This window comes from Bacillus sp. DHT2, assembly GCF_026241455.1.
Classification (GTDB): domain Bacteria; phylum Bacillota; class Bacilli; order Bacillales; family Bacillaceae_G; genus Bacillus_A; species Bacillus_A pseudomycoides.
Map to the genome: position 1 here is coordinate 173,015 of NZ_JAPHWH010000003.1, position 57,671 is coordinate 230,685.

44 protein-coding genes, 10 pseudogenes and 1 other annotated feature (2 of these 55 running past the window's edge) are annotated in these 57,671 nt (G+C 33.2%); of the genes and pseudogenes, 16 read left to right on the plus strand and 38 right to left on the minus strand.

Features of this window, described 5'->3' with window-relative positions; genetic code table 11:
• The 6 genes and pseudogenes from ORL93_RS09760 to ORL93_RS31505 all read right to left on the minus strand — a co-directional run.
• On the minus strand, window positions 1-6 hold the 5' portion of the coding sequence (locus ORL93_RS09760) for a response regulator transcription factor (RefSeq protein WP_265958981.1). Its footprint begins 717 nt before the window's first position; the window shows 6 of its 723 coding nt (coding positions 1-6); it begins with the start codon at window positions 4-6; its stop codon lies beyond the left edge, outside the window.
• Window positions 7-288: 282 nt separating this feature from the next.
• Window positions 289-423, minus strand: a pseudogene (locus tag ORL93_RS09765) (class D sortase); the annotation flags it as partial.
• 825 nt (window positions 424-1,248) lie between these two features.
• On the minus strand, window positions 1,249-2,328 hold the full coding sequence (locus ORL93_RS09770) for a sensor histidine kinase (RefSeq protein WP_033799372.1): 1,080 nt from the start codon (window positions 2,326-2,328) through the stop codon (window positions 1,249-1,251).
• Window positions 2,325-3,037, minus strand: a pseudogene (locus ORL93_RS09775) (response regulator transcription factor). The gene ORL93_RS09770 and the pseudogene ORL93_RS09775 overlap by 4 nt, the downstream one beginning before the upstream one ends.
• Window positions 3,038-4,007: 970 nt before the next feature.
• Window positions 4,008-6,152: a binary toxin-like calcium binding domain-containing protein gene (locus ORL93_RS09780; RefSeq protein WP_265958982.1), complete on the minus strand. Its 2,145-nt coding sequence runs from the start codon at window positions 6,150-6,152 to the stop codon at window positions 4,008-4,010.
• Between the two features lie 195 nt (window positions 6,153-6,347).
• A pseudogene (locus ORL93_RS31505) lies at window positions 6,348-6,449 on the minus strand (DUF3967 domain-containing protein); the annotation flags it as partial.
• A gap of 430 nt (window positions 6,450-6,879) precedes the next feature.
• On the opposite strand from ORL93_RS31505, the gene ORL93_RS09785 reads away from it, so the two are divergent.
• A complete protein-coding gene (locus tag ORL93_RS09785; protein WP_003202758.1) occupies window positions 6,880-7,017 on the plus strand; it encodes a hypothetical protein in 138 nt (45 codons plus the stop codon).
• A 309-nt stretch (window positions 7,018-7,326) separates the two neighbouring features.
• Here ORL93_RS09785 and ORL93_RS09790 read toward each other — a convergent pair whose 3' ends face one another.
• From ORL93_RS09790 to ORL93_RS09825, 8 genes and pseudogenes are all read right to left on the minus strand, one after another.
• Complete coding sequence (locus ORL93_RS09790) at window positions 7,327-8,289, minus strand: DUF3994 domain-containing protein (protein ID WP_265958983.1); 963 nt, start codon at window positions 8,287-8,289, stop codon at window positions 7,327-7,329.
• 231 nt (window positions 8,290-8,520) lie between these two features.
• A complete protein-coding gene (locus ORL93_RS09795; RefSeq protein WP_265958984.1) occupies window positions 8,521-9,576 on the minus strand; it encodes a DUF5105 domain-containing protein in 1,056 nt (351 codons plus the stop codon).
• A gap of 463 nt (window positions 9,577-10,039) precedes the next feature.
• Window positions 10,040-10,984 (minus strand): group II intron maturase-specific domain-containing protein, encoded by a 945-nt coding sequence (locus ORL93_RS09800; RefSeq protein WP_260988445.1) that lies wholly within the window; start codon window positions 10,982-10,984, stop codon window positions 10,040-10,042.
• 266 nt (window positions 10,985-11,250) lie between these two features.
• Window positions 11,251-11,442 carry a hypothetical protein gene (locus ORL93_RS09805; RefSeq protein ID WP_265958985.1) on the minus strand — a complete coding sequence of 64 codons (192 nt, stop codon included), beginning with the start codon at window positions 11,440-11,442 and terminating at the stop codon, window positions 11,251-11,253.
• Between the two features lie 513 nt (window positions 11,443-11,955).
• Window positions 11,956-13,215: an MFS transporter gene (locus ORL93_RS09810; RefSeq protein ID WP_098019566.1), complete on the minus strand. Its 1,260-nt coding sequence runs from the start codon at window positions 13,213-13,215 to the stop codon at window positions 11,956-11,958.
• Window positions 13,216-13,296: 81 nt separating this feature from the next.
• Window positions 13,297-13,549: a binding site (T-box leader), on the minus strand.
• A 162-nt stretch (window positions 13,550-13,711) separates the two neighbouring features.
• Window positions 13,712-14,266, minus strand: a complete 555-nt coding sequence (locus ORL93_RS09815) for a GNAT family N-acetyltransferase (protein WP_006097282.1) — start codon at window positions 14,264-14,266, stop codon at window positions 13,712-13,714.
• Between the two features lie 186 nt (window positions 14,267-14,452).
• Window positions 14,453-15,194 (minus strand): annotated as a pseudogene (locus tag ORL93_RS09820) (IS4 family transposase); the annotation flags it as partial.
• A 129-nt stretch (window positions 15,195-15,323) separates the two neighbouring features.
• Window positions 15,324-15,746: an Lrp/AsnC family transcriptional regulator gene (locus tag ORL93_RS09825; protein ID WP_033799788.1), complete on the minus strand. Its 423-nt coding sequence runs from the start codon at window positions 15,744-15,746 to the stop codon at window positions 15,324-15,326.
• 157 nt (window positions 15,747-15,903) lie between these two features.
• On the opposite strand from ORL93_RS09825, the gene ORL93_RS09830 reads away from it, so the two are divergent.
• Both ORL93_RS09830 and ORL93_RS09835 read left to right on the plus strand, forming a co-directional pair.
• Entirely contained in the window at window positions 15,904-16,104 is a 201-nt protein-coding gene (locus tag ORL93_RS09830) for a DUF1272 domain-containing protein (protein ID WP_018766997.1), read from the plus strand.
• A gap of 127 nt (window positions 16,105-16,231) precedes the next feature.
• On the plus strand, window positions 16,232-16,789 hold the full coding sequence (locus ORL93_RS09835) for an isochorismatase family protein (protein ID WP_006097279.1): 558 nt from the start codon (window positions 16,232-16,234) through the stop codon (window positions 16,787-16,789).
• Between the two features lie 469 nt (window positions 16,790-17,258).
• On the opposite strand, the gene ORL93_RS09840 is transcribed toward ORL93_RS09835, so the two are convergent.
• Window positions 17,259-18,431 carry a phytase gene (locus tag ORL93_RS09840; RefSeq protein ID WP_098160441.1) on the minus strand — a complete coding sequence of 391 codons (1,173 nt, stop codon included), beginning with the start codon at window positions 18,429-18,431 and terminating at the stop codon, window positions 17,259-17,261.
• 258 nt (window positions 18,432-18,689) lie between these two features.
• Here ORL93_RS09840 and ORL93_RS09845 point away from each other — a divergent pair.
• Window positions 18,690-18,773 (plus strand): annotated as a pseudogene (locus ORL93_RS09845) (IS6 family transposase); the annotation flags it as partial.
• 113 nt (window positions 18,774-18,886) lie between these two features.
• Here the strand turns inward: ORL93_RS09845 and ORL93_RS09850 are convergent.
• Entirely contained in the window at window positions 18,887-20,425 is a 1,539-nt protein-coding gene (locus ORL93_RS09850) for a thiol-activated cytolysin family protein (protein ID WP_040119247.1), read from the minus strand.
• A 318-nt stretch (window positions 20,426-20,743) separates the two neighbouring features.
• Here ORL93_RS09850 and ORL93_RS09855 point away from each other — a divergent pair.
• Window positions 20,744-20,860, plus strand: a pseudogene (locus ORL93_RS09855) (IS6 family transposase); the annotation flags it as partial.
• A gap of 113 nt (window positions 20,861-20,973) precedes the next feature.
• On the opposite strand, the gene ORL93_RS09860 reads toward ORL93_RS09855, so the two are convergent.
• The 3 genes from ORL93_RS09860 to sdaAB all read right to left on the minus strand — a co-directional run bounded on the left by ORL93_RS09860 (window position 20,974) and on the right by sdaAB (window position 24,221).
• Window positions 20,974-22,293, minus strand: a complete 1,320-nt coding sequence (locus ORL93_RS09860) for an amino acid permease (RefSeq protein WP_265958986.1) — start codon at window positions 22,291-22,293, stop codon at window positions 20,974-20,976.
• 316 nt (window positions 22,294-22,609) lie between these two features.
• On the minus strand, window positions 22,610-23,500 hold the full coding sequence (gene sdaAA, locus ORL93_RS09865) for an L-serine ammonia-lyase, iron-sulfur-dependent, subunit alpha (protein ID WP_265958987.1): 891 nt from the start codon (window positions 23,498-23,500) through the stop codon (window positions 22,610-22,612).
• Window positions 23,501-23,522: 22 nt separating this feature from the next.
• Window positions 23,523-24,221 carry an L-serine ammonia-lyase, iron-sulfur-dependent subunit beta gene (gene sdaAB / locus ORL93_RS09870; protein ID WP_006097457.1) on the minus strand — a complete coding sequence of 233 codons (699 nt, stop codon included), beginning with the start codon at window positions 24,219-24,221 and terminating at the stop codon, window positions 23,523-23,525.
• 811 nt (window positions 24,222-25,032) lie between these two features.
• Here sdaAB and ORL93_RS09875 point away from each other — a divergent pair.
• Window positions 25,033-25,338 (plus strand): annotated as a pseudogene (locus ORL93_RS09875) (DDE-type integrase/transposase/recombinase); the annotation flags it as partial.
• 276 nt (window positions 25,339-25,614) lie between these two features.
• Here ORL93_RS09875 and ORL93_RS09880 read toward each other — a convergent pair.
• Window positions 25,615-26,964, minus strand: coding sequence for an APC family permease (locus ORL93_RS09880; protein ID WP_265959059.1), 1,350 nt, complete (start codon window positions 26,962-26,964; stop codon window positions 25,615-25,617).
• A 578-nt stretch (window positions 26,965-27,542) separates the two neighbouring features.
• Here ORL93_RS09880 and ald point away from each other — a divergent pair.
• The 3 genes from ald (at window position 27,543) to ORL93_RS09895 (ending at window position 31,138) form a co-directional block, all read left to right on the plus strand.
• Window positions 27,543-28,655: an alanine dehydrogenase gene (gene ald / locus ORL93_RS09885; protein WP_018767859.1), complete on the plus strand. Its 1,113-nt coding sequence runs from the start codon at window positions 27,543-27,545 to the stop codon at window positions 28,653-28,655.
• Complete coding sequence (gene tdcB, locus ORL93_RS09890; RefSeq protein WP_018767858.1) at window positions 28,652-29,653, plus strand: bifunctional threonine ammonia-lyase/L-serine ammonia-lyase TdcB; 1,002 nt, start codon at window positions 28,652-28,654, stop codon at window positions 29,651-29,653. The genes ald and tdcB overlap by 4 nt, the downstream gene beginning before the upstream one ends.
• A 93-nt stretch (window positions 29,654-29,746) precedes the next feature.
• Window positions 29,747-31,138, plus strand: a complete 1,392-nt coding sequence (locus tag ORL93_RS09895; protein WP_040119246.1) for an amino acid permease — start codon at window positions 29,747-29,749, stop codon at window positions 31,136-31,138.
• A gap of 379 nt (window positions 31,139-31,517) precedes the next feature.
• Here the strand turns inward: ORL93_RS09895 and ORL93_RS09900 are convergent, their stop codons facing one another.
• The 5 genes from ORL93_RS09900 to ORL93_RS09920 all read right to left on the minus strand — a co-directional run bounded on the left by ORL93_RS09900 (window position 31,518) and on the right by ORL93_RS09920 (window position 36,851).
• The gene (locus tag ORL93_RS09900; RefSeq protein ID WP_265958988.1) at window positions 31,518-32,018 is read right to left on the minus strand and encodes a GNAT family N-acetyltransferase; all 501 of its coding nucleotides are present in this window, start codon (window positions 32,016-32,018) and stop codon (window positions 31,518-31,520) included.
• A 1,100-nt stretch (window positions 32,019-33,118) separates the two neighbouring features.
• Window positions 33,119-33,568 (minus strand): DUF6376 family protein, encoded by a 450-nt coding sequence (locus tag ORL93_RS09905; RefSeq protein WP_033799414.1) that lies wholly within the window; start codon window positions 33,566-33,568, stop codon window positions 33,119-33,121.
• A gap of 94 nt (window positions 33,569-33,662) precedes the next feature.
• Window positions 33,663-33,983, minus strand: a complete 321-nt coding sequence (locus ORL93_RS09910) for a magnetosome magnetite crystal formation protein family (RefSeq protein ID WP_006097190.1) — start codon at window positions 33,981-33,983, stop codon at window positions 33,663-33,665.
• Between the two features lie 243 nt (window positions 33,984-34,226).
• Entirely contained in the window at window positions 34,227-35,168 is a 942-nt protein-coding gene (locus ORL93_RS09915; protein WP_006097189.1) for a hypothetical protein, read from the minus strand.
• Between the two features lie 768 nt (window positions 35,169-35,936).
• Entirely contained in the window at window positions 35,937-36,851 is a 915-nt protein-coding gene (locus tag ORL93_RS09920) for an alpha/beta hydrolase (protein WP_097794617.1), read from the minus strand.
• A gap of 573 nt (window positions 36,852-37,424) precedes the next feature.
• Here ORL93_RS09920 and ORL93_RS09925 point away from each other — a divergent pair.
• Window positions 37,425-37,832 (plus strand): nitrous oxide-stimulated promoter family protein, encoded by a 408-nt coding sequence (locus ORL93_RS09925; RefSeq protein ID WP_006097186.1) that lies wholly within the window; start codon window positions 37,425-37,427, stop codon window positions 37,830-37,832.
• Window positions 37,833-38,103: 271 nt separating this feature from the next.
• On the opposite strand, the gene ORL93_RS09930 is transcribed toward ORL93_RS09925, so the two are convergent.
• The 5 genes from ORL93_RS09930 to ORL93_RS09950 all read right to left on the minus strand — a co-directional run bounded on the left by ORL93_RS09930 (window position 38,104) and on the right by ORL93_RS09950 (window position 41,927).
• On the minus strand, window positions 38,104-39,234 hold the full coding sequence (locus ORL93_RS09930) for an MFS transporter (RefSeq protein WP_040119243.1): 1,131 nt from the start codon (window positions 39,232-39,234) through the stop codon (window positions 38,104-38,106).
• A 164-nt stretch (window positions 39,235-39,398) separates the two neighbouring features.
• Entirely contained in the window at window positions 39,399-40,025 is a 627-nt protein-coding gene (locus ORL93_RS09935; RefSeq protein ID WP_097794616.1) for an FMN-dependent NADH-azoreductase, read from the minus strand.
• 192 nt (window positions 40,026-40,217) lie between these two features.
• Window positions 40,218-40,862: a DsbA family oxidoreductase gene (locus tag ORL93_RS09940; protein ID WP_265958989.1), complete on the minus strand. Its 645-nt coding sequence runs from the start codon at window positions 40,860-40,862 to the stop codon at window positions 40,218-40,220.
• Window positions 40,863-40,913: 51 nt separating this feature from the next.
• Window positions 40,914-41,138: a hypothetical protein gene (locus tag ORL93_RS09945; protein ID WP_255299239.1), complete on the minus strand. Its 225-nt coding sequence runs from the start codon at window positions 41,136-41,138 to the stop codon at window positions 40,914-40,916.
• Between the two features lie 204 nt (window positions 41,139-41,342).
• Window positions 41,343-41,927: a DUF3238 domain-containing protein gene (locus tag ORL93_RS09950; protein ID WP_097794614.1), complete on the minus strand. Its 585-nt coding sequence runs from the start codon at window positions 41,925-41,927 to the stop codon at window positions 41,343-41,345.
• A gap of 151 nt (window positions 41,928-42,078) precedes the next feature.
• Between ORL93_RS09950 and ORL93_RS09955 the strand changes: the two genes are divergently transcribed.
• The 3 genes and pseudogenes from ORL93_RS09955 (at window position 42,079) to ORL93_RS09965 (ending at window position 43,856) form a co-directional block, all read left to right on the plus strand.
• The gene (locus tag ORL93_RS09955; RefSeq protein ID WP_006093759.1) at window positions 42,079-42,552 is read left to right on the plus strand and encodes a MarR family winged helix-turn-helix transcriptional regulator; all 474 of its coding nucleotides are present in this window, start codon (window positions 42,079-42,081) and stop codon (window positions 42,550-42,552) included.
• A 73-nt stretch (window positions 42,553-42,625) separates the two neighbouring features.
• A pseudogene (locus ORL93_RS09960) lies at window positions 42,626-42,820 on the plus strand (IS6 family transposase); the annotation flags it as partial.
• A 559-nt stretch (window positions 42,821-43,379) separates the two neighbouring features.
• Window positions 43,380-43,856, plus strand: a complete 477-nt coding sequence (locus ORL93_RS09965; RefSeq protein WP_040119239.1) for a hypothetical protein — start codon at window positions 43,380-43,382, stop codon at window positions 43,854-43,856.
• 1,054 nt (window positions 43,857-44,910) lie between these two features.
• On the opposite strand, the gene nheC is transcribed toward ORL93_RS09965, so the two are convergent.
• The 5 genes from nheC to ORL93_RS09990 form a co-directional block, all read right to left on the minus strand.
• Window positions 44,911-46,068: a non-hemolytic enterotoxin subunit C gene (gene nheC / locus ORL93_RS09970; protein WP_097794613.1), complete on the minus strand. Its 1,158-nt coding sequence runs from the start codon at window positions 46,066-46,068 to the stop codon at window positions 44,911-44,913.
• Between the two features lie 274 nt (window positions 46,069-46,342).
• Window positions 46,343-47,509 carry a non-hemolytic enterotoxin subunit B gene (gene nheB, locus ORL93_RS09975; RefSeq protein ID WP_199665988.1) on the minus strand — a complete coding sequence of 389 codons (1,167 nt, stop codon included), beginning with the start codon at window positions 47,507-47,509 and terminating at the stop codon, window positions 46,343-46,345.
• A gap of 47 nt (window positions 47,510-47,556) precedes the next feature.
• Complete coding sequence (gene nheA / locus ORL93_RS09980) at window positions 47,557-48,726, minus strand: non-hemolytic enterotoxin subunit A (protein ID WP_003204425.1); 1,170 nt, start codon at window positions 48,724-48,726, stop codon at window positions 47,557-47,559.
• 932 nt (window positions 48,727-49,658) lie between these two features.
• A complete protein-coding gene (locus ORL93_RS09985; RefSeq protein ID WP_265958990.1) occupies window positions 49,659-49,805 on the minus strand; it encodes a hypothetical protein in 147 nt (48 codons plus the stop codon).
• Between the two features lie 55 nt (window positions 49,806-49,860).
• Window positions 49,861-50,043 carry a hypothetical protein gene (locus ORL93_RS09990; RefSeq protein WP_265958991.1) on the minus strand — a complete coding sequence of 61 codons (183 nt, stop codon included), beginning with the start codon at window positions 50,041-50,043 and terminating at the stop codon, window positions 49,861-49,863.
• 1,017 nt (window positions 50,044-51,060) lie between these two features.
• On the opposite strand from ORL93_RS09990, the gene ORL93_RS09995 reads away from it, so the two are divergent.
• Both ORL93_RS09995 and ORL93_RS10000 read left to right on the plus strand, forming a co-directional pair.
• Entirely contained in the window at window positions 51,061-52,407 is a 1,347-nt protein-coding gene (locus ORL93_RS09995) for a SpaA isopeptide-forming pilin-related protein (protein WP_265959060.1), read from the plus strand.
• 95 nt (window positions 52,408-52,502) lie between these two features.
• Window positions 52,503-52,802, plus strand: a complete 300-nt coding sequence (locus ORL93_RS10000) for a Tn3 family transposase (RefSeq protein ID WP_373926165.1) — start codon at window positions 52,503-52,505, stop codon at window positions 52,800-52,802.
• 267 nt (window positions 52,803-53,069) lie between these two features.
• On the opposite strand, the pseudogene ORL93_RS10005 reads toward ORL93_RS10000, so the two are convergent.
• The 3 genes and pseudogenes from ORL93_RS10005 to ORL93_RS10015 all read right to left on the minus strand — a co-directional run bounded on the left by ORL93_RS10005 (window position 53,070) and on the right by ORL93_RS10015 (window position 55,504).
• Window positions 53,070-54,258: pseudogene (locus tag ORL93_RS10005) on the minus strand (glucan-binding protein).
• A gap of 391 nt (window positions 54,259-54,649) precedes the next feature.
• A pseudogene (locus ORL93_RS10010) lies at window positions 54,650-55,176 on the minus strand (response regulator transcription factor).
• Window positions 55,177-55,219: 43 nt separating this feature from the next.
• Window positions 55,220-55,504: a sensor histidine kinase gene (locus ORL93_RS10015; RefSeq protein ID WP_040119229.1), complete on the minus strand. Its 285-nt coding sequence runs from the start codon at window positions 55,502-55,504 to the stop codon at window positions 55,220-55,222.
• A gap of 455 nt (window positions 55,505-55,959) precedes the next feature.
• Between ORL93_RS10015 and ORL93_RS10020 the strand changes: the two genes are divergently transcribed.
• On the plus strand, window positions 55,960-57,671 hold the 5' portion of the coding sequence (locus ORL93_RS10020; RefSeq protein WP_265958993.1) for an ABC transporter ATP-binding protein. 529 nt of this gene lie beyond the right edge of the window; the window shows 1,712 of its 2,241 coding nt (coding positions 1-1,712); it begins with the start codon at window positions 55,960-55,962; its stop codon lies beyond the right edge, outside the window.

Consider the following 57,671-nt stretch of genomic DNA (forward strand, 5'->3'; position numbering starts at 1 on the left):
TTTCATATATAATCCTCTCTTCTTTTTCATCAATCACAAAAGAAATGTTTCTTTTATCTGCTTTCATCTAATAAATCTATGAAACTTAGATATACAGCTGTTATCACTGATAGTATTGTTAGGTTAGAAGCCAGCACTTTGGTCTTCTATTCACTAAAAATTATTAAAAGCGATTCTATAATCCAGATGGTAGTTTTAACAATTGATTCCTCGTATGTTTAGATACGTTCTGTTTATATACCATTTCTAAAAGAATAAATACTGGAGAATGTTCAGTTTGGGGCGTACTTTCTCTATCACCTCTCCTAGCTCTGTAAAAACTGTATCACGCTGTCCACTTCGTACAGTATGACCACTTTCAGAAGGAGCTGTAGTACTATCACTTACAAACATACCAACTCCTTTTTTCAATGTGGTGTCATTGTTCCAGGAAACGCACTTGTTACCGAATATTCTACTGTTAATAGCGCCATCGCATGGATTGATGAAATTTTCTTTTTTATTTTTCTCCTCGTATACTTTTTCACATCCCATTGGATATATTAATAATATATATCCGTTATATAAAGATGAAATGCAGATTACATGCATTTCATTTAAAGATATAATTGCGAAAAGGGAAAATGATAATTGTATCCAAAACACCTATAAATGTGTATATATAAAATTCTTACCTAATTAACTATATTTACATTCAGTTTATAGAAGTTATAAAAATATGTGATGATAGGTAAAGATAACTATAATTTTTTAACACAAACAAAGTACAGCTATTTCTATAATGTATTTTGAGAAAAGTTAAATTTGTATATTTTTTACAAAAATAAGATGTAATTATTATTGAAGAGCAATCTGTAAGTCCCATTGAAATATGTGGTAAATTTACATGGGATATGAAATACATATTCGAAAAGAGATAATGCACTTAATAAAAGTGTTCTTATCTCTTTTTTACTTATATGATGTAGCATCAATTGTGAGGACATTAAACGAACATTTGTTTAAAACATTTCGACTCTGAAAGTATAGTACCTAGAATAAGTGTGAAATTTTTTAAAGCATCTAATTTGTTCAATTTCACGTTTATTGTGTAGATTTTATATAACAAAGAAGAAGTAGGGGGAAAGAAAAACAAAACTGCACAGATATTTAAAAATACATATTTTATTTTTATCAAGTAAAAGACCTCCTGTAACACACTGTTTAGTGGTACGTTACAGGAGACCTTTTATTTCTATAATATAAATATTACACAGATCTTTCAGCAGTCTTATTTTTTTCTGATGTGATGGGAAGAGTAAACCAAAATTCACTTCCCTGTTTTCCATCTGAGCGATTTCTCACACCAATTTCTCCGTTGTGCATTTCAATTAATGATTTTGTAATGGCGAGTCCGAGACCGGATCCTCCAGATTGTGAACTTCTGGATTGATCTGTTCTAAAAAAGCGTTCAAATACACGTAATTGGTCATTTGGAGTAATTCCTTCTCCTTCATCACGCAAAATGAATTGGACTTGTTGCTTCTGCTTATTTTCCTCTACAATCAACTCAATTGTTCCGGAGACAGGAGAATACCGAATCGCATTATCTAACAAATTACTGATAACTCGTGCTATTTTACATGGCATGATTAAAAGTCGAGGTAATGTATCAGGAACATGCAATTGTAAATCAATCTGTTTGTTTGCTGATAAGACAGAGTATGACTCAAGTACATCTAATAGGACTTTGTCCATATGTGTGAAACTTGGATAAAAATCTACTTGTCCAAGTTCTAACTTTGAAAGATCAAATAAGTCATTAATTAATCCACTTAATCGTTTTATTTCTTTTAAGGTCGTCGCTAAGTACTGCTTTTTCATTTCAGGATCTTCAATGAGGTCATCTTGTATTGCTTCTATCATTAATTGCATGCTAGCCATAGGCGTGCGTAAGTCGTGTGAAATATTCGTAATCAGCTCTTTACGTGCTTTTTCCCCTTCTTCTAACTTAGTAAACCCTTCTTCTAACTTTTTTGCCATCTGTTGAAAGGCTGTTGCTAATTCTTTAAACTCCTGTGGTTCTTTTCCAATTATATACATTGTTTCAAATTGTCTATCACTAAATTGTTTCGTTAATGCCATTAAATTTTTGATAGATCTCATGATAGGGCGTGTCATTAACCAGTAAATAAACGTTGAAATCATGAATGCCACAACCGCAATTATTGTTAATAATTTTGTTTGTTCCGGTTCAAGTAACATTTTCGTCTCACTATACCATATAGCCAGTACCATGATACTGGTACTTAATACATTCATCAGTAACAATTGAATACGTAATCTCATGTTTCACTTCCTCCATTTGGTTCAAAACGATATCCTATCCCCCAAACCGTGTGAATCCAACGACTCTTTATCGTATGCTTCTCCAGCTTGTCACGTAAACGACTCACTACCACGGTGACTGTGTTTGTAATCCCTTCATGTTCAGTACCCCAAATGAGTTCAAGAAGTTGTGAGCGAGAAAATACTTATTTTGGATGCTTTGCCATGACATAAAGTACTTCAAACTCTTTCACTGTTAAATCCACTTCATGTTCACAAACAAGTACACATCTCGTCTTTGGATAAATTTTTAAATCTGGAAATTCTATCACTTCTGATAGGGATTCTTTTGCTTGTATCGGTATCTGGTTGCCTCTTCTTAGTATAATTTGAGCCCTTAATACTAATTCACGAGGTGAAAACGGCTTTGATAGATAATCATCTGCATCCATTGTTAAGCCTAACATTCGATCTCTTCCCTCGCCCTTGGCAGTTAACATAATAATAGGGACATTTGATTGTTGACGAATTTCCTCGCATAATTCCCATCCTTCTTTTTCGGCATCATCAAATCTAAAATAATTAAATCTGGTTGATGAGTAAGAAATAAATCCCAACCTTCTGTTCCATTTACAGCGGTATATACTTCATATCCTTCTCTTTCTAAGTACCGTTTGCATACTTCTCGAATATTTTCTTCATCTTCTACGATTAAAATTCTTTTTTTCATCTGTAATCATCTCTTCTTTTCACCAATAATACAAAATGTTCTCTTATATGCTTTCATCTAATAAATATGTAAACATCCCCCTACTCAAGTAGGTGGCATCACGCTCGGCTAAGATCCGACTAAAGTTCGTTACAACAAACAAAACTTATAAGGCTAAAGTTGATACCGTCTAAAGACGGTGGTTTTTAACCACTCGTTTGGAAAATAAAATTTAGATATGAAGATGTAACAACTGATCGTATCACTAAATCAGAATCTCACACTTCGGTCTTTAAATAACTAAAAATTCGAAAAATACTATATAATCCAGATGATAATTTTAACATTGGTTTATTTATATGACTAGATAAATAATCTAAATCGTCGTATTTATCTAGTCATACAAACAGAAATTTTAAATCAGATTTTTTTACGAAGATTATTCATTTATCCTGTCAGAATCGACTTTATGATGTATCTGTTGTCCAAGATCTTTATAATCATAAGATTGTATCTTGAAAAGGCCTATATAAGACGCTACTCTGCATTCTGAATCAGTTTTTCAATATATATACATCTAACCTACCGTATAAAAGCTTACAATCTGATAAGAAGTCGTTCCCATAAGGAAATGATTTGGATCATGCTTATATTGAATATTTTTTTCGCATTTAAAAACAGAGACAGCCAATTTTTAGAATGTCAAGTCAAAGAACAATGGGTTCAAACAATTGAAAGCGATATATAATTCTACAATAACAAAAAATCACAGAAAAAAACAAATCAGTGTGCCCCGATTCTATATCGAAACACACTGATAGCTTCGCCTTTTTAGAGATGTCCACTTTACAGAAACAAAACCAATATTCACCTAAATTAGGGTCCAGTAAATGTTGACAAGTCCAAAATCAGCCTACATTCTTGTGTCTAACTTTTTGGGTTCCGTTCATTACCGGTGTTTTTTTAAACTTTGCAACAAAACCGTTCCCCTTTACTTAGCTTTTTCGAAAGTCACTCTATTGTTATCCTTACTACCATATGACACATAACCGTTAAAATGCGACCCTATATAGTTACCATCAGATTGTAGTGCCCAATCCCCATTGGAAGTACTGCCGAAACGGGCATCTACATGATCAAATTTAAAAGTACTTGCATTTTGTTTTTGGTCTAAACGGATATAACTATCATGAAGTTTTAAATATGAATAGCCTGAATGAACACTATTTTGAAATTTAATGTTTACCTCTTCACCTTTTTTGATTGGTTGTCCAGGTTTAGGCTGCCCTTTTCTTTCAATAATTACATTAACTGGTTTAAGGTAATTCCCAGCAACCGCAAGGTATTCCCAATTATCATTTCCTTTATAACTTTGCACAGGATATCCATTAGATTTCATAGTATAAGGAGTTCCCTCTACAATAAGTTCATCGCTGTATTGAAGTTTCAAATAATCTTCATATTCTTTATTATATGTAACAACTGTAGAAATTTTTTGTGTCGGAAGTTTCTTTTGTGCATCATTGATTTCAAATGTAACTTGTTGTGTTGGATTGAAATCATTCAAACTTACAGTTTCTTTAGACTCATATACGTTTCCTTTTTTCACTAATGTTACTTGTTGTGTTTGTTTGGACTTTTTATTTTCAAAAGAAGCAGAGATTTCATTACTTGCTCCGAATAAGCCAGGCACGACTGATGCATAAAACTTTTTCGTAAATGGATTATAAGCACTATGTGACAACTCCGGTTGCTGAATTTTTGTGAAAACACCGACTTTTGTCCTTTTCGAAACATGAGATTCTTTAACATTTTCTAGCATATCTTTCGCAATGATAGTTTGTTTTCCTTCGCTATTCTCTATAAATTCATTTATCTTTGTAGAATCTACTTTAACATGCTTAAGAACCTCGTTAAACGTTAAATTTTTATCACTACTAGTATTGTCTGGTGCATACATTCTAAACTTCGGTTTATTCCCGATATCAGTCTCTAGTAATGCAGTAGCAGAATTTACATCAGATTCATATTTCCCTGAATCTCCTAAAGTTATATATTTTCCATCTTCCTGCATATACAAGTCCATTGTACTCGTAGGTAGTACTTCAACAGAAAGAGGGGCACCTTGTTCAACAGCTTTTAATTGATCTAACGATAAATAAATCTTTACATCTGGGTTATTCTCTACACTGTCTACCAATACTTCTGTTGTATTTCTTCCACCTTTTTCTGTACTTAACTGATTTGCTTTATAACGTTCTTGTGTTCCCTTTGATGTATGGATAATATCTTCTCCTAAACGAATGTTAAAATGAGGTGAAACATTTTGAGCAGACGCCGTCCCTGTATTTTTATATTCTAACTGTATGCTCACTTGCGCTGCTTTTGCTGAATCAACAGTTTTTGCGGTAGACCAATCAAGATTAGAAGAATATCTTTCTGTATCTGTTGATGTTTTCGAGTATCCATAACTTACATTTACTGAGGCCTTTCCAGAAGGAACAGGACCAGCTGCTGAACCTTCAGCACCACCTTCTACACCTGCTCCTATACCAAACGAATGTTGTGTCGATACACTTTTTTCCCAACCTTGATTAATGGACCCACCGTTTGAATCCGTAATAGCCGCAAGAGGAGTAACCCCAATACGTTTTATGCCAATTTGTAAATTCGGTATATTTGCAACCATTGGATTAAACTCAGTATCAGAGTTACTGCCATAATACTGAACTTCATATGCATCTGAAAAAGGATCTAGATCCGAATTCGCGCTCATAGGATTTGTGATAAATTTTAATTTATCTTTGTCTCGCTCTGGATCCCATGCCTGCGCTTCATTTTTCCCAGTTTGTCGATTGAACTCAATTTTATAGCCTTTTATCTCTAAGTCGTTAGAAATACCATCTTCATCCCAATCGTTATTTTGTAATTTAATTTTTTCAGTAGACATCGTTCCCTTTTTTCCGTCAGTTCCATAAATAAGATCTTTTCCTTCTTTTGCATTTGCATCCTCTTTGAACATTTCAATTGTGCTTCCTGCATCTGGTTGCTTTATATCTGCTAAAGCAGGAGATGCTAAAGTCAGTGCCATCGTTACACTACCTAATACACTAAGTGCTGGTTTTAATTTTTTCATTTTCGCTTTCCTCCAAGTTTCCTATATAAAAATCCAATATTGTTAAGAGCTTACGCTCTAATTAACTTGATTTCATCATATCTATTAAAGCTCACAAAACTCTCACAAAAGTCTTGCAAATGTATAAAAAAATTATATAAAGAAATAAAAGTAGAGATGATAAATCAAAATCCAATTTATCATTTCCCGACAGGATTCTCGTTGGAGGACTTCAACATACTTTCTCAGTGTGCTGTCGCTCACTTCTAAGCGACTATAGACATCTTTAGCGGTATAAACAATTTCCAAATCCGACATAGCGCTACAACACCTCCTAGGAAACAATATTCCATGGTGTTTTATAAATTTCTGCAAAGAAAAAAGCCCTACATTTGTAGGACTAAATAGCTTTTGCGGCTCTGTTGCAAAGTTTTCGAAACTCAAGTACACTTTGCAACAGAACCATAAAATCACTTTCGATATATTTATCTTATTATATATATCTTTCAATTTACTTTTATAAATGTTACAAAAACCTTTCAAAGGTCTGACGTATTTGCTGATGAAACTAACAAACAAGGAAACCCGCATGTTCATTAGATTTATAGTTAATCTTTTTAATTAAATATATAAATTATATATTTATGTAATATTTCATAAAACATTGGTTGTTTATTCTATTATAATATTCAAGGGTAGTAGACGAAATGCAACATAATAATTTATCAGACGGAGAGAGAATAATCATATGTATCCAAAATTCATTGACAAAATGGCGTTTTCGAAGGCGCATAAAGAGTTATTAATTAAACTGTATAATAAAGAAATTTCAAGAAGCGAGTATAATCAATTGGTAGATGCTTTTTATCGTCCACAACAAAAGTAAATATGAAGTAAGTGTTTATGGTTTTATGTCTTTTATAGCAACGAAGTTCATTTTTATCATTTTTTGGGCAAGCTGTTCTGTTAGGTTGATGGGCATGTGGCGGTACCACACATCCATCAACTTAAGAATATTTACTACCCATTATTGTTAAAAACGTTATTCTTTCTAGATTAATAAGAAAGGATAACACACAAAAAGTAGCCCTAAAATATACACCACTCATGTAGTATATTTTAGGGCTACTTGACGTTTACTATACCTCCTTATTAAGAAAGGATTAGGTTTCAACACCTAACCCTTTTCATACGTTTATTTTTGTTTTACGAAACGGTATATTTGGAAATTCTCGCCATCAAACAGTTGCATTTTATTATCTCCAAAATTTTGGACTTTTAATGCTATAATATGTCTTTCTGAATCAATAGGTTTTCCCTCTGCATATGCTTGTTTAATAGTTAACATTAATTCAGAAGAGTCTTTACGGTATACCCAAGTCCCTGTTACATAATTCTTTTTACTAGGATACTCGGCTCTTGCATAAGTTTCAAATGTGTTACCTTTAAAGATAAATGTAGGTATAAATTTACCGTCTTTTTCAAAACCCCAACTACCTTCAAACTCTTTACCTTCTTTTGTTGTGTTTTTCTTAACAGCATCTATGTCAATACCGGCTTTTCTATCTAAATCTTTTAAATCTTGTTCAGTTACCGTACCGTCACCTTCACTTACTGTTTTCCTAGTACCGATTGATTTCTTATCGTTAATAACGTTCTCGAACTTTGACCAACACTCTTTTGCTTTTTTCAATTCTTCATCAGACTCTTTTACCATCGCTAAATGTGATGATGTAGTTTTGTCTTTAGCACCATATATTTTCTTATTGAGTTCAAATGATTTTTTAAAGTGATTCATTGATTCTGCTACGTTTTTATGTACATCTTCATACTCACTAGGAGGTTCGATATTTAAGACCTTATCAGTTACCGTTATTAAACCGTCAAGTTGACTTTGTAGTGTTTCTAAGGAACTATCTTGGGTACTTTTTCTTGCAGGGCGGTTTAGTATCCGTTCGTGCTCTGTATACTTCCTATTAAAATCTAGACAAAGTTCATAGACTTTGTTAGGGTAGTCCTCTTTTGAAAGCTTTACTTTCTTATTTTCTTGTTTTGCTTCAACTTTTGACTTATTATCAGTCGATGCTTTATCTACCCCACCACATCCCGCTAATAGCATGATAGGGATTGCTACCGATAGTACTTTGTTTCGTTTCATAGTTTACTAGTCCCCTTTTGGCATGATACATTTATTTTTTCTTTACTAACCTAATATTATCTTTTGCCTTACCGTCATTTAATTCAAGCTTACCGTTTTCTTGAAAAACATATATAGATTTTGCAATAACGGTAAATGAACAGACTTCGTTTATAACACCATCAAATCCTTTAAGTGGTATTACGTTGACTTATAAGGGGCACACATCCTAAAACGAAATGCTTACTATGATTATTTAATAAATACTTTCATAATTTGATCTGCGGAGGCTGTATCTAAACGCCATTGATTTTTTCCGTGTTTCAGCATAGTAATTTTAACTGTTTCTTCCGTATCACCAGGTCTTGCTTCTGGTATTAACTGTACTACATAATCGAATAATTTCTTCGTCAACTCCTCTTTGGTGATATTTGGATTTTGATTTGCGATTGTCATCGCTTCACTTTGAAATCTAGATTTCAACTCGTTCAACATAATTGGTTTCGCTTTTAGTTCAACTTGAGCTCTATCTCCATCTAGGGATACTACCTTCGTTTCAAATTTCACATTTTTTTGGAATGCTGTTTTTAAAGTTTTATAGTAATTTAACATCCCTTGCTCATCGATTTGATTGTTAAACATTCTTTCATTTGTTCTTTTAAAAGAAGATTCTACTTCTTTCACAAACGCAGTACCATCTTCGCCTGATAAATCATTAATTTTGTTAGAATCTTTATCATAGAAGGCTGCATTTAAATATGCGGTCAAAGCCTCAGCAGGTCTTTGTAGCTCTTTTGCTTTTTCCGCCAATTCTTTTCCTTGGATTTTAAATGAAATTTTCTCTTCTTTTTCTTTTTTCGGATCCATAATGTACTTTTTATAAACCAATTCATAAGAAGACGAATCTTTCACATTATAATAAATGGTTCCAGATACTTTTTTCCCGTTATCGACATCTCCTCCTTTTAACTCATTTGGATCTGACGTATAATAAAGGTTCGTTTTTTCATCTTTTTGGTATAGTGAAAAATCTTGTGGCAACATTTTAATTACCTTATCACCTTTATTTTTCAAACTCACCTTCACCTTTAAAACTCTGTCATTTGTTTGCTTCGCAAATTGTCCTGGTAAGACAAATTCCGCACTTTCTAATTTCAGCTCAATATTTTGTGTTTTTCCTGTATCCCCAACTCCATATACCTTATTCTCTTTTACTTCCGTTGAGCTTTTGGATGAATCGCAACCACTTACAAAACCTACTGTAAGAATAGCTGCAAAACAAACACTCATAAACTGCTTAATCTTCATACTGCATTTCCACCTTTCCCCTTAACAACTTTAAGAATTTTTTCTCAACATTCCCATTTTATAACAAAGTCGAAAGATTTGTACATATCCTAGCATTCACTTTTCGTTAAAGATTAATATCAGGATATTATGTTTGTTCTCGCTGATTATTAGCCTTCTGAACCGAACTTTTACGAACAGTTGGTTCCTCTTGTATCTCTTTGAAGACTGCTGTGAAATTCTTAATTTGAAATAAACAAAGGAGTGCTTATTTCTATAAAATAAGCACTCCTTTTATTTGTAAACGTCAAGTAACTTTAATAGATGTTTTTCCATAAAAAAACCTCCACATATAGTATGTAAGGAGATTATCTCATTGGTTATTTTCAAATGGCAGGTGGGGAATAGTCGAGTAGGCCCAGGGGATGTCCCCCTGAGCCTCTCAAAGAACCGAACGTGAAAGTCTCCCTTCATTCGGCTCTTGTTATCCAATTGTCGGACGTATCCCCATTTGCCAGTGATAAAACAGGTTTGGTTGTGATTTTGCCATACGTACTAAATATCTAAAGGCTTTAGCTTTGCTTCTTTTCACCGTTTTATACTTAAACCTGATAAATCTGACTAATGTGAGATTCACAAAGTCTAGTATCTTTCTTGCCTCACTTACACAGAATTTTATAAAGTAATTTGCCCAACCACGTAAGATTGGATTCATAATGTCTGCTAGTTCCTCTAATGAGTATAGTTTATTCCGCTTTCTTATCTCGCGGATTTTATCTTTAAGGTGTTGTCCAGCACTTTTACTAACTGCAGGAGTAAAGACATGAAAAAATGTTCCGTATTTACTCTTGGCCCATCTCCTTCGAAATGTGTAGCCTAGAAAGTCAAACGATTCATGCTCATGTCGTTTTGAGAAATTATCACTTCTACAGTAGACGACTTTCGTCTTTTCTGGATGTAACTCTAACTTACATGACATCATTCTTTCTTTGAGCTTTTCTAAGAGTCTTTCTGCTTCCTCTTTGGTTTGACAATGTATCACTGCATCAATGGCAGAGCGATTAGGTCTATATCCATAAGAATCAGCACAGAATATCGATTCAACAAGTGGCTCAAAATTCATACGAACTACCATTTGGGCAATTCTATCACTAATAGTTGGAATACCTAGCAATCTCTTTTTCCCGTTCTTCTTCGGTATTTCTACTCCTTTTACTGGATTAGGAAAATAGCTACCCGAAGACATTCTATTCCAAAGCTTGTACAAATTATTCTTCAAATCCTTATCAAACTCTGTGAAGTCAACTCCATCAATACCTCCAGCACCTCGATTCGCTTTTACACGTTTGTATGCTTCCAGTACTTGATATTGTGAAATCTCAAACGATTTTCCTTCTTTCATTAAATCCTCCCATTTCTGGTTGTTCAATTTCTGAAGTATAGATAACAGAGTCCCTTCGCTCCATTGCCATTACAGCCATTTCATCACTACTACGGATTCTTCCGCATCTGTATTCTGCATCACTACTTTCATCCTTGTCAGTTCATCGCTTGGATTTTTCACTTATCATCAGAATACAAACTTCTCCTGTTCCTTGTAAAAACCTGTGCCATACTCCTGCAACCTTTACGCCGACAGCCACCTGAACAGTAATCAGGTTTCTTTCAGACTCTTCCTAGAGGTGTCAAAAGCCCCTAGTTTTGACTGTATAAAAGTAGTAACGACGCTTCATCGGATTGTTCACTCTCGTTCAGCTTTATGGCACACACCTGACTAATCTCTGTTAGCCTTTTCCATTTGCGCTCAGTACCACAACTTTTGATTGCAGCACCCAAAGGTGGTTTGAAACCTGTACCTGAATACCGATTTCGAGGGCCTTTCCTCATCTCTTACAAAGCATGAATTTCTCGCATTTTTTCCCACTCCTTTCCGTGCAAGAAATCCTTCAGGACACACTTTGACGCTTACATTAATAAAAGATAAATAACAAAATCAAAAGCCCCAATTATCTAAATGCATATTAGATAATTGAGGCTTTTACATATCAATCTAATCCCTAAAATTTCTTTTTCTCAAACTTTTAATGTAATAACAAAGATTCCCTATAAATACAAAAAACCATATAATACACACAATCCATTTTAAAATAGAGCCTAACTTAAATCCATCCCCTAAAAAAACGACAATTATCATTGCGATACTTATTACCATCATAAATAGATAATAACTCATTTTATCGTGAGTTAATCATTTTCTTCAAAAACATCAAGAAAAGTATACATTCAAAACACTGTGAATAAAGAGGGTATAATGCTTGTAACAAAAAAAGAAAAAGTTAGATCCATACTAACTTTTTTACATAATTCTCGTTATCTAATTTTATTCATTAAAAAAAGAATTTATTGGAATGAATCTTTAAGCTCAGGTGAATTAGAATAGAATTTCGCTTTTGATGGTTGAACACTACAAATAAATAGTGTAATAGATACCAAAAACATTATAAATGCTCCTGAAACTACAACAAATCGTATAGATATAAGCTCGGAAGAAATACCAAAGATTGCAGTAACGGTAATAATTAAAAAAGCCTCAATAAACCCGTAAATACTTATAACCCTCCCCATCACATCAACAGGTATATTGTTTTGATAAAATGTGTAAAAACCAGTATTAGAAAAGGCAGTAGCAAATGACAAAACAAAAACTCCTATAGATGCTATAAAAAAGGTATTAGAGGATGTAAAAACCATATAACCTACTGCAGTTATTAAGGAACCCATACCAATAAGCCATGAGGTAGGTATTTTTTCAATAATTATTGCATTGGATAAAGAACCTGCTAATACTCCTGCTCCAGCAATACTGACTAAGACTCCATATTCACCTTCAGATAAGGAAAGTATCCTAATTGCAAAAGCAGCTTCCAACGAATCTGTAGCTGTCATCATGACTATCATCGCACTAAACAAAAGATAAATCATCATGATATATAAATACTTACGGCTAAATCTAATAACAAGCTTCCAATCATCTATTAATAACTTAAGAGATAATTTTGTTGTATCTGATGTTTTTTCTAATTGTGCAGAGGATTCAACATTAGGCATTCCTACTGTAATTAATGCAGATAAAAATAAAGCTACAGCATTGATATAAATAGCCATATTAGGTGTACCAATTGTAAACATCATTCCTGCTATTGCTGGTCCAGTCAAAAAAGATCCGGAATCAAGTAGGCTACGTAAAGAATTGAAACGTTTTCTTTGTCCTATTGGTATTAACTTCGTGATATAAGTTACCGATGTTGAGTGGTACATAGAGCTCGCTATTGTAATAAGAAAGACCATAGCATATATAAGCCCTAAAGAAGAGAAGAAAGGTAATAATGCAATTAGCACAGTCTGAAAAACATCTAGTGCTATCATGAGATATTTTTTATTTAAACGATCTACAAGACTTCCTGACCAAATATTAGTAAACAACGTTGATAAAGCCCTAATAATATATAAACCTGAGACAGCAATGGCCGACTCTGTTATGTTAAGAACGATAAGGTTTAGAGCGATAAAGTAAACCCAACTTCCAACACTTGAAACACCAATGCTAAACAATAAGATAGATGGATACCGCCAATTTTCCAATGTTTTTTTTAAACTCAATTGAATTCCTCCTAAAATATAATCAGATAGAATGCAACACTTAAAACAAAATAAAAAATCCCACCCCCAAGACTTAAGTGTCTTGGGGACGAGATTTTAGATCGCGGTACCACCCCAGTTTATTAATATGTCGCCATATTAACCTTATCAGGTACAACAAAAATGCTTATACCCTAGCTCTATAACGGGAGCGCCCGTCACACTATCCCCCTATAGTCGGTTCCAATGTGCTGCTCTGAGCCTTGCTTCAATAAAGAAATTCTAACCCCTTTTCAGCTACCAGGGTTCTCTGTATAGAATTCACTTTATTTACTCTTCTCTTCATTGCATTTAATTTCATATATACTAACATTATTGGATATATATTGTAAATGTTTTTTACATCTCATATACAAACTTAGTTAACATAATCCTGCTTATCAGCAGTCTCTATATCTAGAAACTTAAAAGAGTCCCTTCAGATCTTCGAAGGGACCTTTCTTTTATATAATCTCCGTTATCGAAAGTTATCATATTCATGTTTTAAAAGAGAATATATCTTAGAATCGCAATACATACCATTGATCATTACACTTTGTCTCAATGTTCCTTCATATGTCATTTTTAGCTTTTGCATAACTCGTTCAGACGCTGTATTCCTTATGTCACATCTTCCTTCAATACGATTTAAATCTAATTCTTGAAAGCCAAACTTTATTAGTTCTTCTAAAGCTTCGACGATAACTCCTTTTCCCCAATACAGTGGGTTAATGACAGCTCCTAAAGAAGCGCTACTGTGTGATAATTTCCAGATCCCACAGGTTCCAATAGCTTTCTGATCACTCTTAAAGATAATAGACCATATGAAGGACTTACCTTTCTTAGCTGTTTCCATCGTGTTTTCTAAAAAAAGACGAGTTTCATCTTTATTTTTGTGTACCTCTCGAGGTACATATGTAGTTGTTTGAGGATCCGAATAGACTTCAAATAAATCATCTAAATCATGAAAATCTAGTTTTTTTAATAAAAGACGCTTTGTTTCTAATTTGGGAATTTCATATGTATTTTCCAAGCTCTCACCTCAGTTAATCGTTATTTTTATATTATATATCTTATTCATGTGAAGTTTACATATCCTATCATTATTGGTAGTATCCGAAAAAGCTCACTTAGTATCTTTTTTCAGATAAGAAATGAGCTTTTTCGTTTTTTTGGGTGACTCGATTTCTTAGCTTGATAGACATGTGGTGCTATCCTATAACGGTCTCAGTTGAGCGGGTTTTGTTTTAAATACGACTGTTTCGAATTCTTTTCTATATATCTTAGTTGGTAACTTAAGACGTGATAAATAATATCCTTGCTTATCTTGAATAGACTTAAAGTTCTTGTAAACGAAAATATCCTAAGTCACGAATATATAGTTCATTCTTTTGTGCCATACCTGTTCGAGCCGCACCATACGCCTGATCACTTCGTTTTCCTGGTTCAATTTTCACATCAGAAAATTCTCCACTCAACAAGTCATACTCTAGTTGAATTTTTACACCAGCTTTATGACTACATCCTCCGGCACCAGGATAAGTAGCTGCGAATCGATCTGGAACTTGAAAGGTTGTAGCATCAAGAATGCGAATACGCTCAAAGTAAGCAGAAAGAGAATGAGAAATCCTAGATAACCCTCCAATTTTAGCTTGTAGAAGTGTAGTAAATACATTTCGAAAGAAGGCTACAGAAGCCGCGTTAAATCGTCGATTAAGTCCCTCAGGACTTAATAAAATTGCTGTTGAAGTTTCTAATTGACTACAAAGTTGAGTAAGAGAGGTAGTAGCGATTTGTTGATTTAACCATACACACAAAGATAAAAAATGGTGCCCATGGCACTTACGTTTTCGTTTCATTCCGCCTGCTTCTATAGCTAATTGATTAAGTGTAGCGGGAGACATATAGCGATATAACTCTTCGGCAAATAAAGACAACTCTTGTTTTTGATGCATATTCATAAAAAGCACGTCACCCCTTCTCATTAACATAAGAGAATAGTAACGTGCTTTTAACTTCAAGAATAGTCTAAATCCTTAAGTTGATGGATGTGTGGTAGCATCCCTTAAATAAATTCGAAGAACTCTATTCTAAAAAATACATCTATATTTTACTGGTGATGATAAGTTAATTAAAGTTGATGGATAGCCAAACTCCATTGAAGCATCTATAAATTCTTCTAAATGTTGCACCGATTCAGTGACTATTTTCACCAAATAACTATATTGTCCGGCTAATCTGTGGCACTCAAAGACCATAGGATTTTCTTTGCAAAAATTTCTGAATTGTTGACATTTTTTCGATTCAAACAAAACAAAAGCCGTTACATTCTTATTTAATTTCTCTGGGTTTATAACTGCACTATAGGCTGTAATAATATTTTTATCCTCTAATTTTTTTACTCTTTCTTTTACAGCTGGTGTTGATAAGTTCACCATTTTTCCTAGTTCAGTCATAGATATACGTCCATCTTCTTGAAGAATATGTAAAATCTTTCGGTCAATATGGTCTATTCTAAACATCCCCTTTTTATTTAAAGCAAAACGCTTATAATGAATAAATTTTTTAAGTCTTTTGGATGAAATAGCTAATAATTTGTATTTAAACAAAATTATATTATATTTATAATTTTATGTATATAATGAAAAAAATGTTATTGGAGGAATAAAAATGGGACTTGAGATGAGGAAATGTTGTGAGAAATGTAATAATAAGATTGAAGAGCAATCTTTGGCTTTTATTTGCACACATGAATGTACATTTTGTGAGGAGTGTACAAAATTAATGAATTATGTATGTCCTAATTGTCAAGGAGAACTTGTTAAAAGACCTAGACCCCTATCTAGTAGTGTCTGCTCTCTTAACATATAACAATACTACTTATTAGGTTCGTAACGAAATAGGTTCAAAAGATAAAAGGGGGCGATATTATGATTATTAGAATGAAGAAAGATATGGAGAACATATATATAAATTATAGCATAAAGGAGTTTTTATATTGAACCAAGCTTTGCTTATTATTGATGTCCAACAAGAATTAGTTGATGGTAATAACGAAACTAAAAATGTGCTTAATAAAGAAGCATTGTTAGATAATGTTAATTTGGTTATTAATAAAGCACTAGAATCACATGCTTTGATTATCTTTGTGAGGGATAAAGATGTTGCTGATGGCAAAGGTCCAGGTTTTCAAATACACCAGACAGTAAAAGTACCAACCAATGCAAAAATATTTGATAAAGTAGCTACAAATGCGTTTTATGGTACACTATTAATGGATTTTTTAAAGGAAAACGAGATCGAACATCTTGTTATCATGGGATGTAAAACAGAACACTGTATTGACACAGCGGTTAGAACTGCAACGGTGAATCATTTTGATGTTACTTTAGTTGGGGATGGTCATTCAACGACAGATTCTTCAATCCTATCTGCTGAAAAGATAATAAGTCATCATAATGAAATACTTCATGGTCATTACAATGTTGACAATTTTTCTGTTGTTCGGACCAGCCAAGAGGATTTGTTTCAACCAATTCATAACAATTACCGATAAATCACTATTTACCCTGTTAAATTGAGAACCTTAAAAAAATTATTGATCTATAGCAATCAGGCATGATTGTGGAATAACCCAAACCATATTTAAACGAATGTGTGTTATTATATTTTTAATATGGAATTATATCACACCAGAAACTAAAAAAGTTTATTTTAACCCCGTTCTAAAATTGGAACGGGGTTATGCGTATTTAAGAAATTAAAATAAAATACATTTATTTTAATTTTACATTTAATGGTGTATTTCTTAGATAGAAATTTCGTTTTGGGGAACAACCAATTTCTTAAGTTGATGGGAATGTGATGCTATCCCATCGCCATCAAGCTTAGGAAAGCAAATACCCCCCAAACGAGAAAATTGACATCTCTAGTTGAAAATGTACAATTTTTTTGTTTTGAGGCATTATAAAATTCTAAAAAAGATCATTTCAATATACTATGAAATGATCTTTTATTCACCTTAACTATTTGCTAAATATTTCTCTAAATTTTAGTTTACGAGGATCTACGTTATTTTCTATCTGTAATTTTGAGTCGAATCCTTTTGCAATCCTTTTCCAATCTATCATTTTGAAATTCTGATTTACTATTTTCCCATGATCCATATTCTCTCCATCCTGTGCTAGAAAAATGCCATTTGGATATTTTTCTCCTAATCCAAAACTCATTACATCAATACCGTCTGTATCACTCGTTCCATCAACATTTTTACCATCAACAATAGCAAAATTACCAATATACTCATTGTTTCCTTTACGGTCATACACTGCATAACTATTATTCCCCTGACTAGAAGCAATTAAATACCCTGTCCCATTTTTTCCATAATATATCGTCAAACCCTCAATATCTGCTGTTAAATGGTTTCCATCCGCACCATCTACTTTTGCAATCGGTTGGTTTCCTCCGTCTGGTTCCGCATTGAATTTCCAAATTGCCACATCTTCTTCACCGATATATATTGTTCCATACTCATCATCTGCTACAATTCCTTCTGATTGAGAACTTAGCTTTAATTCACGTACTTTCTTTCCTTCTATTTTTCCTTTTCCATTGTCAAATAACTCATATTGTTCAAAAGTTCCATCCTTCCCTACAACTAATGCGTAAAAAACACCCGTTTTTTGACTATGATAGAGACTAAACCCATATACTTCTTTCATGCTAGATTGAATGGGAGATCCCGTAATATTTTCTAATTCTCCTGTTTTAGGATTTATCGCAAAAATATCGATTGTATTTGTAGAACGATTTGAAGCTGCCGCAATATCAATTTTTTTACCTCCAATTGGAAATCCATATCGTACATCAACATTATTTAGTTTCCCAAAGTTATACGAATGTAGTTGTTTTCCTTTTAAATTGTAGACAGCTATCCCCCCCTCTTTATTCGTTCCAATAATTTTACTTTTTTCAGAATCATGAGGATGAACCCAAATTGCTGGATCATCAGCTGCATCACCCGCATTAGCAACTGCATCTGTTTCCTCTTTTGCTTCCACTTTTACAAGTTTTGAATGTTTTTGTTTCTCTTGTACACTTGGATTTGAAAATTCCCCCACCAAATTCGGTGTAGAATTTACTGTTAAAAATAATACACTCGTCATTAAAGCAACTGTTGATATTTCCTTTAACATTTGTAGTTCCCCCTTGAAAAAAATAATTTTCTTTATCCTGTTAACTAGAACAGATACACTTTTCTTGTATTATTTTATCTATTAATTTTTAATTATTTATGTATTTATTGTAAATTTTCAGATAAATGATTTACAGGATCTATCGTAAGCAGAACGTTACATGTATTGTGAAAATTATCCATCCAAAATAAAGTTGCACTATCCATAAAAAGTCTGGTTCTGGTGCAAAAACTCTAAAACTTTTGCAAGTAATCTCCTAAACTTGGACAGATTGATTTACGGGATCAGTCTGTCCAAAACCAGAAAGAATTCATCCATCGATTGTTTGGGCTTACAGCATAAAATAGAATTCCGCTAGAAATATATGAGCTATATTCTCTTTTATTTTATCTTTGCACCAGAACCCTTGCGACCAAGTAAAAAAGCGCCCTGTAAACAGGGCGCTTCACTTTTACCTAATGACTAATATTAGCACTTGGGTATAATGTTGTTCCTCCAATTGAAACTTTCATTTCATTTGTTAATGGAACATTTTGTTCATTGATAATTGTTCTCCACCATTCCCATGCAAGACCTGTACATTCTCTTGCTACGACTTTTACATTTTTTGAATTCGGCGGAAGTGGTATGACTGTATTGAAATGAGCAGTTCTGTCTCTGCCGTTTCCTTCCCAAGTTTTATGGGTTAGTACTTCTTTTCCATTTTGATCATATGAGACTTCATCCCAAGATACATCAAATTGAGCAACATATCCACCAGTATGATCAAGCGTCATTTTAGCACTAGAATATTCTGTAGTTGTAGTCTCAATATAATCTGTATTGTTATGAACAGCAGCAGTTGCGTTATCTTTTAAGAAAGTGCTTGTATATGAAATTGGGTATGCTGGATTTTTAGAACTTAATTCCGCATTATCTTTAATGATATTTCGGATTTCATTAAAATCTTTTGTAACAACCTTGTTATGCTCTTTTGCATCTCCGCCTAATACTACAGCGGTAAAGGTACTGTCTTCAAAAATATCTTTGTACTGTCCACTCGCTTCAACGCCTTGACCCTTAATTAAGGCTTTAAAAGCAGTTTGTACATCTTTGCTCTTAGATGATGTTTCTAATTTCACATAAACTGTTCTACCATAAGCTACATTTGACACCATAACAGGCGGAGCCGCATTACTTACCCCTTTACGAGTTAACTCATCAAACGTAACACTATTATCAAAAAGATCTGATGGATTGTTTGGTAGTTCTGCACTTACGGTATAAAAGATTTGCTTATATGCCGCAACCATCACTTTTTTCTCTCCATCTGCAATCGCTTTAAAATCAATGTTCAGTGCATTGTCAAGATATTTAGCGTTAACATTAAGAGCACTTGCTATTTGAGATTTACTATACACCATAGATTCTGTATACTGCATTCTTGCAGGTAACGTATGTGTTTTTGAATACTTTTCATTCCAAGTAGATACTAATTCATCTACTGCTCCAGACACATTACCATATGTAGGATTTTGGACAGTAATTGTATTGTCTTTTCTCATGCCAGGTAAGTCTATACTAATATTCAAAGGTTTTCTCTTAGCCACTAACAAACTAGGTTGATTATCCGCAAAAGCTTTATTTGCAAGTTGTACTGCTCCTGGATATGTACGATTAGCCACAGAATCAATAATCGAAATATCGACTGGTGAAGTTGTAAGTGATTTTTTCTCACGTTCAACTACTACAAATTTACCATTTGAATTTGTACTTTCTTTCGGAACAAAACTCTCTACTTTATCACCATTTACTGCTAAAACCTCTTGATTATTATACTTTAGATTTGCTATGCCAGTATCAATGTTAATAGCTTTTTTTGTTGCATCAGCTGCATTACTTGTTTTTGTTTCAGCGAAGGAAATAGAAGAATAATTAATAGTGCATAAGCCAATTGATAAACATGCTAGTAATTTTATTCCCTTAGTATTTTTCTTGATTTTCAAAAAAATCAACTCCTTCCTTTTTTTCGTATTAAGGTATGATAATTATTTATAAATAATTGCTAAATAGTGAACTTACATAAATGCTTTTAAAAGTTCTTGAACGAATGGAAGTGCTCCACCTACAAATTTTAAAATTGTCATTGCGATTGTCATATTATTTCCTCCTCTTTTGTTGTTTCTAAGATGTGATTTATCTTTATGCTTTCATTATAGTAAGCGCTTACATTTTTATCAATACATTCTTATATGCAATATTGCATACCTGAGTAAGGTCAATGAAATATCACATTTTCGCATTAAGGCTTGATGGCGATGGGGCGGCACCCCAATATGCTTGGATTAAAATCATTGCAAACAGCTAAAAAAGTGATTGCTGGAATAGAAGTTATGCATATGATCAAAAAAGGACAAACTCCCCAAGGTGAGAAGTCTGTCCAAAAATAGATATATCTTATCCATGATCTCTTTGGTTTAACAACTTAAAATTCAATTCCGCTAGGATCTTTCGTTCTTTTTTCATATCCCACTATTTTTGCACCAGAACCAACAATAGTGAATTAGAATAATGACTTAATACTTGCTAGGACAGTAAGTATACCTATAATAACGACAAATACATTGCTCATTTTCCCTCTGTATTTAGCTAGTACTGGTACTTTACGGATCGCATACATTGGTAATAGACATAAGATAGCAGCAACTAACGGACCGCTAAGGGCATCAATGATTCCAAGAATACTTGGATTTGCATAAGCGACATACCAGCATGTTAATACGACAAAAGTAAGGATCATTGTCTTAACTGTTTTTTCTCCTATATCTTTTCCGCGTGTTTTACTGGACTTGATAATCATGTCACGCATTACCTCATATGCTCCTATATAATGGCCAAGGAAGGACTTTGTTATGGCCATAAAAGCAATGATAGGAGCTGCAATAGTGATTATAGGCGAATTAAGCTCATTAGCAAGATATGATAGGATTGACAAGTTCTCTTTTTTTGCCATTATAAGATCATTTGGAGTCAAACTCAAGGTACTACTCCAAACAAAGAACATAACAACAACGAATGTCATGATATAACAAACTTTTTGTATTTGAGCACATTTGGCATCAGTAGCTTCTATTCCATAGGTAGCTCTCTGTTTCATAACAAATGACGAAATCATAGGAGAATGATTAAACGAGAATACTATGATTGGTAGTATCATCAATATCGTTCCAAAATATCCTGTTCCTGTTGAAGCAGTAGAAACACTTGAAAAACTAAGCATTGACGTATTCCACTTTGGAATCAAAGACATTGCGATAAAAAGTAGAGAAGCTATGAAAGGGTATACTAGCATGCTCATTATCTTTACAGTGATATCTTGACCAAAATTTAGTATAGCTATAAGACCGAGTACTAATACAAGTGATAAAATGGCCCTTGGAGGCTCCTGCATGTGCAATTGATGCACGATAAAACTACTTGCAGTATTTGTAAGTGCAACCGAATACATCAGCACGATAGTATAAATTGAGACGAAATATACTATGTTAAAAATTATACTTGCCTTATTTCCGAAATACTCTCTTATTGTACCTGTAATCCCCTCATCAGCAGAATTGGAAGCGTATATCATTTTAGCAAGCGCCCTATGTGAGTAATACATAACAGGATATGCAAGTATGGTAATTAACAGTAATGATAATAAACCACCTGAACCTGCATTAATAGGTAAAAAGAGTACTCCTGCTCCAATTGCTGTTCCAAAAAGACTCAATGCCCAGGTAGTATCCTGTTTATGCCACTTTTTAGGGTCTGGATATTTCTCATTTTTTACTGCAGTATTTTCAGCTTGAAATTCTATTGTTTTTGCAGTATTCCCATTCATATAATAATTCCTCCTTGTATCCTATTCTTACATCTCTTTTTAAAGCTTAGGAATATAGACCATTCTTGAAAAGCGAATTGCTTACAAGATGCTCCACATCGTGTTTCCTTCTTCTAAGTTGATCAAAATCGAAAAATTCGCTAGTCATCAACCTGATGAATTTGTTAGCGTTTACAAAGCATTTTAATTATATAGTAGTATATTTTAATTGTATAGTAGTATATTTCAATGACAATGGCTCTTAATATACAGACATCCTTAGGAGAACAATAGAGAACAGAATTGTTAACTATTTCACAATATTTCAAATAACCGTTTATTTATTTAATTGTTTCTCTCCAAAAATTTTACTTTTAATGGCAATCCCTGTAGGTGTGGCCGCAATTCCGCCTAAACCTGTCTCTCTTAATTCGCGAGGCATCTGTCTTCCAACTCTATACATCGCTTCAATAACTTCGTCAGCATTGATGATATTGTTTACGCCGGCTAATGCGATGTCCGCTGCTGCTAAAGCATTTGCCGTTCCAATGGCGTTTCTCTTTACACAAGGAATTTCTACCAAACCGGCGACCGGATCACAAACTAAACCGAGTAAATTTTGTAATGCGGTTGAGAAAGCTTCAGAAGATTGCTGTGGCGTTCCTCCAGCAGCTTCTACCGCTGCAGCCGCCGCCATTGCTGAGGCACTGCCTACTTCAGCTTGACATCCTCCGTACGCTCCGGAAATACAAGCGTTATTTGCGACTATCATTCCAAATAAAGATGAAGTGAATAGAAAATGGACCATATCTTCATGACCTAACTGAAACGTATCTTTAATACTAAATAGGACTCCCGGGATTGTCCCACTCGCACCTGCTGTTGGAGTCGCACAAATAGCCCCTAATGAAGCATTTACTTCATTAACACCGATAGCACTTTGAATCCCTAACACCATCAAATCTCCAGAAAGAGTTTTTCCGTTTTCTCGATATTTTTTTATTTTAACAGCATCGCCTCCGGTTAAACCAGTCGGAGAAAATACCCCGTCGCACTCGATACTTTTATTTATGGCATTTTCCATAGTCGCTAAATTTTTTTCCATTTTACTCCAAACTTCTTCATAAGAAGTTTTAGTTTGTTCGATTTCCTGTTCGATTGCTAATTCATAAATTGGCTTTTGCCTTTTATTAGCTGCATCCACAATTTCTTTTATGGTCATATACATATTTTTTCACCCCTTAATGTAACTAAAGAATAATGATATTAGCTAGACCGCTTAAACTTCCCAATTCCTTCTGAGCATCACCAGGCAATAGCGAATCCAAAGCGAATGCATATAAATATTTTCCGCTTTCTTCTAAACTATGAAAGTCATTAATTTCCACATCATATTGTTTAAAGATCCTGCGTAAGACAAATTCAAAGTCAGCTCTTTCGGAAATCGCAATAATAACTGGCAATGGGCCCTGAAGATCTAAGCTAAATCCGTCAATTTCAACATGTTTGACTTCAATTAATCCGCCGCCGACCGAAATACCCACCGTTCTAATACTTCGATTTTCATCTTCTAAATATACATCTGCCGTATTTGGATGACCAGCAGGACTATCACCTGCTTTTTCAATAAAGGTAATGTCCATGCCTTTAGATTCTGCTATTTTAATAGCATCTGGCACTTTGCTGTCATCGGTAGCAAATCCTAATATTCCAGCAATAATTGCAAAATCAGTTCCGTGTCCTTTATGGGTTTCAGCAAATGATTCATAATACCTTACCACGACTTTTTTTGGAAGACCTTGAAATAATTTATTAGCAACTGCTCCAATAGCTAAAGCACCTGCAGTATGTGAGCTTGAAGGACCTATCATGACCGGCCCAATCACATCAAAACAACTTTTGTATTTAACAACCTTTTTTTCTTTAATAGATGCTACATTCATGTTCATATAAGCACCTCCATAATTTATTATTTTTAATTGCAGTTGAATCTAAGTTATTAGAATGACCAATTCAAAATAAGATCTGGCTGATAACGCTTCCATTTTCATGTTGAATAAATTTCCCTTCTGATCACACACCTTTCTTAGAGTAATCGTATCAGTATGTCCAATTTTAGAAGATTACTTGCAAGGTCTTTAGAATTTTGCACCAGAATCAGGTTTGATATTTTCTCCAGAGGTAATAGATTATCTCTCGACGCCCTCATTATAACTTGTATATTTATGAGTTTAATATTTTTTTATTTTTAGAAAGATTGAATAAACAGAATTTTGAATGGGTAATAAATTACACTTGGCATGTAGCAATTGTGTCCATTGTTTGAAGCTGTATTAGTTAGTAAAAAAATAAAAATAACACAGAGTTCCTTTGATTAACACATTGATTATATTGGGAACTCATTATAAAGATACTTATATTTTCCTTTGTTGAAACATCTTATTTTAAACGTGAAAGCTGTTGTAATAAATGATTAGTGTAGATGGAAAGGAATAAATTAAGGAAATATATAACCCTTTCGGGTATTTATTATTAATTTTGCATTTATATACATTTCTCAGAAAAAAGGAACTTCTTTTCAAGGTGCCGCCACATGCCCATCAACTTAAGAAATCCAACTACCCCCAAGTGTAAAAAATGTTATTCTTTCTAAATGTAGTACTTTGAGAAAAAACGATAAATCCTTTACAAAAAATATTCCCTACTTTCTAAACCAAGAGTAGGGAATTATGGCGTTTTAATAGACTTAGGAAGATAAATACGGTTCTGACTACAGATAAGGCTCCTTCCTTAATTTGCGCATTTAAAAAATTACAGAGAATAGACTTTTACAAAAATACCTTTCATCGTACAACAAAATATCTCAATAATCTCATTGAGCAAGATCATCGACACGTGAAGCGCCGTTTCGCTCGTTCCTTAGGATTTCAAAGTCTTCGTCATGCCTCACATACGATAAAAGGGATAGAAACGCTTCATGCCATATACAAACAAAGACGAAGTCTTCAATCAGACTCCGTCTTTTCGACGTATAACGAATTACAGAATTTATTATCGATTTCATAAAATTTGACCACAATCTTCCCATGTCTCTATGTGTAAAAAAACTTTGCAACAGACCCGTATTTTCTATTATTTATATGTTATGCAAAAGTTACGGGTGGGGGGATTTATCAAGCCGCAACTATTAGGTATAATTCTAAGTAAATTGCATATAATGTTATTGAAATCTAGGGAAAGTTGCATAAAAAAGACATCTTCAACTGGGGAAAATGTCTTTTTTGCTGTTCCTTATTAGGCCTCGCCATATCATTTCGAGAATTTCGCACATTTGGACACAATTTAATCCTCTGTTTTTACATCAATATGCTTATTACGCATTATAAAGTAAATTGGAAGGCCTAAAGCCGTTAGTCCTATTCCACATAAGGCTAGTAATGTTTGTGTAAATAACGTATTAAAGACTATAAATAAGCCACCTAATAAAGCTATCGTCGGTACAATCGGGTATAAGGGTACCCTGTAAGGACGTGCAAGTTCTGGCTCTCTTTTACGTAAAATGAATAAAGATAAAAATGTCATTGTATAGAATATCCATATAACAAATACTAACATATCTGTTAACGTATTAAATCCTCCTATAAGCATCATGATTATTGAAACCAACAAGACAAATATTCCAGAATTATAAGGAACTCTGCTCTTATTAGATAATGTAGCAAACCATTTACTAAAAGGTAGTTTATTTTCTAATGCCATAGCATAAGGAATTCTCATACCTGTCATAATATATCCATTAATTGTACCAAAGACAGATATTAAAATACCTATACTAACTAGTTTTCCACCCATTGTACCAAAAAGAATTTTTGCAACCTCAGATGCAGGTGTATCAGTTCCTGCAAGTGCTGTTGCAGACATAACCATTAGGAATGCAATATTAATTAATAAATAAACAACCGTAACAATTGATAATCCTAGTATTATTGCTTTAGGTAGATCTTTTTTGGGATTTTTCATTTCGCCAGCTATATTCCCTACGTGTATCCATCCATCATAGGCAAACATCGTTGCAAGTAAGCCAGAACCTAGAGCGGATATAAAAGATTTATCTGGTCCTGCCTCAATTGGGTACAATTGAAAAGTTACATCACCTTTGTGTAGCAAACCAAAAATAATAATAAGAGCTAAAGGAAGTAATTTACCTATAGTGGAAGCGGTTTGGATCCCTCCAGCAGCTTTAGCACCTAAAAAGTTCATAAGAGTTACAAAGGTTGCGGTTATAACAGCAATTCCTATAATCATCATTTTATTTTCATTAGCATTTAATCCAAACAGGTTAACAGTTTGGGTTCCGAAAATAATAGCAAGTGCTGCAATATTTGCTGGAAAGTAAATGACGGTTTGAGCCCAACCTAGTAAAAATGCTGTTAAATTTCCGTAAGTACGTTTTAAATAAGCCATCATACCACCTGTTTCTGGAATAGCAGCCGATAATTCAGCCCCTGTTAATCCTGCACAAACAGTTAATATTCCGCCAATAACCCATGCGAGCAACCCTAAACTGGCTGTACCAGTGATACCATATAATGCAGTTGGTTTAAAAAAAACACCAGCCCCTATTACGGTACCAATAACTGTAGTTAAAGCAGCAAAGAAACCAATTTCTTTTTTTAGTTGTTGTTGTGACATAACAATCACTCCTGTTTTATAAAAATAAACAAAATCTCTAATGAATCGCAGCACTTGGTGTTCTCATATTTAGATATTATCCCTAGTTTTTCACATAATATTTTTAAGCTTAAACTTGAATATCTAATTAAATATATATTTGCCTAGAATTAGGAATAGAAAATGAGTACTAATGACCAAACATATTTGTGAAACACTTCACAAATATGTTTGGTCATGCTTCTATTAGAGAAGTCTTCCTAACACAATTAATACTCAACGCACAGATTTTTAATTTGTATTACATAATGATAAGTTGCTTTAAATTCAGAAGAGATGTTATTCGTGACAAAGTCTAGCACAGACTAAAATGCTATACAATAATAATTTTCAAGATAGAATTTTATTACCGAGCAAATAAATACATTTTGTGAATGATTTCACAAATTGATTGACTTAGGGTTTTGAATCTTGCTATCTTGTAGGGGCAAAACAGCGAGATAAATGAAAAATAGCATGTATACACATAATAAGTTTGGTGTACTTGTCATTTTTTATTTAAATTGTTAGATATATTAATTTCAAAAGGAAGTGTGAGTATGAAAATCGGAGTAGTAAAAGAAATAAAAAAAGGTGAATCTCGTGTGGGAATGACTCCCGAAAATGCTCAAAAGTTAGTTGCAGAGGGACATCAAGTTTTGGTACAAAAAGATGCTGGATTAGGATCTGGTTATACTAATGATGAATATACAAATGCAGGTGCAAGCATAGTAACTCAAAAAGAAGCTTGGGACGTCGATATGGTAGTAAAAGTGAAAGAACCACTATCTGCAGAATATCACTACTTTAAAAAAGATCTCATTGTATGGGGATTTTTACATCTAGCAGCTTCTAAAGAGTGTGTTGAAGCAATGAGACAAGCAGGAACTACTGCAATTGCTGGAGAGACAATTAGTGAAGATGGTGTTTTGACTCTGTTAAAGCCCATGAGTGCGATTGCTGGCCGCCGTGCAGTCTTTATGGGAGCTTATTATCTAGAAAAACAACATCAAGGAGAAGGGATTTTATTATCAGGAATTGAGGGTATCCCTGCTGGAAATGTTGTCATTTTAGGTGGAGGAAATGCATCTATTAATGCATGTGATATGGCAATTGGAATTGGTTGCCATGTGACTATTCTAGAATTAAACAAAACCCAAATTGCTTATTTAAAAGAAAGATATGTGAATGATTCTGTAGAGGTTATTGAATCCAATACTGAAAACTTAGAAAAGCATATAAAAGAGGCAGACTTATTTATTTCAACTATCTTAATACCAGGAGCTAAACCACCGAAAATTGTAAAAGAATATATGGTTCAATCAATGAAACCTGGCAGTGTTATTGTTGATATTGCAATTGACCAAGGTGGAACAGTTGAAACAGTTGATCACTATACAACACATGATAACCCTATATTTATTAAGCATGATGTAATCCATTATGCTGTACCAAATATGCCTGGTGCCACCCCACGTACTTCGACCATGGCTTTAGCAAATGGAAATATTGAATATTTATTATTAATTGCTAAAGAGGGATTAGAAAATGCAATAAATACTAAACCGGCTTTAGCATCTGGTATAAACATTTATAAAGGTTTTATTACCTATGAGAATTTAGGAAAGACGTTAGAGTTAGATTATAAACCATTGAAAGAAGTGTTACTATGATTAACAAAAATTTACCACTTAACATTGGTGATATAAAAAAGGCTCAACAAATTCTTTCTGGAAATGCACGTAAGACCCCCCTTGTTAAATCATTTTATTTGACGAGTAAAACGGGTGGAGAAATTCATTTGAAGTTAGAAAATATGCAATTAACTGGATCATTTAAGTTTCGTGGTGCATTTAATAAAATTTCAAATTTAACAGATGAAGAAAAAGCACATGGTGTGATTGCTTGTTCAGCTGGGAATCATGCACAAGGTGTTGCATTATCTTCTCATTTACTTGGAATCAAAAGTAAAATTGTTATGCCAATTTCTGCACCACAAGCCAAAGTTGATGCTACCAGAGGATATGGTTCTGAAGTTATTTTACATGGGGATACCTTTGATGATGCTAAGGCTAAATGTGAAGAGATTATACAGGAAACAGGAGAAACATATTTACATCCATACGATGATGTAGAGGTAATGGCTGGCCAAGGAACAATTGGTTTAGATATTCTTGATGATATGTGGGATGTTGATACTGTAATTGTGCCTATTGGTGGTGGAGGTATTATTTCAGGAATTGCAGTTGCACTTAAATCATTTAATCCATCAATTAATATTATTGGTGTTCAAGCTGATAATGTCCATGGAATGAAAGCTTCTTATGATGTTGGAAAAATTGTATCCCATTATGAAGCACCAACAATAGCTGATGGATGTGCTGTTAAAATACCAGGGGACTTAACCTTTGAAATTGTTAAAGAATTAGTGGATGATATTGTAACGGTATCAGAAGAGGAATTAGAAGTAGCCATGAAAGACTTACTACAACGTGGAAAAGCTGTTGTAGAAGGAGCTGGAGCATTAGCTACAGCTGCTCTTCTTGCAGGAAAAGTTGATCAATATACAAAAGGTAAAAAAGTAGTAGCGGTTATTTCAGGTGGAAATGTGGACTTAAAACGCATTTCCAGTGTATGTGAGCATTTCTTTGTTGCGAATGAAGTAAAATAACCCTTTGAATATCTTATAAAATAAATTAATTTTACCAAAGAAGAGCTAGGAGAAGACATCTTAGCTCTTCTTTGGTAAAAGGGGACATATATCGTGGCCAACCTGTTTAAAAAGAAATCTGTTATGCAATTGTTAGAAGAAAGTAAAAGTAAAACTTTGTCAAAAAATTTAGGGGCATTTGACTTAACAATGCTAGGAATTGGCGCAATAATTGGTACAGGCGTTCTTGTATTAACTGGATTAGTAGCAGCAAGAGATGCTGGTCCAGCAGTTATTTTTTCATTTATGATTGCCGCAATTGTTTGCGGATTTGCAGCATTATGTTATGCAGAAGTTGCTTCTACACTTCCTGTTTCAGGTAGTGTGTACACATACTCTTATGCTACAATTGGGGAGTTTGTAGCCCATTTAATGGGATGGACCTTACTATCGGTATACGTTGTAACAACAGCAGCAGTAGCTGGTGGATGGACAGGTTATTTCCATAACTTGATAAGTGGATTTGGATTAGAAATTCCAAAAGAACTGTTAACGATTCCATCACAAGGTGGTATCGTAAACTTACCAGCAGTAGTCATTACGTTAGTACTAACATGGCTATTATCACGTGGTACGAAAGAAAGTAAACGTGTGAATAACGCAATGGTATTAATCAAAATTGCTATTGTTATCTTATTCATTGCGGTTGGTGTATTCTACGTAAAACCAGAAAACTGGGTACCATTTGCACCGTATGGTTTAAGTGGAGTCTTTGCCGGAGGAGCAGCAGTATTCTTTGCTTTCTTAGGTTTCGATGCATTAGCAACTTCAGCAGAAGAAGTGAAAAATCCACAACGTGACCTTCCAATTGGTATCATTGCTTCGTTAGTTATTTGTACAATCATTTATGTTGTGGTTTGTCTTGTTATGACTGGTATGGTTTCTTATAAAGAGTTAGATGTACCAGAAGCAATGGCTTATGTACTAGAAGTTGTAGGACAAGATAAAGTAGCTGGTGTAATTGCTATTGGAGCTGTAATTGGTATTATGGCTGTAATTTTTGCTTATATTTACGCAACAACACGTGTATTCTTTGCAATGAGTCGTGACGGTTTATTGCCAGAATCTTTTGCGAAAATTAACAAGAAGACAGAAGCACCAACATTTTCAACTTGGTTAACAGGGATTGGTAGTGCTTTAATTGCTGGATTTATCGATTTAAAAGAATTGTCGAATTTAGCGAATATTGGGGCGCTATTAACGTTTGCGATGGTTGGTGTATCAGTTATCATCCTTCGTAAAACACATCCGAAATTACAGCGTGGATTTATGGTACCACTTGTACCAATTTTGCCGATCATTTCAATTGTTTGCTGTTTATTCTTAATGCTAAATTTACCGTTAACAACATGGGTGTACTTTGGTGTTTGGTTAGCAATTGGAGTAGTTGTATACTTTGTTTATTCGAAAAAACATAGTCACCTAACAAAAGAAGAAAGCTCATAGTTATTGTAATACAGATGAAATGATTCTATACTTATCATTTCATCTGTATTTAGAAAGTTTTATATGAAATAAAAATATGAACAATTGCAAAGACTTTAATTTCAAGGTTATATATTTCTTTTTCATATAAAAAACTAATATTCTTGAATTCGACATACTTCTTTATAAAAGATACATGATGTAAGTGATATACTTAATACTGTAGTAAATGAATTGTGTCCAAGTACAATAATAATTACTACATTTCACATAGGGGTAGTACCACATGGCCATCAAGCTAAGGTCTTGAGGTACCCCCTAAACGAAATTTTTACTTTTCTACATTTTGTTATCTTATCATAAGCGTTGATAACATAAGATTCGTTATCAGAAGTAAAACCTATACATTTAAAATCTTAGACATATAATAACTATCAACTAAATCTCCAGCAACAACACAAGAACCTCTTTTTATGCCCTCAATCTCATAACCTAATTTCTCATATAAAGAAATGGCTGAAGTATTATTTACTCTTACAGTCAACTCTAATCTGATTACACCAAAAGTCTTTGCCCAATTTTCAAGTTCTTTAAATAACTTAGTTCCAATTCCTTTTCCACTATTTTCATGAGTTACACCAACAACAATATAAACACTATGCCTAATTCTTTTAGGTTGACCACCAATTGCCATCAAGTATCCTACTAATTCATCTTCAATCTCAGCAACAAAAATAGCTGAATTAGAAGATTGAGACATTCTTTTGATAGCACTTTTTTGTTGTTCAATTGTAGTAGTTCTCTCCCCTTCCTTAAATAACATAAATTCCGTTTCTTCATCAATCTTTCTACATAATTCTAAAAAAGGTTCTGCATCTGTTTCCTCGATTAACCGAATCATAACTCATAAACCTCGCTTTAATTAATATGTTGCAACAACAAATAATTCGACAAATATATTAAAAAATCATCTTATTTAAACTATGAATAACCTATATATATAAAGTTTACATAGGACATCATTATCTGTAGCAAAAATGTTAATGCCGTAATTACATAAAGAAAAAGAATCCCTTATGATTTCTGGGATTCTTTTTCTTGTTTAAAGTTTGCTCACACAAATGATCTGCACATCAATTCATTCTTGATATACAGATCATTCGTATGATATTTATATATAATTGCAATTGCGGAATAATGAACTTACATTACTGCCTTTAAAAGCTCTCCTACTAATGGGATGATTCCGCCTAAAAATTTTAAAACTGCCATTGCGATTGCCATATTATTTCCTCCTCTTATTTTGTATAGTAAGATGTTGTAAATCTTTATACCTTTATTATAGTAAGCGCTTACATATATATCAATACATTTTAATATGCAATATTACATAAGCTGGTTTTATTGCTATAAAGGGTCACTATACATGCCCATCAAGCTAATATTTTAAAGTATCCTCAAAACGAAAATTTTATCTCTTTATAGTTATGGAATTCAGTTCGTTTTTCTCGTTTTGGGGAACAAAAAATTTCTTAACTTGATGGCAATGTGACGGGATCCCTTATTACAGAAATGAGGAAAAGGAGACAAGTTCTCGTATTTATCATGGCTTCGACAACCTTCAGGTGTTGTTTCTGTTAAAAATTTTCACAAGATTATGGATCGAATAGAGTTTATCCAAAAATTAAATCTGTACCGTCAATATTTTCATGTAAATAAGTGGTCCCTTGGCTTGTCTGAGGGATTTTTTTTGGGTGTAACTTGTTTTCTTAAGTTGATAGGCGTGTATGGTGCCTCCTAATAGAAGAAACTTATCCAAAGTGGAAAAATAGAGAAATAACAGGTGTCAAATTTATGGAGCTACTTCAACTGAAGAAAAATACTTTTTATAAAATAATGAAGGAATATGAAGAAGCAAAATAACAACTAATCTATAAAAAATAAGAGCCGAATTTTTCTTAGAGTAGAAAATTCGGCTCTTATTATGGGGCGGTACCCTATTTACTGACCTAAATTTTGAATCTTATCTTTTAATTTTTGAACTTGTTGAATTGTCTGCATAAGCTCCGAGTTTTTGAATTGATCTACATCCATTTTCCCTTCTTCTACCTTCTTCATAGTTGTATCAATTAATTCATTTAACTTTTCATTATATCCAACAATTTGCTGATGAATATCCTTTGCTACATCAGGAGGTGTCAATTCATTAAAAGCTGGAATATCCTTTTGAATTTCTCTCAGTCTAGTTTCTAATTCTTTGCGGGCGGCACTATCGTTGATTGCTTTTCCTGCTAATCCCGGCGCTTCATTTGCAAACGTACTCACTTCATTAACATAATCTATTGCCTTTTGAGCATAGTCAATTGAATTCTTACCTTCTTTAATCATAGAACATCCTGTTAAACCAATTACCATCATAAGCAAGAATAACCAAGCTTTTTTTATCGTCATTTCTTTATCTCCCCTCAATTCGTACAAATCCACCTTAAAAAAGAAGATTTAAGCATTCGCTCTTCTTTAGAAATATAAGTTTAGTCTTTATAGACTAAGCTTCTTTTAACACCTTAATACCTTTTACTATATTCCAAATGAAATAGTAAATACTTAAGATAAAAGCAATAGCAAAAGTTCCGATTAATAATGCAATTCCAATTGCATTTTCACTTAATGTACTAAATCCAACTACTCCAGATATAGCAAGACCAATGATGACTGTTACACAGGGAATTAGATGTGTCCATAATGCTTTTTTTGCATGATATTTCACTTCTTCTTCTGCTACAAAGTAAATAATAATTGGTACTAGAATTGGTGCAAAAAAGATACTAATGTAACTTAAAGAAGATAAGATATTATTTCCTTTCATGATTTTCACCTCTTAAAAATTATTATGATTTCTTATATTTTTATTATTACATTGAAATAGTATATGAACTATCTAATAACCTTACATCAAGATTACAGTTTTGTAAGATTTTATAAGTGAAAATATAAAAAGAGCCCTTATATATAGGACTCTTTTATGAAAATGAACCAATATGTTTTGAAAGTGAAAAAATAGGAAAATAGGTCAAATAATAAAAAGCTAGCAAAATGCTAGCTTTTTTTATTATTTCGAAGTAAGAGCAACTAAAACATCTACTGGATAATTAACTGCTTCTTTTGCTTGTAATTTATAATAAGGTTGTTTACCAAGCAATTTTAAAACTTGATTTGTAGGATCATTATTTTCCCAATTAGACATCCAACTTTGTAATCCTGCACCTGGAGCAACTGAATAGTTAGCTACTTGTTGATATAATGCAGTTCTATATTGATCATATGCATAATCAGGTTTTGGATTAAAATCAAATGTTTTCGTAACTGTCTCTTCTGAATTTAATGTAATACCATAACCGAAACTTGCAGTTAATGATTGATTTACTTTTGCAATACCTTCAAGACCTACTTCCATCCCAATTGTATAAGATAATCCCACAGTTACATTATGAGACATTCCGCTTGTAACGGATTTACTCCAATGATAACCTGAATTTTTATCTATTACATTTGAATCAATTAATTTCCAGCTCATTTTTTTCTTTAATTTAGTATCAGCTAAAGCTGGATTAGTTTTAGGAATTGCAATTGAGTACAATACTTCTCCTTTATTTGCTGTTTTACTATATGATTCTCCATCTTGAAGCCAAGTACCATCGGCTTTTAAAATTTTGTAATCCTTATATCTAATTACATTGTTAATAGTCACTGCATTTTCATTAGCCACTACATCTACATAAACATAATCAATTAAAGCACCATCTTCTGTAGATACATGCCACTCTTTAGGGAATTCTTCATAAGGACCTGTAGGAATATAAGGAAGCTGTGTACCATTTGCTGCAACTTGCTCTGCTGTCATAGGTGCTTTTGGCCCTTGTGAATCTACTACTATTGGTAGACTTCCTACTTTTGTAGAAGTATCAGTAGCTGCAGAAGAAAATCCTGGTGCTACAAATAAAGCTGAACTTAACACAAATGCTGCGGGAATTATTTTTTTCATACGTTTCATACTATCTCTCCTCTTCCTTCATTATTTCTACAAGATTACAAAAGATGAAATTATACTGTACATTGCTTATACTTTTACTGTGAAATAATATCACTTTTGCTATGTAGAAACTTAGAATGCTATTTTTATAAATATGATACCTTTGTGATTCTAGATGATTTCTACACCATGCTAAAAAACTGAGTATTTAGATAATTAACCAAACATGATGTTACAGACAATTTTTCTGCACTTTTATTAGTCTGATTTTCTCCTCTCTTAGTGGTCATACCAATTACACCTTTATTAAAACATTAAATTTTTAATGCGTAAATAATAGAATTTTGTCGATTATATTCAACTATTCAATTATTGCGTATTAGTGCGAGTAGAAATATTATACTTCTAAAATCACTGTTTAATTTCATTTAAGTAATTGCAATAGTTACAACTTAATATATCCGGTAAAAATATAACTATTTTAATTTTTTTAAAAAATTAAAATAGAATTTAAATGTTGTTAATATAATTTAATCACGTTTTGCATATCAGCTCCCTTTATTTGGATATGTAAAATTACATAAAAATATAGGTATATATTGTCTATGAAACCGTCTTAGCGTACGAAATTTTCGTTTTGTTGATGCTACCCCATCGCTATCAAGATAACAAAACAAAATTCCCCTAAAGTAAAAAAATACGCTATTCTTTTTGTAGAAATATACAAAAAGAATAGCGTATTTTTTTGCTTTAAGGCGTTATCTCATTCCTTAATTTAATAAATAGTACCTACCTGACAATAGATGCAACATCCTCAATCGCTTTCTTACCAGCTGGACTGATACCAGCCAATTGAAAGAATCCGTGGTTTACTCCGAGGTACCGACGGCATTTTACTTTCACGCCTGCTTCTAGTAAACGGCGATACAACATCTCACCTTCATCGACAAGAGGATCAAATTCTGCTGTTAAAATGTGAGTTTCCGGAAGATCGGTAAAATCTTCTCGATATAATGGACTAGCTTCTGGATGATTGGGAGGTAGATTAGATAAGTAGGCCTCAAAACCACTAAGCAGCATATCTCGGGTAATCACATAATCGTCTCCATATTTTTTATAACTGTTGCTTGAACCGTTCGCGTCCAGCATTGGATAAATAAGAATTTGTCGCTGCGGAAGCCACTTGCCTTCCACTTTAAGTCGAAGGCAAGTAACTAGAGTAAGATGTCCGCCTGCACTGTCACCTGCAAGAGTAATGTTGTCTGGATTTCCACCCCAAGCCGAAGCATACTCACGGACAATATATGTAGCTTTAACCGCATCGTCGTGTGCGGCTGGATAAACGTGTTCCGGTGCCAATCGGTAACCGACGGCAATAACGAGGGATTTGCTCAAGTTAGCTAACCGACGCATTTGACGATCATGAGTTTCGAAATCGCCGCTGACAAAACAGCCACCGTGATAATAAATCAGAATAGGAAGATTGAGTTGATTCGACGATTTGTATATACGAAGCGGTAAACCGTCAATTGTTTGATCAACAATATTCCATACAGGCACGGCTTCTCCGGCAAGATCAATTGTATTCAAATATCCTCGTCGACGTTCATGAAAGCTCTGCTGTCTTGCTGAAGGTCGACCAGCCTCTATGAATTGAGTGACCAAGGTCCGGATGCCAGGTTCCAAATCATTTAAGTTTATCATATGTGATGCCTCCTACTTTTTAGGTACATCTTCATTATTCTTGAGAGTTTAAAGTATGTCTAGTGAGTAGCCTCTGGTCTCTTACATATCTAGAATTTTTCCATACTTTTAGAGAGTCAAGTAGATTCCTTATTTAAAAAGCGAAAAATCTATGTTGCTACTGTTGTCTATGACAGTTCATTTTTTCGTTTTGGGGATACTTCAAAATACTAGCTTGATGGGCATGGGGTAGCACCAACAGAACGCGGATTCCGTACGCTAAGGCTGAATTACTTGATATAACAGTAAGCATCAAACTGTCCCCACCTACCAATAGAATCAGTTCCATGTCAAAATCTCCTTACGTACAAGACGGAAAAGAGATTTTGACATGGCTAAAATAGATCAATCAATAGCGTGGAAGAATCGAGTGGACGCTTGTCGTTCCAGTGGTTTAAGCATCCGAAGCTCGTAAGAAAAAGAAAGATGTTTATTTAAGTCTTAATGCGTTCGCTTTTACTGTTGGTTATGATTGGTAGGGACATTCTCCATTAATAATTCGTAGGAAAGAGATAAACATTAGAAAAACTGTCAATGAAAATTCATGTAAATCCTCTAAAAAAGTCTTACAATCAAAGCAGAGAGACTTTGGAACGGGAGGCACTAGCCATGAATCGAATTGAACGTGAAGAGAAAACAATTAGCATTATGATTGATATGTATTGTAAAAACGAACATGAACAAGATACTATATGTGAAGAATGTCAGAAGTTAAAAGAGTATGCTTATTTTCGTTTATCAAAATGTCCATTTCAAGAGAAGAAGCCAGCATGTCAAAATTGCAAAATTCATTGTTATAAACCAGATATGAAAGATTTCGTTAAGGATGTTATGAAGAAGAGCGGACCGAAAATGATTTTAAAACATCCATATTTCGCGGTCATGCATGTTGTTGACACAATGAAGAAGGCTCCTGACTTACCGAAAAGAAAAAAGAGCTAAAAGAAAGATGGTCAAAAACCAGTTCCGAAACTCATTACCAAAAACAAAGTCCCGTAACAAGCATTAAATATCGTTTATGGAACTTTCTTAACGTATGGTAAAACCAAGTTTTTGAACTTAGGAATTCCTTAGCGTACGAAATTCGCGAAATGTTGACGAGACCCCATCGCTATCAAGCCAATAAAACAAAATACCCCCTAAAATGAAAAAATACGCTATTCTTTCTGTAGAATCATAGGAAAGGATGACGTTTTTTTCGTAAACTAAAAAGTTATTTTAATGTCTTTTTTACAAACAAAATAAAAATTAACAGACTAATAAACCCAGATACAGCACAAACCAAAAATAACATTTGATATCCCATGAGTTGTGAAACAAACCCTAGAATAATAGACCCTAAACCAATCCCTAAATCAAAAGCAGTAAAAAATGTAGCGTTCGCTACTCCCCTTTTCTCTGGTGGAGCTAATCGTATCATTGCTACTTGAAGAGCAGGTTGTGCTGATCCGAATCCAACTCCGTACAAAATAGCTGTAATTACTAGTCCAACAAATCCTTTGGTCATTATTAGGACGAATAGTGCGACTATCAGTGTAAAAAGCGCAGGAACAATAATGACTCCTTCTCCATGTTTATCAGATATCTTCCCTGCAAGTGGTCTAATTACTGTGAGCGTAACAGCATAAACTAAGAAAAAAGTACCAGCATTAACTTGAATATTTGACGCAAACAGTGGTAAAAATGTTGTAATGCCACCAAAAGTAAGGGATAGGAAAAATGTAACAATAGCGATTGGTAAAACAGTTTTTTCAAAAAATGATATTGGTTTTTTTGATGTATGTTGAACTGCTGGAATTTTTGTACCCAGCGAAAGTATGAATGCAATAAGTGCTAATGCTGTGCATAGAAGAAATAGATAATGAAATGAAAATGATTTTGCTAACCAAAGACCTAATATTGGTCCTATAGCCATACCTAAAGTCATTGCAAGTCCATACCATCCCATTCCTTCTCCGCGACGAGATTGTGGAATCACATCAGTCACAGCTGTTCCGATCGAAGTTGTAGCAATTGCCCAGCTGATTCCATGAAGGATACGTAATACCACTAAAAATATAACTCCTGTTACCCAATCATAAAAATACATTGTAATTGCAAAAAATAGTAGTCCGCTTATTATAAATACTCGTCGACCATATCGATCCATTAATCCTCCAACAATAGGACGTAAAATGACTGCTGATATTGTAAACACTCCTATAATAAATCCAACTTGAGATTCACTTCCACCTAATTGTTTAATAAAAATAGGTAGTGTTGGCATGAGTAAATAAAAACCACTAAATAGTAATAATGCTGTAATGGTCAGCATTATATAGTTTTTTGTCCATAAACGTTCCATTGTAATGTAATCCTGCTTTCTATCGTTTAATAAGTTGAGAATGGAAAACTCGCATCAATTGGGTCCTTACTGCCCAATTGATGCGAGTTAAACGAATAAAAAAGCAGTACCACCCGCTATAAAAGTGTTGGTACTGCCATATAGAGTGACAAGTGTTTTGTTAATTAAAACGTACTTGCTACTTTAATAGCTTTTTCAAGCCCTGCAGCAATAATCTCTTCTGCTTTATCAGGGAATTGATTGTGTCCTTCAATCACTACTTTCTCTATATCTTTTGCACCGAAGAAGCCCATCATACTTGCTACATATTTAACAGCCATTTCCATTTCAGCTTTTGGGCCTTTCGAATATACACCGCCACTTGCGTTTAATAATGCAATTTTCTTATTTCCAATAAGACCTACTGGACCTTCTGGCGTATACTTAAATGTTTTGCCCGCTCGGTTTAAGTAATCAATATACGTGTGTAGTATAGCTGGGATTGTTAAATTCCATAGCGGGAAACCAAATACAACTTTATCAGCTGCAAGGAATTGATCTAAATATTTATCCGCAACAACTACTGCCTTTGCTTCTTCTGCTGTTAAATCAAATCCTCTACCAGACTTAAATGTACCGTTAATCATATCTACTCCTACATATGGCAATTCCTCATTATATAAATCAAGCTCTACCACTGTATCATTTGGATGTGATTCTTTATAACTTGCTAAAAAAGCATAATATAATTTCACACTCACTGATTGATCTGCTGGACGATTGTTTGCTTTTACAAATAAAACTGCTGTCATGCTTTTTTCCTCCTATTACTCGCTCTTACGTTTTTCTATATTTACTCATTAAAAAGGGGCATCCTATTACTTTTATAAAAAAAAATATAGTCAACTAAATTGACTTATTTACGTATTTTACAATAGCATTCCAATAAAGTCAATCAAATTGACTTTATTTTTTAAAATCTATATTTTACCACTAATCTAGCATTAACAAGCCCCATCTATACTACATTGCAGTCCATCCAACTCATTCTTTTTATTCTTTTCTATTTCTTGATCAATTGCCTTTGCTAATTTTTCTTTACTAGTAAATCCTTGAATGACCTCGTCACCAATAATAAACGTTGGAACAGCCATAATTTGTGCTTCTTGATGGGCATGTCTTAGAGCTTCTTGATGCATTTCTCGGTACTTTCGTGATACTAATGCTTCTTTAAATGCATCCTGAGAAAGTCCCACTTCTTCCGCCAATTTTGTTAACACTTCGATGTCTTCAATACTTTGTTCCTCTTGGAAATGTGCAATAAACACTCTTTGGTGAAACTCATTTCCTTTTCCATGTTCCTTTGCAAATTGGTAACCTTCAAACGCAAGGTGCGTATACGAACGCAAATGTGGTAACTTTATTTCTAATCCTAGTTTTTTAGCAGTAGGATAAATAAATGAATTCCAAGCTTCCATTACACGAGGTTGAGTCCGTGGATCAATTTTTGGAGATGGACTTGGACGCAATTCAAATGGCATCCATTCTACTTCTATATCTTTTTCCTTTACAACCTCATCTAAAGGGCCTGTTCCTAAAAAACAAAAGGCACATACAAAATCAGAATAAACTTTAATTTTCACAGTCATATATACGTTCCCTCACTTTTCTTTTTATCGCGCCATTTGTAACCATATAAATTACAAATGGCGTAAAAAAATATAAACTTTATACGAAAAATTTATTGTATTTACTAATGATGTAAAGAGTTGTTCCATTGCCATATTCTCTAATACTTGATCCATCACTTCTTGTGTGTGGGCTAAAATAATTTGTATATTTGCTCCCATAGGACAAGTGAAATTCGGTTTTTTATGGAAATGAAACAACTTTTCCTCTTCTACATCATCCTCCACTAGGTACATGTCTAATAAGGTATCTACACTGGTTTTTTAGAAAAAGAAAATAGTTTCTTTTTCTAATCCTATCTTGATAACAATGGTATACCGCCAGAGAAATAAGAAAACTCTAATTTTTCTTAATGTGAGGTCTTCCCAGTTTGCGTACACTATACCGATTATGAATACAAATTTATCTTAGTTCGATGACAATGTAGCAATACATTGTCTTTACAATATTTTTTTAAAACTATAATCCATTTCTCCAGCTAGCGCTTCAGGCGTATCACCTGTTTCTCTGAAATCATGTGTATAAATTTCTTCAAATGGTCCAAAATCTATTTGCTTATAAAACTCAAAACAAGGGAATCCATCATGTGTGCCTTGAATATCGACAGTACCATTTTTTTGGATACGTACAGTTAATAGATAGTCAACAGGAGGTGCATATACATTTAATGGTTGGCTAGTACTTGCACTCATTTGAAACTTGACGTCATCAGAACTCCATACAATATCAGTACACAAAATATCTTCCGTACTAGCTTTTCCTGTTCTTTTATTAACAGAACCATCTAGTGTTGTGACTTTTTCTGTTGTTATACCAGTATTTGCATATGAGAAAATTTCTTTTTTATAAAAATCTACAACTACTTCCTGTTCAACTCTTGAGCGCATAGTGTTTACAGTATAAGGGGTAAATTCACGTGAATCACCTTCGAATTGAATTATATTACCCGTTTGAGTATCCTTCATAGGTTCAGTCCAAGACATTGGAATAAATACACTTGCTTTAATTTTAACAATGTGAGTCATACAGAACCTCCATAGTATATTGATTATTTATTAAATCATATTTCTTTCATAACAAAAGTGATGTAGTCAATTTGATTGACTACATCACTTATAGTACAATGAGATTTAAATAAAGTCAACTTGATTGACTTTATTTAAGGAGGTTTTATACATGAATCAACGAGTATTTAGTGAATTAGATCTTACATCACTTTTGTCATTATCCTTTAGTACGGTGATTAATGAACTACATGACAGATTGAATGAATTGGGATTTGGAGATATTAGACCTGCACATGGTTTTATGTTTAAATGTATTACCCCTGATGGAGCAACAGGTATAGAACTAGCCGAATACTTAGGAATTACAAAACAAGCTGTAAGTAAAATGGTGGATTATCTTGAGAAAAGTGGTTATGTAATGCGCCAAACTCATCCCACTGATAAAAGAGGGAAGATTATCGTTTTGACCGAACGAGGATGGTTAGTATTGAAAGCAAAAGAAGAAATACTAACTGATATTGAGAGACGCTGGATTGAAAACATAGGTGCTGAGCGCATGCAAATGCTCAAAGAAGATTTAACAAAATTAGTTTATGAAACAAATGAAGGTAAATTGTCATTGAGGTTTAGACCTGTTTGGTAAATATAGAGGGTTCTGTTGCAAAGTTTTCTACATGAAGCTACACTCCAGAAAACAGGATCTAGGAGAATCAGACATGAGATATTTTAAAGGAAAACAATTCAAGAAAGATATTATTTTAGTAGCCGCCCTGTACTACTGCCGTTTTTCTTTAAGTTATCGTGATGTATCTGAAATCCTGAAAGAACGTGGTATTTCAGTTCACCCAACAACCATCATGCGATGGGTTCATGAATATGGCAATCTCATCTATCAAATTTGGAAAGTGAAAAAACTTCCCTGAAAATTTCCTAATGTAGTCTTAGCTTGAAAGCAATGTGGCGGAACCCCTTAGTATAGTGAGTTTTAAAAACATGGCTATATCCCTTAACAAAATTAAGCTTCTCTCTTAGGGAGTCGTTTAATTTTGTTTTTTATGGTTTGTATTTTTTAAAAATATAGTTTGAATTGCAATTGTTAGAAAAGTAGACTATATTAGCGAGAGTGTATGAAAGAAAAGCATTAAAAAGATGGGGTTTGTTGACCAAGATACATGTAATTTCAGTTCACAGCCTGTATTATATATATATTTCTAACATCAGGTTTTGATATAGAAAAAAGGTATTGCACTAATAATGTTACGGATTATTTTTTGATAGAGTATTTTTGTTACATCTAGTTCATCAGTTAAGGTATTTCATATTTTCAAATAAAAACGAACGTTTATATTACAAATATCTTCAGAAAATAGTTTTTGGTAAATAATGTATCCCTATGACCTAGTTTTACACGTATCTCAGCTGACTTCTAAGAGCAATTTAAAATTCATTATTTTTCAGGAGATGAGTAATATGTTTGTTTATTTCTATTATTTGATTTTGTATTTTTTTGCAGTAATATTCGGAATGGATATTATTAATTTTGCAGATTCATTTATTACTAGGTTTATAGAGCCAGATTCAGTAGAAATATTTATTTGTATGTTAATAGTATCTAGTATATTGTCAGCTATATTTTCATTCATTTTACACTTTATCTATACTTGGAGACATGATTCAAATACATTTTTAAAAAGGTTTTATCAGATACATTTTTTTGCTACATATATTTCCGGGGCGTTTTCTATAGTAAATATAGGAGGGAAAACACTGGAGGAATGGGGAATTAAAGGTACTTCGGTAGATGGGAATACAAAAGTGTTTTTTCTTATGTTGTTCTTTATTGCAATATCAAATAATGCTTTTTATAAAACTTTTGAAAAAGGGATTGTTGATAAACTTGAATTCACGGTAAATATAATGAAGTTAAAGATAAAAAGAATAAAGTGAAACTTCCATCCCCACCGATAAAAGATAGAGATATTTGTATCTCTATCTTTTTTATTTGATTTTTTATTCTTGCGTCTATGCAAACGACAAGCGTCGGCAAAATATGTACGATTGTAGTCGATGGATCATTAAAGGATTTGCAAAACACCTATGGGATTTTTTTATTAGGAGGTGTTTACTTTTCTTAAGTTGATAGATGTGTGGTACCACCACATGCCCATCAACTTAAGAATTCTATAACGCCCCCAAAACAAAAAATTGTACATTTTCATCTGGAAATGCCAATTTTCTCGTTTTGGGGTATTCGCTTTTCTTAGCTTGATTGTGATGTGGCAGTACCCCAATATGAGATTATAGATATATCTAACAATAATATTTCAACACGTCCATATTACAGATTTTTCCATGATGTATTTTATGAAAAGTTAAAATTGCATATTTTCACAAAAAATGAGGTATACTTTTTGTTGAAGAGCAAACTGTAAGTCCCATTAAAATATGTGGTAATTTTACATGGAATATACCATATATATTCGAAAAGAGATAATGTACGTAATTAAAGTGTTCTTATCTCTTTTTTTACTTATATAATGAAGAAATTTATTGGGAAAAAGTAAACAAACAATTATTTAAAAAATATGATGTACTAGTCTTTCAGACTGATATTTTATTCCTTACAGTATCAAAATAAGGTACTTTATCAAAAGCTAGCTATAAGGGGAATATTTAATTAATGTCTACTTTATTGAATTTTATTTTTATTATGTAGTTTCTATATAACAGAGAAAAAAGCAACCTATTTGGATGCTTACATGAGTGTTTAGCTTCTGTATCGTAGATTAAAAGAACTTGAATAAAGTTCTTTTTTAATTTGTAATTAAACCCCAGAGTGACCCCTCATACCCAGAATGGTTTCCGTTCGCCTACAAGAAAAGGAATTCTTTATTTACACAAAAATATTGACGGTACCTGAAGTTGTTACATCTCTATAAAAAAACGTACAACCTTGCCAACAAATACAAGGTTGTATGTTTTTAATATTATTTACATGTATTCAGGTGCAATCCGGTCCTTTTTGTACAATCCCTTCTATTGGTTGTCCTATTTGTACAATCTCTCCATTTTGTACAATCTTAGCACCTTCATATAATTTATCTGCATAATTTTTAAGGTCCTGCCAGCTATCCTTCGCTATCTTCAAATCTATTTTTAATAAAGCATGCTGGTCTGGGTTAATGTTATTAACATTTTTTAGTAAAGAATCATATTTTGATCCTATTGTATGCCACTGATTTGATATATTTTGAAGAGCAGTAATAGCTGTATCAATTGTTGCAGTCATATGCTCCGTTTTATTTTTGGCATCTGTCAAAATAACTAATTCTGCCTCTGCTCCAGAAATTCTGGACTTTAATTGTTCTATTTCTTGTTGTGCAGATGCGATATTCTTGTCAGCAGTGACAATCAATGGTATACCAACTGGAGGCATAAATACAGATAAAGCTATATAGCCACCACGCTTATCATAGTTTTCTTTAATTATATTATTATAATTACTGATTTGTTGTTGTAGAAGTGGAATACCGGCGTTCGTACTTTCTAAAATAGACTTCAATTGATTAGAATCATCTTTAAAACTTCTTGTATCTTCAGCCATTGTATTTCGAAATGTTTTCAACTTTTCTAGTAGTCCATCCACTTCTTGGCTATTTTTCAAAATACTATTATATAATTTCTCCAGTTCATTTTTAAATGCCACTGTATCTTTTTGATCTAAAGCAGCTAGTAATTGATCATAACTCGCTTGAAAGGTATCATTATAACTTACACTATTCTGATTCGTTTTCATAATATCAGGCTTTAGATTATCTAACCAATATGTTGCATTCCTTTGCGCATCCTTTTGATGCTTAATCATGTTTGCTTGTAAATTACCATTTATAGAACTTATTTTACTTAAATCTGTCTGTTCTTGATTACGAATTGTTTGAGCATATGAATCCATTGTAAGGATACTTGCCCCCATTTTCTCCATTACTTCTTTATATTTATCAGGACCAAGAGAATAGCTCTTAATATCCTCTTGCTGTTGGGACACACTATTTTGCACAGCTTGTTCTGCTGCAAAGGTATGAAGTGGGATTACATTACTCGCTGCCATTCCAGTAATGATCGTTGATAAAATAACTTTCTTATACAATTTTTTATTCACCTTTTTTCACCTATTCTCTCAAATGTATCACGTATTTTTTTAAATTCATAAGCTTCTATTCTTTACTTCTAATGAATTACGATCATTGCAAATAAAACAACATATTAAAATAGAGATTTTCATACTTTCTTATTCTATAATCTTTATCAAGTTTCATAACTAAATAGGAAATCTCCTGCTCAAACTTGAACAGGAGACTTACATTATTTGTTCTTCAAAAGGGAAAGTCAGTATAATATATTTTTCATTACTTCGGAAATTTCTTGAAGTAATATTATTTTTTCTCTTCTACGAATGAAATCTCAGCCTTTTGAATATTTTCAGCATACTTGTTAACCTGTTCCCAGCTACCTTTAGCTATCTTCAGATCTGTTTTTATAATAATAGCAAGCTTGTCTGGGTTAATTCTGTCAACATTGTCATTCAATGATTTATATTTTGCCCCCATTGTCTGCCACTGATTCTTTACATTTTCAAGGGCAGTAATAGCTGCATCAATTGTTTCTGTTAAATTATTAGTATTATTTTTCAAGATCGTTAACTTAGCTACCTGTTGTTTTGCAGTGGAAATATTTTCTGTTAGATTTTTAATCTCTTCTTGTGCTTTCTTTATCTGCTGCTGCGATGTAACAACTCCGTATATCCCGCCGCCTAATGCACCTGCACCAATAGGCGCAAAGATAACTGTAGCAGTTAAGTATGCACCGAGAGCCGTTGCAACCGAAGATCCAATATAAACCTTGTTATTCTCATCAATTAATGTTTGATTTGTTTCGATTTGTTTCTGCATCAATGGAATTCCAGCATCTTGACCAGATAAAATATCTGTGATTTTGTTAGCATCAGTTTTTAAATTTTGTGTATCCAGTTCTAATTTGCCGCGAAAGGCTTTCAAATCTTGCACTAACCTGTCCACTGCACCTTTATTCTCTGAAATACTATCATCTAAACTTGTAAGCACAGCTTTTAGCGTTTCTTTGTCATTATTATTTACAGCTTCTACCAAAACATCATAATAATTTTGAAATTGTGTATTATAATTGATAATATTTTGATTCGTCTGGATTATTTGCGGTTTCAAACCATCTAACCATTGATTTGCATTTTTTTTAGAAGCATCGTGGTTGTCCTTAATGCTTTTTTGTAAATCATTGTTAATTACAGTTAAACCATCAAAATTAACATTTGCTTGTTTAACAATAGTTAAAGCATACAGATCCATTACCAACATATTGGATCCAGTTTTCTCTAACGCATCTTTAAGCCCTTCTGGTCCAAGTGAATACTCAGGGTACTCAGGGGAGTTATTTTCTGCACCTGCATAAATAGGTGCTGATTTTGTTGTATTTTCCGCTGCCGAAACATATGATGGCGTAATGCTACCCGCTGCGATTGTTGCAATTAATGTAGATAAAGCCATTACTTTATAAGGTTTTTTCATAATATTCCTATCTCCTTATATTATTAAGAATTTTTTTCTTCATTCTACTATTTTGCCTCTGTTACTTTTATGTTTGTAACACTATTTTCATATTCCGTTGTTTGTTTATTCAATTCATCCGTAAACGTTTTGAGTTCTTTTAATTGTGCTTGTAATGCATTAGAATCTATTTTCGCATCAGTACTAAGACTTCTCTTCATTTGAATCATTGTGTCATTAAAGATGTCCCAACTACTTACTAGCTTGTCAAAACTCTCAATTTGCTTTTTAACTACTCTTGTAAAGTTATTTAACTGTAGATCAATAAGTGTCATTTGAGTTGCTTGCACTTCAATTTTCGATAATTTTTGTAGCAATAGAATTTTTTGTTGTTGCTTCTGACGAACATCATTATTCAGTTTTGTTACTTCATCATTTTGGACTTGTCCAACTTGGTTGTAAATCACTTCCAAATTAGATGTGTCTAAAGTTTGATCCTTACCTGCGTCTATCCAAATATCAATAACCGTCTTTCCAATATTTATAGAACCTTTTACATTTTCTTTTGGTAGAGCTAGAAGTTTTGTATAATCATCTTGAATGTTTTCATCAAGTTGTCTAATTTCCGTTCTGAATTTTTCAATGTCTCCGCCTGATCCCTTATAAAGTTCAATCGCTCTGCTAACTTTACTAGAAAAGCTCTTACTATCTTCAACCAAGTCATTTTTATAATTGTTTAAGTCTACTGAAGCTCCTTTCATATCATACTGAATTGCTTGCATTTGATCTTGAAGTGCATTAAAAATACTTACAAAGTCTTCTTTTGCTTGCGAATCGTCATTCACTTTTCCAGCTAGTTCAACCAATATATCATAATAATTTGTAAATCTTGTCCCAAAATCCTGCAGGTCTTGATTTACATTGAATAGTTTTGGATTATATTTATCCAGCCAGTCTTGAACATGGTTTCTTGCAGTACCTTGATCAGTTGTTATTCCAGGTATAGCAGTTACTTCAAGGTTTGGTTGCTTTAATATGATTAGCCCATATCCTTGAATTAATGGCGTCTGTGATCCTAATGTCTTAATCGAATCTGATAACCTATTCATAGCAACTTGATTTGTACTACTTGTTAGTTGTGAATAAGTTGTTTTACTTTCTGCAAAAGTATTTACAGGTAAGAAGCAACTTGTAGATACTGCTGTAACTAATAACCCTGCGACTAACGCTTTTTTCATGGTAATTCCTCCTATTAATTAGTGTTTTTTGATAAAATAGTTGGACTAAATTTTAAAGGTTTAATTTTTATTAATATGAAATCTAGCCTTACAACCATTAATCGTTATAGATTGTTATAAAGATGTATATTATGGGAACCTAAATATAGATTATAAATATTTGTACATTATTCCCCCCTAGTTTTGTCTGCATGGTCTCTACAAGATTACAAAAGATAAAATTATGCTGTACATTGCTTATACTTTCATCTCGGAATAAAATAAGATCCTAATTGCTATGTAGAGACTTAGAATGCTATTTTTTACAAATGTGATAATTTTGTGATTCTAGATCGTTTCCAAACATAATTAACTGAGTGTTCCGAAAATTAACTTGACATAATGTTACTTGCAACTTTACTGCACTTTTATTCGTATAATCTTCTCCTCTCCCCAGTGGTCATACCAATTACACCTTTATTAAAACATTAAATTTCCAATGCGTAAATAGTAGAATTTTGTCGAATATATTTATTAATTCGATTATTACGTATTAATATTAGTAAAAATATTATATCTCTAAAATTATTACTTAATTTCATTTCAGTAATTATAATAGTTATAACTTGATATATTCAGCAAAAAAATAACTATTATAATCTGCAGAAAAATTTAAATAGAATTTAAATATTATTAATATAATTTAATCACACAATGTATAGACATTCCCTTTATTTGGGTATGCATAATTACATCTTCTTTGGTGATTTGCTCCAAAAGTCTTTCATCAAATTACCGAAACTTAGGATATTTCCAATTATGTAGAAACCTAAAAAAGTCCCTTTAAATATATAAAGGGACTTTGCTCATACAAATGATCTGCAAATCAATTCATCTTTGATATACAGATCATTTGTATGATAATTTTTATAAATAATTGCGGAATAATGAACTTACATTACTGCTTTTAAAAGTTCTGATACTAAAGGAAGTACTCCACCTAAAAATGATAAAACTGCCATTGTGATTGCCATATTATTTCCTCCTCTTTTGTTGTTGCTAAGATATAATTTATCTTTGGGGTACCACGCCATCGCCATCAAGCTAAAATTTTGAAGTACCCCCAAAACAAAAATTTCATCTCACTTTTTTGTTTTATAGATTATTAATTTCTTTTATCACATGAAGATTTCGTTCGAACTCAAATAAAAAGGAAATCATGATTTTCTCTAATTCAGCCTTATTTAAAACATCATCAATGATTACAACTTGATAAGTACTGTCCTTTCCTTTTGCAGGAACAATTATTTTCATGCCCTTTACATTACTTCCAGTCATTTTACCAAAGATGAATTGTGCTCCTTCCAGTTCATAATTTTCTATCTTGTCATTGTCATTAATCCACTGATAAAATGGATCTCTTCCTCCTTCTAAAATGGCGGATTGATAAATTGTATAACCAAACTCTCCGGCTCATAGTGCTTCTATTTAAAATCCACTGGTTTTTTCATCGTCGTACACGTCCTTTATTTATGAATATTTTCAGTGTACACAATGATAGTATTTTTTGCACCAGAACCAAGTAGTTTATGTGAAATGAAACATTGGGATTTTTCAGGAATTAAAAATAAGATATTTTTTTATTTTATTAATTCACACAATTTTAAAAATTAAAATCTTTAATTGTTAAAATTTGTTATATAATGAAATTGTCAACCAGTCATCAAATAGTGTGCCTTATGTTTCTGTTGGAACAGTTTGATGGTCCCGTGTATTAACCGTCTAGTTACAATGCACATGCGTATATATGATTTTCAATCTATCCATGAATGTATATAAACAGCTAAAAGAATGATAAAGGATTAAAATTATTTTACTTTTGAGAAGTATATTCTTGTACAAGAATCAATAAACAAAATATCATAACATAAAAAAAGAATTGCAAGCTATGTATTCTCTAAAAATAATAAATGTAAAATATGGCTAAATTCCCTAAGGATGCAGCCGGTGTTTTGTGAAGGTAAATTGAATAGAAAAAACATTCATTTAATAGGTGGATTGTTAAGTGTACTTATTTTTAAATACATAGATTTAAATTCTAAAAATTGATTTTTTGAATTAGTTTTTAATAGTATAGAATAATATTTACGCCCGTACATTTAGTTAAGTAAGTAGTATCTTTAACAAATATGGTAAATCCAATTAAACGATAAAGATTATAAGAAAATATGAAATTATAACACAATCATTATTTACACCTGCGAATTTCTGAATAATCAAACTAATATTCTTTTACAGCAAATATAATCAGCATGTAAGGTTTTTCCTGAAAATTTGATGAATGGTGGGAATGAAATGAAACGTAGAATGTTAACAAAATGTTTTGGAATTATAAGTTTAATCATTATGTTGCTAGGGGTTTCTATTCCACAAGCAGCAGCCGAGATAATACATCAAGAAAAGTTTCAAATGAACTGGAATTATATTAAATTCAAAGGTACTGAAGTAAAGGTAAAGGCAGACTTACTAAGAACGTCATCAAAAGATGTTGCATATTGTTTATCACCTGATCTGAATTCACCTAATGGAGATGATCTTTCTGAAATTGGAAAAGAGAATGATTTTGTATATCGGGTCTTACTTTATGGATACCCTCAAAAAACGCCGGCTGAATTAGGAGTTTCTACAAAAGAGGAAGCCTACTATGCAACTCAACTAGCTATCTGGATTGCATCTAAAAAAATTGAAATTGCCGATTCAAAGCCAGAAAACCAACAGGTATATAACCTTGTAAAGTATTTGGTAGAAAAAGCTTCTAAAGGTACTGAAGTTCAGGAAACATATTTGAACGTAATACCTACTGGAAAACAAACTGTAGAGCAAAATGGGGAATATTTTGAAACAAATTTATATAGAGTTCAATCAAATTCAGTATCTGGAGTATACTCAGTTCAAATCGAGGGTGCACCAGCAGGAGCTAAAATTATAAATGAACAAGGTGAAAAAAAGAATGAATTCTCTATAGAGGAAAAATTTAAAGTTATGATTCCCAAAAACGCAACAAGTGGAAATTTCAAGATCAGAGTAAATGCAAAATTGCAGAGCTTACAAGCAGTTACCTTTGATGGCCAACAAAGGATTCAAGATGTAACGGCTTTATTACCAAGAATGAGTGAAAAAAGCAGTACAGATATAGTAGTAAGATGGGAATTTTGGGGGTCGTTAAAAATTATGAAGGTAGGAGAAAATAGAGAGGCTTTAAAAGGGGCAGTGTTTGAGGTTGTAAGTGAAAATGGGGATTTTAGACAAGAAATCACTACAACTGAGAATGGGATTGCTACATTAAATAAACTTCCTACTGGTACGTATGTTGTAAAAGAAATTCAGGCTCCAGAAGGTTATGTACTTGATCCTACAATAAAAAAAATGGAAGTAAAAACTGGCGAGATAGCAGAAATAGAAATAAAGAATCAAAAAATAACAAGTGGCCTGGAAATTAAAAAAGTGCATGCTACATATGGAAATGCTAAACAATCTTATGATATACAAAGTAAAGAGCGCGCAATGGAAAATGATCTTGCAAGTAAGGAAAAGCATCACCTGCCATCAACAGGAACGAAGTTTCCAACTGTCCCGTTTGTAGGACTAGGATTGATTATTTTAGGAATCTATATATTAAAAATAGGGAAAAATCATAGTTAAAAACTATAAACAATAAGGGTTTTGTTACCAATACTTAAAGTTAAATATGCTAAGAAATGTTTTGTGAAAAATGTAGATTATAACAATCCCTAAAATTGAAAACGCTTGCAATAAATGCAATTATGAAAAATCTATATGATATACCTAAACGTGCTCTCCAGGATCAAATACAACGAGAAAATTTATTAAGTATTCAGATTAATCCCATTATTATATGGAACGCCGTATATTTAAGTAAATCTGTAGAAACGTTAAAAAGTAAGTATGAGTTTAATGAAGAACTATTAAAACATATCTCATCATTAGGATGGGAGCATATCAACTTTTTAAGTGAGTATCGATTTAATATAAAAGATTATATATTGAGTTCATTTCAAACTGATGTATATTCATAAAAAGCACGTTACTATTCTCATTAACATAAGAGAATAGTAACGTGCTTTTTACTTTAAGAATAGCCTAAATGCTTAAGTTGATGGATGTGTGGTGCTACCCCATTACCATCAACTTAAAAGTACTTACTACCCATTATTGTTATAAACGTTATTCTTCCTAGATTAATAAGAAGAGATGAAAAAAACACCTTCACAGGTGTCTTTTTTCATTATAGAAATATCTTAAAATAGATATCTGATGTCATTTATTCAATAAAAAAACCTTTGTTACATCATAACGCCGTTATCTTTGAATGAATACCATTTCCCATCAATGAAATGTTTACCTGTTGCCATCGCACCGCTAGACTGCAAATAATACCATGTGCTATTTTCTTGTAGCCATCCTGTTTTCATCGTTCCATCTGTATTCATGTAATACCATGTGCCATTTTCTTGCACCCAGCCTGTTGTCATCGGGCCATCATAAAAGTAATACCCTTTCCCGTTATAACTTAGCCAACCTGCGTGGCTTGCTCCAGTTTTATCATCAAAGTAATACCATTCACCATCAATTAATTTCCAGCCTGTAAACATTGATCCATCTGGATTGAAGTACCAACAAGTACCTCCTTCACACATTTTCCCTGTCCACATGGCACCACTGTCAGCGAAAACGTAACGCTTTCCTCCCTCATCTAACCAACCTTCGTTCCACCCATTAGCTGTGCTTTTCATCGTTCCATCTGCATTCAGGTAGTACCAATTCCCATTATCTTCAATCCAACCTGTTTGCATCTTAGAAGCCACAAAGTAATACCAGCTTCCTTTATAACTTAGCCAACCATTATGAGTATTAAAATGCGTCCGGCTTTCTTCGAAGTAGTACCATTCATTATTAATCAAATTCCAACCAGTTGCCATTGCTCCATCAGATAAGAAATAATTACCATCAGGATGTGAACCTATCCAATTGTTTACTTTCATATCTCCAGAGCCTGGATTCATGTAGTATATCTTACCATTATATTCAAGATAGCCCTCGTGTAAGTTTCCTCCTTGGTGAACGTAATACCATTCTCCTTCGTACTGAACCCAGCCTTCGTTCGTATATAACGCACCGTCTGCTCCTAATAAATAACATGAACCTTGATTAAAAATATTACCCGTTTTCATTGCTCCACTTTCAGCAAAGTAGTACCACTTTCCTCCATCACTTAACCAGCTATTACTTTTCATTGCCCCATCCGCATTCAAGTAATACCATGTACCATTATCTTTTAACCACCCTGTTTTCTTCACACTATTTTGATCATAGAAATACCATGTATTTCCCTCTTTTACCCACCCTGTTTTCTGCATTGCCTGTTCTGTTTTTGGAGTAAGTTGTTTTACAGCTTCTTGGTTTTCAGCATGAGATACTGCAGGCACTACAAACATTGGCAGACATTAAAACTGGTAAAATAGCTTTCTTCATTTTCCATATCCCCCAAATAATAAATAATTTTAGTTTTTATTTCCACAAACAGAATTATATTATGATATTTAAATATAATCAATAGTTTTTGTAACAAAAATGTAATCTTTTTTAATTTAATGACATAAAATATCCATTAATGTAATTATTGTTACTTTACAGTTACAATGTAAGTATCATTACACATCTATCAACTTAAGGGATTAATTGTCCCAAAAACGAAAAAGATGAGTCGAATTCTCATAAATAACTGTAAAAAGGTAAAATTTTCGTTATGGGGGGTGACCTGTTTTCTTAGGTTGATGGATGTGTGGTGCTACCCCAATATTATCTTTACAAAAGTGTATCTTCCCCCCTTTATAATAAATCGAATTCTCTACCTCAGAACAATTTATCTTACTAATTGCATACGAATCCCTAAAACTACAGCTTGCGTGCGGTCTGCCACCTCAAGTTTCTGAATAATGTTATGTACATGGGTTTTAACAATTCCTTCTGAAATATACAGTATATTTGCTATTTCTTTATTCTTCTTTCCATATGCTATGAGTTGCAATATCTCAATTTCTCGATCTGTTAATGGTTCTATAAAAGATGAAGCCTTAGGCTGATTTGTTGAAATATTATCTCTAGAATTTATAATCTTTGCGAGCGCTTGTTTCGCTGTCATGCTATTATATAACGTGGCGCCGCGCTGTATAGAACGTACACCATCTAATAGCTCTTTCGTTTGAGTATCCTTTAATAAATGTCCGGCGGCATTTGTACATCCATCAACACGATATCAGGTATGCAGCGCAAAGCAATCTTTACGGCATCCTTACCATTATCTGCTTCACCCACAACTTCCATATCTGATTGACTATTAAATATATACGTCAGCCCTTGTCTGATGATTGGTTGATCGTCCACTAACATGATTCGAATTTTTTTATCGTTTTCATTCGTCGTCCCCCTATCTCTAGGCTTCATCACATACACGATTCATTAAAGGAATAATCGCTTCCACCTTCAATCCCCCGTCTAAATTAACCGAAAGATTACAAGTTCCCCCAACAGATTGACACCGTTCAATCATTCCTTTTACTCCAAAACCATTTTGGTATAAATTCCCACTTAAAAATTGTCCATTATCGGAAACAATGAGCGATAATTCTTGTGCATGTTCTTGTATACATACATCTACTTCATTCGCACCAGAATGACGTATTACATTTGTAATGGATTCCTGAAGAATACGGAACATTACAATGCTAATGTCCTCAGACCATTCAGAGAATTCTCCTTTTTTCTTTAGTTGAAACCGAATTTGTGAATTAATTTTTCGACATCTAAATCCCTGCTATACAGAATAAAAAGTAACCTACACTCGTTTGCGCTTTCTGTTTTTACTTCGCATGTGGCAGAAAAAGGCCCTGACCGCTTCTATGCATGGCCAGATGCTCTCTCTTACCTAAAAAGAGGGGTTTTATGTCCGTTTTTTAATTGATGTATATATAGTTTAAAATTCTTTAACAAATTCATTATGAAATTCTCCACCCTAAAAGTTGCATCATATCTTCATAGAGTCATAGAATTAATCTGTGGTCGAAAATACGTAAAGAGCTGCTAGAATGCATTCCTGAAGAATACGAAGAATAAAGGAATGAACCCAAGTAAAAGCTAAAAAAATTAGAAAAGGAAAATGGAGAGATGAATTAAATGTTAAAGATCATCAAACATTTAAAACCATTTGTTGCCTCAATCATTGCAGTTATATGTCTATTATCCATACAAGCCGTATGTGACCTGTCACTGCCAGACTACATGTCTAACATTGTGAATGTAGGTATTCAGCAAAAAGGTGTAGAACACGCAGTACCTGGGGTTATTCGTAAAAGTGAGCTCGATAAACTTACACTCTTTATGAATGAAAATGAGAAGAAAAAAGTAGATGACAACTATGTACTTTTAGATAAGAACAATCTTTCTCAAAGTGAGCTGAAAAATGACTTAAAAGATTATCCGCAGCTTGATAAAGAACCGCTTTATAAGCTACATACAGAGGATAAAAATACAATTAACGAACTTAACGATATATTCGGGAAACCAATGTTAATTACACAAGGAATTGAAAAAGGCGGCTCATCTGCTTTCACTGCCCCAGGTGATGACAAAGCACCGGCGAAGCTTCCGCCAAATACAGATCCTTTTGCAGTAATTGCTAAACTACCTCAAGATCAAATCGATGCAATGAAAAAAAAGGCGGATGAAAAGTTTAAGAATATGCCAGGCAGCATGGTAACACAGTCAGCCGTTTCATTCATTGAGAATGAATATAAAAAGATCGGTATCAATACAGATAAGCTTCAATCCAATTATATTCTTACTTCTGGCGGAAAAATGCTGCTTTTATCCTTAGTAAGTATGGCAGCTACCGTTATCGTGAGTTTACTTGCTGCAAAAGTAGCTGCTGGATTAGGTAGAGATCTTAGAAAGAAAGTATTTCGGAAGGTTACAAGCTTTTCTAATGCAGAGTTTGATAAGTTTTCCACTGCATCTCTAATCACAAGAAGTACAAATGATATTCAACAAGTGCAAACACTTATGGTTATGCTGCTTCGTATCGTATTCTATGCACCGATTTTAGGCATAGGCGGAATTATTAAGGTACTTACTACAGACCTTTCAATGGGATGGATTATCGCAGTTGCAGTTATCGCGATTTTAAGCTTAGTCATTGGTCTATTTAGCATCGCGATCCCTAAGTTTAAGAGTATCCAAAAGTTAGTAGATAAAATTAACTTGATCACTCGTGAATCTTTAACAGGTATGCTCGTTATTCGTGCTTTTAATAATCAAAAGCATGAAGAAAAGAAATTCGAAAAAGGAAATCAAGATTTAACAAGAACCAATTTATTTGTAAGCCGTTTAATGTCATTTATGATGCCAATGATGATGCTTATCATGAATGCCGTTACTGTACTTATTATTTGGGTTGGATCACACCAAGTGGATATGGGACATATGCAAGTTGGTGATATGATGGCATTTATGCAATATACAATGCAAATCATCATGGCCTTCTTAATGATTTCTATGGTATCCATTATGGTTCCGCGTGCTTCTGTATCCGCACAGCGCATTGCAGAAGTTTTAGATACTGACCTTTCTATTCATGACGCAGCGGAGCCAAAAAAATTTGCCTCTGACAAGAGAGGCTACGTTGAATTTAAAAATGTTAGCTTTAAATATCCAGGTGCAGAAGAAGATGTGCTTTCCAATATTACCTTTACCGCAAAACCTGGAGAAACGACAGCTTTCATCGGAAGTACAGGTAGTGGTAAATCAACATTAATCAACTTAATTCCACGCTTTTACGATGTAACAAGCGGCCAAATATTAATAGATGGCACGGATATTAGAGAAGTATC

Excerpts from the sequence above, each read along its gene's own strand:
- ORL93_RS09905 (WP_033799414.1), bottom strand. The coding sequence starts at position 33,568 with ATGACGATAAAAAAAGCTTGGTTATTCTTGCTTATGATGGTAATTGGT.
- ORL93_RS09925 (WP_006097186.1), top strand. The coding sequence starts at position 37,425 with ATGAAAATTCATGTAAATCCTCTAAAAAAGTCTTACAATCAAAGCAGA.
- ORL93_RS09900 (WP_265958988.1), bottom strand. The coding sequence starts at position 32,018 with ATGATTCGGTTAATCGAGGAAACAGATGCAGAACCTTTTTTAGAATTA.
- ORL93_RS09805 (WP_265958985.1), bottom strand. The coding sequence starts at position 11,442 with ATGAGGAAAGGCCCTCGAAATCGGTATTCAGGTACAGGTTTCAAACCA.
- ORL93_RS09770 (WP_033799372.1), bottom strand. The coding sequence starts at position 2,328 with ATGAGATTACGTATTCAATTGTTACTGATGAATGTATTAAGTACCAGT.
- ORL93_RS09830 (WP_018766997.1), top strand. The coding sequence starts at position 15,904 with ATGGGACTTGAGATGAGGAAATGTTGTGAGAAATGTAATAATAAGATT.
- ORL93_RS09930 (WP_040119243.1), bottom strand. The coding sequence starts at position 39,234 with ATGGAACGTTTATGGACAAAAAACTATATAATGCTGACCATTACAGCA.
- ORL93_RS09950 (WP_097794614.1), bottom strand. The coding sequence starts at position 41,927 with ATGACTCACATTGTTAAAATTAAAGCAAGTGTATTTATTCCAATGTCT.
- ORL93_RS09955 (WP_006093759.1), top strand. The coding sequence starts at position 42,079 with ATGAATCAACGAGTATTTAGTGAATTAGATCTTACATCACTTTTGTCA.
- ORL93_RS09785 (WP_003202758.1), top strand. The coding sequence starts at position 6,880 with ATGTATCCAAAATTCATTGACAAAATGGCGTTTTCGAAGGCGCATAAA.
- ORL93_RS09940 (WP_265958989.1), bottom strand. The coding sequence starts at position 40,862 with ATGACTGTGAAAATTAAAGTTTATTCTGATTTTGTATGTGCCTTTTGT.
- sdaAB (WP_006097457.1), bottom strand. The coding sequence starts at position 24,221 with ATGAACATGAATGTAGCATCTATTAAAGAAAAAAAGGTTGTTAAATAC.
- ORL93_RS09880 (WP_265959059.1), bottom strand. The coding sequence starts at position 26,964 with ATGTCACAACAACAACTAAAAAAAGAAATTGGTTTCTTTGCTGCTTTA.
- ORL93_RS09840 (WP_098160441.1), bottom strand. The coding sequence starts at position 18,431 with ATGTTAAAGGAAATATCAACAGTTGCTTTAATGACGAGTGTATTATTT.
- ORL93_RS09790 (WP_265958983.1), bottom strand. The coding sequence starts at position 8,289 with ATGAAACGAAACAAAGTACTATCGGTAGCAATCCCTATCATGCTATTA.
- ORL93_RS09965 (WP_040119239.1), top strand. The coding sequence starts at position 43,380 with ATGTTTGTTTATTTCTATTATTTGATTTTGTATTTTTTTGCAGTAATA.
- ald (WP_018767859.1), top strand. The coding sequence starts at position 27,543 with ATGAAAATCGGAGTAGTAAAAGAAATAAAAAAAGGTGAATCTCGTGTG.
- ORL93_RS09995 (WP_265959060.1), top strand. The coding sequence starts at position 51,061 with ATGAAACGTAGAATGTTAACAAAATGTTTTGGAATTATAAGTTTAATC.
- ORL93_RS09985 (WP_265958990.1), bottom strand. The coding sequence starts at position 49,805 with ATGGCGATGGCGTGGTACCCCAAAGATAAATTATATCTTAGCAACAAC.
- ORL93_RS09910 (WP_006097190.1), bottom strand. The coding sequence starts at position 33,983 with ATGAAAGGAAATAATATCTTATCTTCTTTAAGTTACATTAGTATCTTT.
- nheA (WP_003204425.1), bottom strand. The coding sequence starts at position 48,726 with ATGAAAAAAGCGTTAGTCGCAGGGTTATTAGTTACAGCAGTATCTACA.
- nheB (WP_199665988.1), bottom strand. The coding sequence starts at position 47,509 with ATGAAAAAACCTTATAAAGTAATGGCTTTATCTACATTAATTGCAACA.
- ORL93_RS09795 (WP_265958984.1), bottom strand. The coding sequence starts at position 9,576 with ATGAAGATTAAGCAGTTTATGAGTGTTTGTTTTGCAGCTATTCTTACA.
- ORL93_RS09920 (WP_097794617.1), bottom strand. The coding sequence starts at position 36,851 with ATGATAAACTTAAATGATTTGGAACCTGGCATCCGGACCTTGGTCACT.
- tdcB (WP_018767858.1), top strand. The coding sequence starts at position 28,652 with ATGATTAACAAAAATTTACCACTTAACATTGGTGATATAAAAAAGGCT.
- ORL93_RS10015 (WP_040119229.1), bottom strand. The coding sequence starts at position 55,504 with ATGTTCCGTATTCTTCAGGAATCCATTACAAATGTAATACGTCATTCT.
- ORL93_RS09945 (WP_255299239.1), bottom strand. The coding sequence starts at position 41,138 with ATGTACCTAGTGGAGGATGATGTAGAAGAGGAAAAGTTGTTTCATTTC.
- ORL93_RS09780 (WP_265958982.1), bottom strand. The coding sequence starts at position 6,152 with ATGAAAAAATTAAAACCAGCACTTAGTGTATTAGGTAGTGTAACGATG.
- ORL93_RS09915 (WP_006097189.1), bottom strand. The coding sequence starts at position 35,168 with ATGAAACGTATGAAAAAAATAATTCCCGCAGCATTTGTGTTAAGTTCA.
- ORL93_RS09935 (WP_097794616.1), bottom strand. The coding sequence starts at position 40,025 with ATGACAGCAGTTTTATTTGTAAAAGCAAACAATCGTCCAGCAGATCAA.
- ORL93_RS09990 (WP_265958991.1), bottom strand. The coding sequence starts at position 50,043 with ATGACTGGAAGTAATGTAAAGGGCATGAAAATAATTGTTCCTGCAAAA.
- ORL93_RS09860 (WP_265958986.1), bottom strand. The coding sequence starts at position 22,293 with ATGAATGGGAATACTGCAAAAACAATAGAATTTCAAGCTGAAAATACT.
- sdaAA (WP_265958987.1), bottom strand. The coding sequence starts at position 23,500 with ATGTATATGACCATAAAAGAAATTGTGGATGCAGCTAATAAAAGGCAA.